This is a genomic window from Streptomyces endophyticus, assembly GCF_035798155.1.
In the GTDB taxonomy this organism is placed as follows: domain Bacteria; phylum Actinomycetota; class Actinomycetes; order Streptomycetales; family Streptomycetaceae; genus Streptomyces; species Streptomyces endophyticus.
In genome coordinates, this window is record NZ_JAOZYC010000161.1 from 1 (window position 1) to 56212 (window position 56212).

The 56212-nt window shown below is 71.5% G+C and carries 55 protein-coding genes (1 of these 55 cut by a window edge); 41 read left to right on the top strand and 14 right to left on the bottom strand.

What is annotated here, in order from left to right; translation table 11 throughout:
* Together OKJ99_RS32535 and OKJ99_RS32540 are read left to right on the top strand one after the other, a co-directional pair.
* On the top strand, positions 1-2372 hold a 2372-nt coding region (locus OKJ99_RS32535), incomplete at its 5' end, for a DEAD/DEAH box helicase (protein WP_326021615.1).
* Positions 2369-3691 (top strand): SWIM zinc finger family protein, encoded by a 1323-nt coding sequence (locus OKJ99_RS32540; protein WP_326021617.1) that lies wholly within the window; start codon positions 2369-2371, stop codon positions 3689-3691. The genes OKJ99_RS32535 and OKJ99_RS32540, both read left to right, overlap by 4 nt.
* Positions 3692-3747: 56 nt before the next feature.
* Here OKJ99_RS32540 and OKJ99_RS32545 read toward each other — a convergent pair whose 3' ends face one another.
* The gene (locus OKJ99_RS32545) at positions 3748-4386 is read right to left on the bottom strand and encodes a cysteine peptidase family C39 domain-containing protein (protein WP_407700812.1); all 639 of its coding nucleotides are present in this window, start codon (positions 4384-4386) and stop codon (positions 3748-3750) included.
* Between the two features lies 1 nt (position 4387).
* The gene (locus OKJ99_RS32550) at positions 4388-5596 is read right to left on the bottom strand and encodes a pyridoxal phosphate-dependent aminotransferase (protein WP_326021618.1); all 1209 of its coding nucleotides are present in this window, start codon (positions 5594-5596) and stop codon (positions 4388-4390) included.
* Positions 5597-5702: 106 nt separating this feature from the next.
* Here OKJ99_RS32550 and OKJ99_RS32555 point away from each other — a divergent pair, with 106 nt between their 5' ends.
* The 7 genes from OKJ99_RS32555 to OKJ99_RS32585 all read left to right on the top strand — a co-directional run bounded on the left by OKJ99_RS32555 (position 5703) and on the right by OKJ99_RS32585 (position 12182).
* Positions 5703-6347: a winged helix-turn-helix transcriptional regulator gene (locus tag OKJ99_RS32555; protein WP_326021620.1), complete on the top strand. Its 645-nt coding sequence runs from the start codon at positions 5703-5705 to the stop codon at positions 6345-6347.
* A 268-nt stretch (positions 6348-6615) separates the two neighbouring features.
* On the top strand, positions 6616-7398 hold the full coding sequence (locus OKJ99_RS32560) for an MHYT domain-containing protein (RefSeq protein ID WP_326021621.1): 783 nt from the start codon (positions 6616-6618) through the stop codon (positions 7396-7398).
* Positions 7399-7451: 53 nt separating this feature from the next.
* Positions 7452-9803: a sensor histidine kinase gene (locus OKJ99_RS32565; protein ID WP_326021622.1), complete on the top strand. Its 2352-nt coding sequence runs from the start codon at positions 7452-7454 to the stop codon at positions 9801-9803.
* 56 nt (positions 9804-9859) lie between these two features.
* Positions 9860-10249 (top strand): roadblock/LC7 domain-containing protein, encoded by a 390-nt coding sequence (locus OKJ99_RS32570; RefSeq protein ID WP_326021690.1) that lies wholly within the window; start codon positions 9860-9862, stop codon positions 10247-10249.
* Positions 10250-10281: 32 nt separating this feature from the next.
* Positions 10282-10689 (top strand): DUF742 domain-containing protein, encoded by a 408-nt coding sequence (locus tag OKJ99_RS32575; protein WP_326021691.1) that lies wholly within the window; start codon positions 10282-10284, stop codon positions 10687-10689.
* Positions 10670-11248, top strand: a complete 579-nt coding sequence (locus OKJ99_RS32580) for a GTP-binding protein (RefSeq protein ID WP_326021624.1) — start codon at positions 10670-10672, stop codon at positions 11246-11248. The genes OKJ99_RS32575 and OKJ99_RS32580 overlap by 20 nt, the downstream gene beginning before the upstream one ends.
* 22 nt (positions 11249-11270) lie before the next feature.
* Positions 11271-12182, top strand: coding sequence for a HipA family kinase (locus OKJ99_RS32585; RefSeq protein WP_326021626.1), 912 nt, complete (start codon positions 11271-11273; stop codon positions 12180-12182).
* Positions 12183-12251: 69 nt separating this feature from the next.
* On the opposite strand, the gene aceB is transcribed toward OKJ99_RS32585, so the two are convergent.
* Both aceB and OKJ99_RS32595 read right to left on the bottom strand, forming a co-directional pair.
* Positions 12252-13874: a malate synthase A gene (aceB, locus tag OKJ99_RS32590; protein WP_326021627.1), complete on the bottom strand. Its 1623-nt coding sequence runs from the start codon at positions 13872-13874 to the stop codon at positions 12252-12254.
* A 201-nt stretch (positions 13875-14075) separates the two neighbouring features.
* Complete coding sequence (locus tag OKJ99_RS32595; protein WP_326021628.1) at positions 14076-14678, bottom strand: nucleotidyltransferase family protein; 603 nt, start codon at positions 14676-14678, stop codon at positions 14076-14078.
* A 221-nt stretch (positions 14679-14899) separates the two neighbouring features.
* Between OKJ99_RS32595 and OKJ99_RS32600 the strand changes: the two genes are divergently transcribed.
* Positions 14900-15217: a DUF5955 family protein gene (locus OKJ99_RS32600; RefSeq protein ID WP_326021629.1), complete on the top strand. Its 318-nt coding sequence runs from the start codon at positions 14900-14902 to the stop codon at positions 15215-15217.
* Positions 15218-15305: 88 nt separating this feature from the next.
* On the opposite strand, the gene yczR is transcribed toward OKJ99_RS32600, so the two are convergent.
* The gene (yczR, locus tag OKJ99_RS32605) at positions 15306-16793 is read right to left on the bottom strand and encodes a MocR-like transcription factor YczR (protein WP_326021630.1); all 1488 of its coding nucleotides are present in this window, start codon (positions 16791-16793) and stop codon (positions 15306-15308) included.
* 112 nt (positions 16794-16905) lie between these two features.
* Here yczR and OKJ99_RS32610 point away from each other — a divergent pair, with 112 nt between their 5' ends.
* On the top strand, positions 16906-17583 hold the full coding sequence (locus tag OKJ99_RS32610) for a universal stress protein (RefSeq protein ID WP_326021632.1): 678 nt from the start codon (positions 16906-16908) through the stop codon (positions 17581-17583).
* 9 nt (positions 17584-17592) lie between these two features.
* Here OKJ99_RS32610 and OKJ99_RS32615 read toward each other — a convergent pair whose 3' ends face one another.
* Together OKJ99_RS32615 and OKJ99_RS32620 are read right to left on the bottom strand one after the other, a co-directional pair.
* Entirely contained in the window at positions 17593-18216 is a 624-nt protein-coding gene (locus tag OKJ99_RS32615) for a response regulator transcription factor (RefSeq protein ID WP_326021633.1), read from the bottom strand.
* Positions 18213-19400, bottom strand: coding sequence for a sensor histidine kinase (locus tag OKJ99_RS32620; protein WP_326021634.1), 1188 nt, complete (start codon positions 19398-19400; stop codon positions 18213-18215). The genes OKJ99_RS32615 and OKJ99_RS32620 overlap by 4 nt, the downstream gene beginning before the upstream one ends.
* Before the next feature lie 136 nt (positions 19401-19536).
* Here OKJ99_RS32620 and OKJ99_RS32625 point away from each other — a divergent pair, with 136 nt between their 5' ends.
* Together OKJ99_RS32625 and OKJ99_RS32630 are read left to right on the top strand one after the other, a co-directional pair.
* Positions 19537-20610 carry an ABC transporter permease gene (locus tag OKJ99_RS32625; protein WP_326021636.1) on the top strand — a complete coding sequence of 358 codons (1074 nt, stop codon included), beginning with the start codon at positions 19537-19539 and terminating at the stop codon, positions 20608-20610.
* Positions 20607-21311, top strand: a complete 705-nt coding sequence (locus tag OKJ99_RS32630) for an ABC transporter ATP-binding protein (RefSeq protein WP_326021638.1) — start codon at positions 20607-20609, stop codon at positions 21309-21311. Before OKJ99_RS32625 ends, OKJ99_RS32630 begins: the two co-directional genes overlap by 4 nt.
* A gap of 31 nt (positions 21312-21342) precedes the next feature.
* Here the strand turns inward: OKJ99_RS32630 and OKJ99_RS32635 are convergent, their stop codons facing one another.
* Positions 21343-22143, bottom strand: coding sequence for an IclR family transcriptional regulator (locus OKJ99_RS32635; protein ID WP_326021639.1), 801 nt, complete (start codon positions 22141-22143; stop codon positions 21343-21345).
* Positions 22144-22355: 212 nt separating this feature from the next.
* Between OKJ99_RS32635 and allB the strand changes: the two genes are divergently transcribed.
* Positions 22356-23717: an allantoinase AllB gene (gene allB, locus OKJ99_RS32640; RefSeq protein ID WP_326021641.1), complete on the top strand. Its 1362-nt coding sequence runs from the start codon at positions 22356-22358 to the stop codon at positions 23715-23717.
* 4 nt (positions 23718-23721) lie between these two features.
* Positions 23722-23871 (top strand): hypothetical protein, encoded by a 150-nt coding sequence (locus tag OKJ99_RS32645; RefSeq protein ID WP_326021695.1) that lies wholly within the window; start codon positions 23722-23724, stop codon positions 23869-23871.
* A gap of 68 nt (positions 23872-23939) precedes the next feature.
* Here the strand turns inward: OKJ99_RS32645 and OKJ99_RS32650 are convergent, their stop codons facing one another.
* A complete protein-coding gene (locus OKJ99_RS32650) occupies positions 23940-24671 on the bottom strand; it encodes an SDR family oxidoreductase (RefSeq protein ID WP_326021642.1) in 732 nt (243 codons plus the stop codon).
* Positions 24672-24862: 191 nt separating this feature from the next.
* On the opposite strand from OKJ99_RS32650, the gene OKJ99_RS32655 reads away from it, so the two are divergent.
* Positions 24863-25288, top strand: a complete 426-nt coding sequence (locus tag OKJ99_RS32655; protein WP_326021643.1) for a ribonuclease — start codon at positions 24863-24865, stop codon at positions 25286-25288.
* 45 nt (positions 25289-25333) lie between these two features.
* Here the strand turns inward: OKJ99_RS32655 and OKJ99_RS32660 are convergent, their stop codons facing one another.
* Positions 25334-25555, bottom strand: coding sequence for a hypothetical protein (locus OKJ99_RS32660; RefSeq protein WP_326021644.1), 222 nt, complete (start codon positions 25553-25555; stop codon positions 25334-25336).
* Positions 25556-25734: 179 nt separating this feature from the next.
* Here OKJ99_RS32660 and OKJ99_RS32665 point away from each other — a divergent pair, with 179 nt between their 5' ends.
* From OKJ99_RS32665 to OKJ99_RS32700, 8 genes are all read left to right on the top strand, one after another.
* Positions 25735-27006: a sensor histidine kinase gene (locus OKJ99_RS32665; protein WP_326021645.1), complete on the top strand. Its 1272-nt coding sequence runs from the start codon at positions 25735-25737 to the stop codon at positions 27004-27006.
* A 61-nt stretch (positions 27007-27067) separates the two neighbouring features.
* On the top strand, positions 27068-27736 hold the full coding sequence (locus OKJ99_RS32670) for a response regulator transcription factor (RefSeq protein WP_326021646.1): 669 nt from the start codon (positions 27068-27070) through the stop codon (positions 27734-27736).
* A gap of 80 nt (positions 27737-27816) precedes the next feature.
* Positions 27817-29055: an ROK family transcriptional regulator gene (locus tag OKJ99_RS32675; protein WP_326021647.1), complete on the top strand. Its 1239-nt coding sequence runs from the start codon at positions 27817-27819 to the stop codon at positions 29053-29055.
* Positions 29056-29206: 151 nt separating this feature from the next.
* Positions 29207-30397 (top strand): cytochrome P450 family protein, encoded by a 1191-nt coding sequence (locus OKJ99_RS32680; RefSeq protein WP_326021648.1) that lies wholly within the window; start codon positions 29207-29209, stop codon positions 30395-30397.
* 227 nt (positions 30398-30624) lie between these two features.
* Complete coding sequence (locus OKJ99_RS32685; protein WP_326021649.1) at positions 30625-31416, top strand: IclR family transcriptional regulator; 792 nt, start codon at positions 30625-30627, stop codon at positions 31414-31416.
* Between the two features lie 251 nt (positions 31417-31667).
* Complete coding sequence (locus tag OKJ99_RS32690; protein ID WP_326021693.1) at positions 31668-33239, top strand: OPT/YSL family transporter; 1572 nt, start codon at positions 31668-31670, stop codon at positions 33237-33239.
* Positions 33240-33305: 66 nt separating this feature from the next.
* Positions 33306-34373 (top strand): M29 family metallopeptidase, encoded by a 1068-nt coding sequence (locus tag OKJ99_RS32695; protein WP_326021650.1) that lies wholly within the window; start codon positions 33306-33308, stop codon positions 34371-34373.
* Positions 34374-34412: 39 nt separating this feature from the next.
* Entirely contained in the window at positions 34413-35678 is a 1266-nt protein-coding gene (locus tag OKJ99_RS32700) for an alpha/beta fold hydrolase (RefSeq protein WP_326021652.1), read from the top strand.
* Between the two features lie 32 nt (positions 35679-35710).
* Here OKJ99_RS32700 and OKJ99_RS32705 read toward each other — a convergent pair whose 3' ends face one another.
* On the bottom strand, positions 35711-36715 hold the full coding sequence (locus tag OKJ99_RS32705; RefSeq protein ID WP_326021653.1) for a Gfo/Idh/MocA family protein: 1005 nt from the start codon (positions 36713-36715) through the stop codon (positions 35711-35713).
* A 141-nt stretch (positions 36716-36856) separates the two neighbouring features.
* On the opposite strand from OKJ99_RS32705, the gene OKJ99_RS32710 reads away from it, so the two are divergent.
* The 9 genes from OKJ99_RS32710 (at position 36857) to OKJ99_RS32750 (ending at position 45918) form a co-directional block, all read left to right on the top strand.
* A complete protein-coding gene (locus tag OKJ99_RS32710) occupies positions 36857-37621 on the top strand; it encodes a GntR family transcriptional regulator (RefSeq protein ID WP_326021654.1) in 765 nt (254 codons plus the stop codon).
* Positions 37622-37726: 105 nt separating this feature from the next.
* Positions 37727-38728 (top strand): sugar ABC transporter substrate-binding protein, encoded by a 1002-nt coding sequence (locus tag OKJ99_RS32715; RefSeq protein WP_326021656.1) that lies wholly within the window; start codon positions 37727-37729, stop codon positions 38726-38728.
* Positions 38729-38865: 137 nt separating this feature from the next.
* Complete coding sequence (locus OKJ99_RS32720) at positions 38866-39870, top strand: sugar ABC transporter substrate-binding protein (RefSeq protein ID WP_326021657.1); 1005 nt, start codon at positions 38866-38868, stop codon at positions 39868-39870.
* The gene (locus OKJ99_RS32725) at positions 39867-40910 is read left to right on the top strand and encodes an ABC transporter permease (RefSeq protein ID WP_326021659.1); all 1044 of its coding nucleotides are present in this window, start codon (positions 39867-39869) and stop codon (positions 40908-40910) included. Before OKJ99_RS32720 ends, OKJ99_RS32725 begins: the two co-directional genes overlap by 4 nt.
* A complete protein-coding gene (locus OKJ99_RS32730) occupies positions 40907-41767 on the top strand; it encodes an ATP-binding cassette domain-containing protein (protein WP_326021661.1) in 861 nt (286 codons plus the stop codon). The genes OKJ99_RS32725 and OKJ99_RS32730 overlap by 4 nt, the downstream gene beginning before the upstream one ends.
* A 219-nt stretch (positions 41768-41986) precedes the next feature.
* Positions 41987-43147: an ROK family glucokinase gene (locus tag OKJ99_RS32735; protein ID WP_326021662.1), complete on the top strand. Its 1161-nt coding sequence runs from the start codon at positions 41987-41989 to the stop codon at positions 43145-43147.
* Between the two features lie 62 nt (positions 43148-43209).
* Complete coding sequence (locus OKJ99_RS32740) at positions 43210-43791, top strand: sugar kinase (RefSeq protein WP_326021664.1); 582 nt, start codon at positions 43210-43212, stop codon at positions 43789-43791.
* 148 nt (positions 43792-43939) lie between these two features.
* On the top strand, positions 43940-45238 hold the full coding sequence (gene pcaDC / locus OKJ99_RS32745) for a bifunctional 3-oxoadipate enol-lactonase/4-carboxymuconolactone decarboxylase PcaDC (protein ID WP_326021666.1): 1299 nt from the start codon (positions 43940-43942) through the stop codon (positions 45236-45238).
* 44 nt (positions 45239-45282) lie between these two features.
* Complete coding sequence (locus OKJ99_RS32750) at positions 45283-45918, top strand: MBL fold metallo-hydrolase (RefSeq protein WP_326021668.1); 636 nt, start codon at positions 45283-45285, stop codon at positions 45916-45918.
* Positions 45919-45928: 10 nt separating this feature from the next.
* Here OKJ99_RS32750 and OKJ99_RS32755 read toward each other — a convergent pair whose 3' ends face one another.
* Positions 45929-46504: a hydrolase gene (locus OKJ99_RS32755; protein ID WP_326021669.1), complete on the bottom strand. Its 576-nt coding sequence runs from the start codon at positions 46502-46504 to the stop codon at positions 45929-45931.
* Positions 46505-46634: 130 nt separating this feature from the next.
* Between OKJ99_RS32755 and OKJ99_RS32760 the strand changes: the two genes are divergently transcribed.
* Both OKJ99_RS32760 and OKJ99_RS32765 read left to right on the top strand, forming a co-directional pair.
* On the top strand, positions 46635-47417 hold the full coding sequence (locus OKJ99_RS32760; protein WP_326021670.1) for an exodeoxyribonuclease III: 783 nt from the start codon (positions 46635-46637) through the stop codon (positions 47415-47417).
* A gap of 243 nt (positions 47418-47660) precedes the next feature.
* A complete protein-coding gene (locus tag OKJ99_RS32765; protein WP_326021672.1) occupies positions 47661-48332 on the top strand; it encodes a class I SAM-dependent methyltransferase in 672 nt (223 codons plus the stop codon).
* On the opposite strand, the gene OKJ99_RS32770 is transcribed toward OKJ99_RS32765, so the two are convergent.
* On the bottom strand, positions 48322-50136 hold the full coding sequence (locus tag OKJ99_RS32770; protein WP_326021673.1) for an SGNH/GDSL hydrolase family protein: 1815 nt from the start codon (positions 50134-50136) through the stop codon (positions 48322-48324). The genes OKJ99_RS32765 and OKJ99_RS32770 overlap by 11 nt on opposite strands.
* A gap of 155 nt (positions 50137-50291) precedes the next feature.
* On the opposite strand from OKJ99_RS32770, the gene OKJ99_RS32775 reads away from it, so the two are divergent.
* The 5 genes from OKJ99_RS32775 (at position 50292) to OKJ99_RS32795 (ending at position 54073) form a co-directional block, all read left to right on the top strand.
* On the top strand, positions 50292-50741 hold the full coding sequence (locus OKJ99_RS32775; RefSeq protein ID WP_326021675.1) for a DUF6278 family protein: 450 nt from the start codon (positions 50292-50294) through the stop codon (positions 50739-50741).
* A gap of 134 nt (positions 50742-50875) precedes the next feature.
* A complete protein-coding gene (locus OKJ99_RS32780) occupies positions 50876-51619 on the top strand; it encodes an amino acid ABC transporter ATP-binding protein (RefSeq protein WP_326021676.1) in 744 nt (247 codons plus the stop codon).
* Positions 51620-51639: 20 nt separating this feature from the next.
* Complete coding sequence (locus OKJ99_RS32785; protein WP_326021677.1) at positions 51640-52551, top strand: glutamate ABC transporter substrate-binding protein; 912 nt, start codon at positions 51640-51642, stop codon at positions 52549-52551.
* Between the two features lie 11 nt (positions 52552-52562).
* A complete protein-coding gene (locus OKJ99_RS32790; protein WP_326021679.1) occupies positions 52563-53207 on the top strand; it encodes an amino acid ABC transporter permease in 645 nt (214 codons plus the stop codon).
* Positions 53204-54073, top strand: a complete 870-nt coding sequence (locus OKJ99_RS32795; protein ID WP_326021681.1) for an amino acid ABC transporter permease — start codon at positions 53204-53206, stop codon at positions 54071-54073. Before OKJ99_RS32790 ends, OKJ99_RS32795 begins: the two co-directional genes overlap by 4 nt.
* Before the next feature lie 207 nt (positions 54074-54280).
* Here OKJ99_RS32795 and OKJ99_RS32800 read toward each other — a convergent pair whose 3' ends face one another.
* Positions 54281-55048 carry a hypothetical protein gene (locus OKJ99_RS32800; protein ID WP_326021682.1) on the bottom strand — a complete coding sequence of 256 codons (768 nt, stop codon included), beginning with the start codon at positions 55046-55048 and terminating at the stop codon, positions 54281-54283.
* A gap of 103 nt (positions 55049-55151) precedes the next feature.
* Between OKJ99_RS32800 and ggt the strand changes: the two genes are divergently transcribed.
* Positions 55152-56212, top strand: the 5' portion of a protein-coding gene (gene ggt, locus OKJ99_RS32805) for a gamma-glutamyltransferase (protein ID WP_326021684.1). It continues 751 nt past the right edge of the window; the window shows 1061 of its 1812 coding nt (coding positions 1-1061); it begins with the start codon at positions 55152-55154; the stop codon falls past the right edge of the window.

Genomic DNA, 56212 nt, shown 5'->3' on the forward strand with positions numbered 1-56212 from the left:
CGCTGCCGCGCACCCCGGCCGCCGCGCACGCGGCGGGCGCGCCGTTCGCCGCGGCGGCGGCCCAGCACATTCCGCGGGCCCGCCCCTGGGCGGTCGAGGCGGCGGCGGGGCTCGACGCGGGCGTGAAGGTGTCGCTGCGGCTCGACCTGTCGCAGGCCGCCTTGTTCGACGGGTCCGATGGAGAGGCGGACGGCGACGGCGACGGCGACGGCGAGGGAGACGCGGGAGCTCGCCGCGCGGGCGCCGCCATCGTCCAGGTGCACAGCCTCGCCGACCCCACGCGGGTGGTCGACGCCGCCGGGCTGTGGGCGGGGGAGTCCGGTGAGCACTTCGGGCCGCGCGCCCGGATCGACGCGGTCCTCGCGGTGCGGCGTGCCGCGCTCGCCTGGCCGCCGCTCGGCCGTCTCCTGGAGCAGGACGTGCCGGACGTGCTGGCCCTGTCCGACAGCGAACTGACGGATCTGCTCGGGCCCGGCGCGGCGCGCCTCGCCAAGGCGGGCGTCACCCTGCACTGGCCGCGCGACATCGCCCGCTCCCTCACCGCGACCGCCGTGGTGCGCGTACAGGCCGCGCCCGGCTCGGCGACCGACGGGACGCCGTTCTTCGACAGTGAGGAACTGCTGAAGTTCAACTGGCAGGTGGCGCTCGACGGGGACCCGCTGACCGAGCGGGAGATGGACCTGCTCGCCGAGTCGCACCGCGCGGTGGTGCGGCTGCGCGACCAGTGGGTGGTCGTCGACCCCGACCTCGTCCGCAAGGCCCGCAAGCGGGAGTTGGGCCTGCTGGAGCCCGTCGACGCGCTGGCGGTCGCGCTGACCGGCGAGGCCGAGATCGACGGGGAGCGGGTCGCGGCCGTGCCCACAGGCCGCCTCGCCGAGCTGCGCGACCGGCTCACCCGGGGCATCGACACGGTCGAGCCGCCCGAGGGGCTGCACGCGACACTGCGCGACTACCAACTGCGGGGCCTGGCCTGGCTCGACCTCATGACCTCGCTCGGCCTCGGCGGCTGCCTCGCCGACGACATGGGCCTCGGCAAGACCGTCACGCTCATCGCGCTGCACCTGCGCCGCGCCCGGCCCGCGCCCACGCTCGTCGTCTGCCCGGCCTCGCTGCTGGGCAACTGGCAGCGGGAGATCGAGCGGTTCGCCCCCGGCGTCCCGGCGCGCCGCTTCCACGGCGTGGACCGCACCCTGACCGGCGTCGAGGGCGGCTTCGTCCTCACCACGTACGGCACCCTGCGCACCCGCGCCGCCGAACTCGCGGGACACACCTGGGGCATGGTCGTGGCGGACGAGGCGCAGCACGTGAAGAACCCCAACTCGGCGACGGCGAAGGCGCTGCGCACGATCGGGGCCCCCACGCGCGTGGCGCTCACCGGCACCCCGGTGGAGAACGACCTGTCGGAGCTGTGGGCCCTGCTCGACTGGACGACACCCGGGCTGCTCGGTCCGCTCAAGGCGTTCCGCGCCCGGCACGCGCGCGTGGTCGAGGGCGAGGTCCCGCTCCAGGGCCAGGGCGGGACGAACCCGGAGGCGATCGAGCGGCTGGCCCGCCTGGTGCGTCCGTTCATCCTGCGCCGTAAGAAGTCCGACCCCGGCATCGTCCCCGAACTGCCCCCGAAGACCGAGTCCGACCATCCCGCGCCGCTCACCCGCGAGCAGGTGTCGCTCTACGAGGCCGTGGTGCGCGAGTCGATGGCACAGATCGAGGAGGCCGAGGGCATCGGTCGGCGCGGCCTGATCATGAAGCTGCTCACGTCCCTGAAGCAGATCTGCAACCACCCGGCGCAGTACCTCAAGGAGGGCCAGGGCGACGGGTCCCGCCCGCGCCTGGCGGGCCGCTCCGGCAAACTCGCGCTCCTGGACGAGCTGTTGGACACGATCGTGGCCGAGGACGGCTCGGTCCTCGTCTTCACCCAGTACGTGTCCATGGCCAAGCTGCTCGCCACGCACCTGACCACCCGCGGCATCCCCAGCCAACTGCTGCACGGCGGCACCACGATCGTCGAGCGCGAGCGCATGGTCGACCGCTTCCAGTCCGGAGAGGCCCCCGTCTTCCTGCTCTCCCTGAAGGCGGCCGGCACCGGACTCAACCTCACGCGCGCGGGGCACGTGATCCACTTCGACCGCTGGTGGAACCCGGCGGTGGAGGAGCAGGCCACCGACCGTGCGTACCGCATCGGTCAGACCCAGCCCGTGCAGGTCCACCGGTTCATCTCCGAGGGCACGGTGGAGGACCGGATCGCCGAACTGCTGGCCACGAAGCGGGCGCTGGCGGACGCGGTGCTCGGCACCGGCGAGGCGGCGCTCACCGAGCTGACCGACCGGGAGCTCACGGACCTCGTGACGCTGCGCAGGGAGGCGACGCGATGAGCCCGACGCGCAGGCCCTCCAGGACGCACCGGCCCCACGTACCGGGCCGCGCGGGCGCCGACGAGCAGGCACGGGCCCGGCACCTGGACGCGCGCCGCACGTTCCCCCCGCTGCCGCCCCGGGCCGAACCGGGCGGCAGCTTCGCCCTCACCTGGTGGGGCAACGCCTGGGTGGACGCCCTGGAGGACTCAGCCCTCGACCAGGGCCGCCTCGCGCGTGGCCGCGCCTACGCGGACCGCGGTCACGTCGACGCGATCACGGTCACCCCGGGCCGCGTCGTCGCCTACGTGCACGGCTCGCGCCCCCGCCCCTACCGGGCCGAACTGCGCCTGCGGGAACTTCCGGACGACGCGTGGGACCGCTTCCTGGACACGGCCGCGGCCCGCCCCGAACACCTGGCGTCGCTCCTCGACAAGGACGTGCCGCACGCGCTGGCCGCGGCGGCCGACCTGCTGCCCACGGTCGACGAACTCACCCCCGAGTGCACCTGCCCGGACCGCGGCCACCCCTGCAAGCACACGGCGGCGCTCTGCTATCAGGCGGCGCGGATCCTCGACGAGGACCCGTTCGTCCTGTTCCTGTTGCGCGGCCGCGGCGAGCAGGAGCTGCTGCGGGCGCTGACCCGGCGCAGCTCGGTGCACGAGGCGGAGGAGCGTTCCAAGACGCGGGCCCCCGACCTCGAATCGCGCCCGGCGAAGGACGCGTACGCCACTGTGCGAGGCGGTCAACTGCCGCAGCTGCCACCGGAGTTCCCGCCCCCGCAGTATCCCGAGCGGCCGCCCTCCTACCCCCAGGCGCCGGACGCCCCCGACCCGCTCGCGCTCGACCTCCTCGCCACGGAGGCGGGGGTGCGTGCCCATGCGCTGCTCACCACCGGCGCCGACGCGATCGCCGCGCTCTCTCCGTGGCAGGACGCGGTTCGGCTCGCCGCGGCCCACCCCGGTTCGGGTCTCACGGCGGCGACCCGCGCCCTGTACGCCTCGCTGTCCCGCGGTACCGGCCGTACGCCCATCGATCTGGCGCGAGCCGTCGCGGCGTGGCGTCAGGGCGGGCTCGAAGGTCTTTCGGTGCTGGAGGAGGAGTGGGACCCGCCGGCGGGTCCCTTCGACCGTGCCCGCCCGGTCCTCCTGGCCACGGGGCACCCGGACTTCCGTCCCCACCGCAACCATCTGTCGACGGCCTCCGTCCAGCTCCGGCTGGGGCGGGACGGTTGGTGGTACGGGTATGAGTCCGAGCCGGGTCGCGAGGACTGGTGGCCCCGGGGGGAGCCGGGGCGGGATCCGGTGTCGGCGCTGGATTCGCTGCTGGGTGGGGGCTGAGCCCGGGACCCGGCGCCGTTCCTCCGGCCGCGGGGCTCCGCCCCGGACCCCGCTGCTCAATCGCCGCAGGGGCTTGATGGGAGCGACATGCCCCGGCCCGCGAAGAACTCCTCGAAGCGTGCCACTGGCAGGTCCGCCGTGCGCGTTGTCGTGTCCGTGCCCGAGGGGTTGTGGAAGTGGTAGCCGGAGCCGTCCGGTGTGCGGGCCGTGACGAGGACCAGGTGGCCGCCGCGGCCGGGGGCCGGCTCGTGCGGGCGGCGGATCGCGTAGTGCACGGAGGCGATGACCAGGCGGCCCGCGTCGAGCAGTTCGCCGATCTCGTCCGCGCGCAGGGTGCGGTGCACCGCCGCGTCGACGCCGTGCACCTCCCGTACGTACTCCACGGCGGGCGCGTAGATCATGCCGCGGATCTCGCCCTCGGCGTCCACCCGGTACGCACCGAACTTCAGCGCCCCGTCGCGCAGTTCGAAGAGCGAGGGAGCGCCGGGGCCGAGCGCCATGCGCAGGCATGTCGCCCCGCACAGATGCCCGCACCAGCGCGCGTAGTCCTCGACCGTCGCCGCGCCCGACTGGCGCCACGCGGGGTCCCGCGCCCGGTCGAACCGACCGGACACGATGGGTCCGACCAGGTCGGGGGACGCGAACTGCGTGTGGCTGGAGTGCCCACAGGCACCGCACGTCGTCGAAGTGATCACGTCACTGACGGTATCCGCTCAGGAAGCGCCCGATCCGGCTGATCGCGGCATCGAGGTCGTCGGCGTAGGGAAGCGTGAGGATGCGGAAGTGGTCCGGGTGCGGCCAGTTGAAGCCGGTGCCCTGGACGACCTGGATCTTCTCGCGCAGCAGCAGGTCGAGGACGAACTTCTCGTCGTCGACGATCTTGTGCACCTTGGGGTCGATGCGGGGGAAGGCGTACAGCGCGCCCTTGGGCTTCACGCAGCTGACGCCGGGGATCTCGTTCAGCTTCTCCCACGCCTTGTCGCGCTGCTCGAGGAGGCGGCCGCCGGGCGCGGTGAGTTCGCGGATCGACTGGCGGCCGCCGAGCGCGGCCTGGATGGCGTACTGGGCGGGCGCGTTCGGGCACAGGCGCATGGAGGCCAGCATGGTCAGGCCCTCCAGGTAGTTCTTCGCGTGCTGCCGCGGGCCCGTGACCACCATCCAGCCGGAGCGGAACCCGGCCACGCGGTACGTCTTCGACAGGCCGGAGAAGGTGAGGACGACGAGGTCGGGGGCGAGGGTGGCGGCGGTGTGGTGCACCGCGTCGTCGTAGAGGATCTGGTCGTAGATCTCGTCGGCGAACACCATCAGGCCGTGCCGGCGGGCGAGGTCGAGGATGCCCTCGATGATCTCCTTCGGATAGACCGCGCCGGTCGGGTTGTTGGGGTTGATGATGACGACCGCCTTCGTGCGGTCGGTGATCTTCGACTCCATGTCGGCGAGGTCCGGGTACCAGTCCGACTGCTCGTCGCAGAGATAGTGGACGGCCTTGCCGCCGGAGAGCGTGGTCACCGCGGTCCACAGCGGGAAGTCCGGGGCCGGGATGAGGACTTCGTCGCCGTCCTCCAGGAGCGCCTGGATCGCCATCGAGACCAGTTCGGACACGCCGTTGCCGAGGAAGACGTCGTCCACGCCGACGTCGAGGCCGAGCGCCTGGTAGCGCTGGGCGACGGCGCGGCGGGCGGAGAGGATGCCGCGCGAGTCCGTGTAGCCGTGCGCCTGCGGGAGCATCCGGATCATGTCCTGGACGATCTCCTCCGGCGCCTCGAAGCCGAACAGGGCCGGGTTGCCGGTGTTCAGGCGCAGCACGCTGTGGCCCGCCTCCTCCAGCGCGTTGGCGTGCTCGATGACCGGGCCGCGGATCTCGTAACAGACCTCGCTCAGCTTGCTCGACTGCCGGAACTCCATGCGCTTGCCCTCCAGGCGGACCAGGTGCCACTGTGCTGAACCGTTGTTGCTTGGTTTTACCAAGTAGGTGCTTGGAAAGTCCAACAACTTGAATAGACTGCGCGCCATGCCACGCCGAAGCTACGACCAGTACTGCGCCGTCGCCCGCGCGCTCGACGTCGTCGGGGACCGCTGGACGCTCCTCATCGCGCGCGAACTCCTCGCCGGGCCGCGCCGCTACACCGACCTGCACGCCGACCTGCCGGGTGTCAGCACGGACATGCTGGCCACGCGGCTCAAGGGCATGGAGCGGGACGGCCTTGCCGAGCGCCGTCGGCTCCCCGCGCCCGCGTCGGCGTACGTGTACGAACTCACCGAGCGGGGGCGTGGATTGCTGCCCGTGCTGCGGGCGCTGGGGGAGTGGGGTGCACCGGACCTCGCCGAGCGGCGGCCCACCGACGCGGTGCGGGCGCACTGGTTGGCGCTGCCGTTGTCGCGGCAGCTGGAGGAGTTGGGGGAGTCGGGCGCGGTGGAGGTCCGGGTCGACGAGGGGGTCTTCCACGTCAGGCTCGGCGGGGAGTTCGTATATCCCGTATATGGGGACGGGGTGTACCCGGACGGGGAGCCGGACGCGCGGCTGACCCTGGAGACCGAGGTGTGCGGCGAGGTCGCCCGCGGGGCGGTCGGTCTGGTCGAGGCGGTGCGCGGCGGTCGCGTCACGGTGACCGGGGAGGGTGCGCTGGCGAAGGCGCTGCGCGGCGGCACCTCCTGATACCTCTCCTCATAGGCGGTCCCGCGAGGAACGGCGGCAATGTCCGGACCGTCCCGAGGCGCGGCGTGACAAGAGTCGCAACATCATTCACGGTCACAGGACGCGCCAATTTGTGAAGGCCCCATGAACTCGGGCTCTACCAGTCGGTAACCCCTCTGAACCCCCCTGGTTCAGGCCAATTACCGCTCTGATCAGGCCGTCACATGCGTGTTAGCGTCCCGGTCGACCGGGGGGCCGATGTGAAGAGTGAGAGGGACCCGTCGCGAATATGGGGCACATGCACCACATGACAGGAGGCTGGATCACTCCGCTCTTGTCCTACGTGATGGCTGTCGTGGGATCCGCTCTGGGCCTGCGCTGCACCGCACGCGCCCAGGCCGCCGGGCAGAGATCCAAGCGCAACTGGCTGTTGACCGCGTCCGTCGCGATCGGCGCCGGAATCTGGACGATGCACTTCATCGCGATGCTCGGCTACGCCGTCGACGGCACCGCGATCCGTTACGACATCCCCCTCACCCTCCTGAGCCTTCTCGTGGCGATCCTGGTGGTCGGCGCCGGCATGTTCGTCGCGGGCTACGGCAAGTCCCGCGCACTCTCCGTCGTGCTCGGCGGACTCGGTACCGGGCTCGGCGTCGCCGCGATGCACTACATCGGCATGTCGGCGGTGCGGCTCAACGGGTCCCTCTCCTACGACCCCGTGCTCGTGGCCGTCTCCGTGGTGATCGCCGTCGTCGCCGCGTCCGCCGCGCTGTGGGCCGCGCTGTCCGTGCGCGGACCCGTGGTCGCCGCCGTCGCCGCCCTCGTGATGGGGCTCGCGGTGAGCAGCATGCACTACACCGGCATGGCCGCCGTGAAGGTCGGCGTGCACCCGGGAACCGCGCCGCTGTCGGGCGCCACCGCGACCGCGTTCATCCTGCCGCTGGCCGTCGTGCTCGGCTCGTTCCTCTTCCTCACCTGCGCCTTCGTCGCCCTGTCGCCGACGGCGGACGAGCGTGCGCGCAGCGAGGCCGCGGCCCGTCCGCTGGACGAGGTCGAACTGCCCGCCACGTAGGCGCGTTCCCCACCCCCCCCCACACCACTCAGGCCCGGCCGAGGAGCTGTCTCATGCCCGCGCGCTTTCCGCTGCCCGAACGGCTGCGCTCCAAATCGATCAGAGCCAAGGTCGTCACCCTGCTCACGGTCCCCGTCGTCTCCGTGATGGCGCTGTGGGGCCACGCCGCGGTGACCACGGCGTCCCAGATATCCGACAAGGAGCAGCTGAAAGAGGTGAACTCGGCGCTCGTCACGCCGATTTCGAGGTTCACCGTCGCCGTGCAGGGCGAGCGCGCGGCCGCCATGAAGTACCGCGCGGCCCACGACGCCACCACACGGCAGGACTTCACCGGGGCAACGGCCCGTACGGACAAGGCAGTTGACGCGCTCAACGCGGGACTTCGCTCCATCAGCACCGACCTCGCCGACCTCGACGCGGCGCTGCCCGAGCGCATCCAGAAGCTGAGGTTCAGCGCCGACTCGTTGTCCGGGCCGCGCCAGAAGGCCGGGGCGCCGGGCGGCACGGAGGCCATCGGCGGCTACGACACCGCGGTCCAGCGAGCCCTGTCCGTACGGGCCGGACTCGCCGCGGCCGACGGCGACACGGCCCGCACGCTGCTCCAACTCGCCCGCGCACGCGATGCGTTGAGCCGCCAGGACGCGCTGCTCGGCGCCGCGCACGCGGCCGGCGGGGAGCTGACGCCCGGCCAGTACCGCGAATTCGTGGGAGACGTGGCGGTGCAGCGCAGCCTCACCGAGGCCGCGCTGCCCGACCTGTCGGGCAGCGACGCCACCGCGTTCCGGGCCGCGCTCGGCACCGTCGGCGCCAAGGACCTGAGCCACGTGCAGGACATGGCCCTCGCCGCGGGCGCCCGCGGCGCCGCCGACGCGGTGCCCGCCGGGCGCTGGCAGTCGGATGCGCGGGCCACCCTGACCGCCCTGGACAAGGCCGAGTCCGGCGCCATCGACGAGGCGGCGGGCGCCGAGCCGTACTCCCTTTCCTCCCTGGGCAGTTCCGGCATCGCCGTGCTCCTCGGTCTGCTCGGCGTGATCGTGTCGCTGCTGCTCTCCGTACGGATCGGGCGCGGTCTCGTCGCCGACCTCACGGGGCTGCGCAACGCCGCGCTCGACATGGCGGCGACCCGGCTGCCCGCCTCCATGCGGCGCATCCACAACGGCGAGGACGTCGACCTCGACAAGGAGGCGCCGCTCGACGAGACGCCGCACAGCGACGAGGTCGGGCAGGTCGGCGCGGCCCTCACCACCGTGCAGCGCGCGGCGCTGCGCGCGGTCGCGGGCCGGGCCGCGGTCCTCACGGGGGTGTCCGGTGTGTATGTGTCGCTGGCCCGGCGCAGCCAGGTGCTGCTGCACCGCCAGCTCGAACTCCTCGACGCGATGGAGCGCCGCACGGAGGACCCCACCGACCTCGAGGACCTGTTCCGCATCGACCACTTGACGACGCGTATGCGGCGGCACGCCGAGTCGCTGCTCATCCTCTCCGGTTCGGCTCCGGGGCGCGCCTGGCGCAACCCGGTGCCGCTGATCGACGCGGTCCGTGCGGGCCTCGCCGAGACGCCGGACTTCGACCGGGTCCAGCTCCACGACATCCCCGAGCTCTCCCTCGCGGGCCCGGCCGTCGCCGACATCGCGCACCTCGTCGCCGAACTCGCCGAGAACGCCTCGTCGTTCTCGCCGCCGCACACGCCCGTGGTGGTCCGTGGTGAACCGGTCGGCGCGGGCGCCTGCCTGGAGATCGAGGACCGTGGCCTCGGCATGAGCGACGAGGCGCTGGCCGATGCCAACGCGCGGATCAACGCGGCCGACATCGACCTGCTCGATTCCCGCAAGCTCGGGCTCTTCGTGGTCAATCGGCTCTCGGAGCGGCAGCACCTGGAGGTCACGCTGCGGCGTTCGATCTACGGGGGCATCACCGCGGTCGTCTTCATCCCGCAGAACCTTCTGGAGGCGCCGCATCCGGGGTTGCGAGGGGACCGTCCTCCGCCCCGGGGCTCCGCCCCGGACCCCGCTGCTCAATCGCCGCAGGGGCTTGAAATGCAGCCGCCCACCCGCCATGAGGCGCCCACCCGCCTTGGGCAATCTGCCGCCTTGGGCGGCAGGGTGGGCAAGGCGGCACCCCGGACCAGCGCATCCGATGCGGGAGGCGTCGACCCCGGCATGGCGGAGAACCCGGTGCAGCGCACCCACAGCCAGGACGCCGACCCCGGCACGGAGGAGCTTCCGCGGCGTGTGCGGCAGGCCAACATCAGCCCCGAGTTGCGGGACGGCGCGCCCGCGCAGGGCGAAGGAGCGGGGGCCGGTGGACGGTCCCCGGAGGCCGCCCGCGCCACCATGACATCGCTGAGCTCGGGCCGCAGACGCGCCCGCGCCGCCCGCGACGCCCCGAACGACGGAGGACACCGATGACCCCGACGTACAACGTCACCGGCCTGGGCGGCGGCGACGGCGACGGCGAACACCGCATGGGCGTCGACTGGCTCCTCGACGAACTGGCGGCCCGCGTCATCGAGGTCCGGTACGTGGTCATGCTCTCCGGCGACGGCCTCTGCGTCGGCGCCTCCACCGGCCTCGGCCGCGACGAGTCCGAGCGCTTCTGCGCGATCGCCTCCGGCTTCCACTCCCTCGCCAAGGGCGCGGGCCGCCACTTCGACGCCGGCGGCGTCGTCCAGACGATGGTCGAACTCGAAGGCGGCTTCCTATTCGTGGTCGCCGCGGGCGAGGGCTCCTGCCTCGCCGTGTTCACCGACGGACACGCCGACATCGGCCTCGTCGCGTACGAGATGGCGCTGCTCGTGGACCGCGTGCGCGAACACCTCGGCGTACCGACCCGCTCGGACGGCGAGGCCTTGTGACGACGCCGCCACCCGGCCGCCGCCCCGACCGCATGGACGCCTGGTCCGACCGTTACGACGAGGACGCGGGCCCCTTGGTCCGGCTCTACGCCATGACCTCGGGCCGCGCCCGCACCGGCAACGGGGCGGAACGCATGGACCTCATGGCCATCGTCCGCCCCACCCGCACCAGGCCGGACGGACCGCTGCCACCCGAACAGCGCGAGCTGCTCGCCCTGTGCCTGCGCGGCCCGCGCCCGCTCGTCGACCTCGCCTCCGACTCCGGCCTCCCGCTGGGCGTCGTACGCGTCCTGCTCGGCGATCTGGCGGCGAAATCACTCGTCACCGTCGTGCCGCCGCGGGCCCCTGCCGCCGATCCCGCCACGGGCGAACCCGCCGGCTACGCCCGTCCCGACGCCCACCTCCTCCGAGAAGTGATCAATGGACTTCGCGCACTCTGACCCGACCGCCCGCGCCGACTTCACGGCCCTGAAGGTGCTGATCGCGGGCGGCTTCGGGGCCGGCAAGACCACGATGGTGGAGTCCGTCAGCGAGATCCGTCCGCTGCGCACCGAGGAGGACCTCACGGTCGCCTCGCGCGGCGTGGACCACCTCGACGGCGTCACCACCAAGTCGACGACGACCGTGGCCATGGACTTCGGCCGCATCACGCTGCGCGAGAACCTCGCGCTGTATCTGTTCGGCACGCCGGGCCAGGACCGGTTCTGGTTCCTGTGGGACGAACTGGCGACGGGGTGCCTGGGCGCGGTCGTCCTCGCGGACACCCGCCGCCTCGCCGACTGCTTCCCCGCGGTCGACTACTTCGAGAGCCGCGCCATCCCGTTCATCGTCGCGGTGAACTGCTTCGACGGCGTACGTTCCCACTCCTCGGAAGCGGTCTCCCGCGCGCTCGACCTCGGCCCGGACACCACGGTGCTGCTGTGCGACGCCCGTGACCGCGAGTCCGGCAAGGAAACGCTGATCTCACTGCTCGAACAGGTCCTGCGCCGGGACGCGTGACCGCCCGTATTAGCCTGACCCGGTGCCCAGGCTCAGAGAAATCACCGCGACCCGCTATGTGAACCCGCTGCGCACCGGCGGCTCCGTACCCGGTGTGGTCGAGGCGGACGACCTGGGCACGTACGTGCTCAAGTTCACCGGGTCCGCGCAGGGCGTGAAGGCGCTCGTCGCGGAGATCGTCGTGGGCGAGCTGGCGCGCGCGTTCGGGCTGCGCTTCCCGGAGTTGGTGCTCGCGCACTTCGATCCGGCGCTCGGTGCGGACGAGCCGCACCAGGAGGTCAAGGAGCTCCTTGAGGCGAGTGCGGGTCTCAACCTCGGCATGGACTTCCTGCCGGGCGCGGCGGACTTCACTCCGGAGATCGCGGAGTCCTTCCCCGTCGACCCGCTGGAGGCGGGCCGCATCGTCTGGCTCGACGCGCTCACCGTCAACGTGGACCGCACGGTGCACAGTTCGAACCTCATGGTGTGGCCCACGCTCGGCGTCGCCCCGCCGAAGCTGTGGCTGATCGACCACGGCGCGGCGCTCGTCTTCCACCACCGCTGGGACGGCGCGGACCCGGCGAAGGCGTACGACTTCCGGCATCACGCGCTCGGTGGGTACGGCCCCGACACGCGCGGGGCCGACGCGGAACTCGCGCCCAAGGTCACCGAGGACCTGCTGCGCGAGATCCTCTCCCTGGTCCCGGACGCGTGGCTCACGGACTTCGCCACACCGGACGAGGCGCGGGACGCCTACGTCACGTACCTCCTGGCCCGCGCCCGCACCTCCGCCTCCTGGCTGCCCACGGACTTCCCGTCCCGCGACGAACTGGCGGCGGCGGACGCGAAGCGCGCGGCCGCGACGGAGCGGGGCCGCCCGGCGTGGCTGAAGCGCGTCCCCGACCTCCATGGAAAGCCCCCGGCGGAACAGGACTGGTCGCGCCACGTGGGCTGACGCCGCGCCCACCACGCGCAAGGGGCCCGGCGCCATCCCGGCGCCGGACCCCACACACACCGCGAAACGTCAGCCGAGCTGCTCGTACGCCGGCAGCGTCAGGAAGTCCGCGTAGTCCGCGTCCAGGGAGACCTGGAGGAGGAGGTCGTGGGCCTGCTGCCACTTGCCGGCGGCGAACGCCTCGTCGCCGACCTCGGCCTTGATGTTCGCCAGCTCCTCCGCGGCGACCTTGCGGGCCAGCTCGGCGGTGACGGGCTCACCGTTGTCGAGGATGACGCCCGCGTTGATCCACTGCCAGATCTGGGAGCGGGAGATCTCCGCCGTCGCCGCGTCCTCCATGAGGTTGAAGATCGCGACGGCGCCGAGGCCGCGCAGCCAGGCCTCGATGTAGCGGATGCCGACCTGGACGGCGTTGACCAGACCGTCGTAGGTGGGCTTCGCGTCGAGGGAGTCGATGGCGATCAGGTCGCCGGCGGCCACCGAGACGTCCTCGCGCAGGCGGTCCTTCTGGTTCGGCTTCTCGCCGAGGACCTTGTCGAAGGACTCCATGGCGATCGGGACGAGGTCCGGGTGCGCGACCCAGGAGCCGTCGAAGCCGTCGCCGGCCTCGCGGTCCTTGTCGTCGCGGACCTTCGCGAAGGCCACCTTGTTGACCTCGGCGTCGCGCCGCGAGGGGATGAAGGCCGCCATGCCGCCGATGGCGTGCGCGCCGCGCTTGTGGCAGGTGCGCACGAGCAGCTCGGTGTAGGCGCGCATGAACGGCGCCGTCATCGTCACCGCGTTGCGGTCCGGCAGGACGAACTTCTGCCCGCCGTCACGGAAGTTCTTGACGATGGAGAAGAGGTAGTCCCAGCGACCGGCGTTCAGGCCGGAGGCGTGGTCCCTGAGCTCGTAGAGGATCTCCTCCATCTCGTACGCGGCCGTGATCGTCTCGATCAGGACGGTGGCGCGCACGGTGCCCTGCGGGATGCCGACGTAGTCCTGCGCGAAGACGAAGATCTCGTTCCAGAGGCGGGCCTCCAGGTGCGACTCCGTCTTCGGGAGGTAGAAGTACGGGCCCTTGCCGAGCTCGATCAGCTTCTTCGCGTTGTGGAAGAAGTAGAGGCCGAAGTCGACGAGCGCGCCGGGGACGGCCTTCCCGTTCTCGTCGACCAGGTGACGCTCGTTCAGGTGCCAGCCGCGCGGGCGCATGACGACCGTGGCGAGCTCGTCGGCGGACTTCAGCGCGTACGACTTGCCGGAGCGCTCGTCCGTGAAGTCGATGGCGCGGTTGTAGGCGTTGGTGAGGTTCAGCTGGCCGCCGATGACGTTCTCCCACGTCGGGGCGGAGGCGTCCTCGAAGTCGGCGAGCCAGATCTTCGCGCCGGAGTTGAGCGCGTTGATCGTCATCTTGCGGTCGGTCGGGCCGGTGATCTCGACGCGGCGGTCGTTCAGGGCGGCCGGGGCCTCGGCGACCTTCCAGGTGTCGTCCGCGCGGACGGCGGCGGTCTCCGGGAGGAAGTCGAGCGTGCAGGTGCGGGCGATCTCGGCGCGGCGCTCGGTGCGACGGGCGAGGAGCTCGTCACGCCGGGGCGTGAAAAGGCGGTGCAGCTCGGCCACGAAGGCGAGGGCCGCTTCGGTGAGCACCTCGCCCTGTCCGGGCAGGGTCTCGGCGTCGACGATGGCCAGCGGGGACGGCGCTGGTGCGGACATGTGGCTGTCACTTCCTTCAGCGAGCGAACGGCGCCTGCGGCACTGGGTGCCGGGGCCGCCTGGGTATGGCTGCTGGCCCCGTTTCGGGGGACCGGCCCTTCTCAACAGTGGATATTAGTTTCCTCATTGTGGAAGTTCAATGGTTTGTTGACGTCGAGATTCTCAGAGTCGACAGAACGTGGCTCTGCGTGCCACGCCCCGTTACTCAAGGTGTCCGAGATCCGCTTCCGTGTCGATGTCGTACGCCTCGGCGATGTCCCCGCACTCCACGAGTCGCATCGCGCCCGCGTGCTCCTTGAGGTACGCACGGGCCCCGCGGTCCCCCTTCGCGCTCGCCGCGATCCCCGCCCAGTGGTCCCGGCCGAACAGCACCGGATGCCCGCGCTCCCCGCCGTACGCGGCCGCCGCGAGCGAGGCGGGGGAGTCGTGGGCCGCGCGCACCCGCGCCACCGCCGCAGCGCCGATCCCCGGCTGGTCCACCAGGAGTACGAGCGCGGCTTCCGCCTCCGTGGCCGCGAGCGCTTCGAGCCCCGCCCGCAGTGAGGACCCCATGCCTTCCTCCCAGTCCGGGTTCTCGGTCACCTGGCACCCCTCCAGTGCGGCCTGCTCCCGTACGTCGCCGGCCGCCGCCCCGAGTACCACGTGCACGGGATCGCATCCCCCCGCGCGCAAGATGCGCACCGCGTGCTCCACGAGCGGCCGCCCGCGGTGCTCAAGGAGCGCCTTGGGCCGGCCGCCGAGCCGCCGCCCGCCACCCGCGGCGAGCAGTAGCCCCGCCACCGCGTCTGTGCTCTTCGTCGTCATGCCCCTTGCATATCGCACACCGGGCGCGATCGAAGTCGTTCGGATTTTCACAGTTGCCTTGCGCAACGGACTGGCGAAACGCTTGCCCGTGGCGTTAACTGGGCGGCCACAAACCCGAGTTGGACGCCCGACCGACGCTCCGGCCGGGTTACGCGGTAGTAGGACTCGAGAAGTACCTGAGCAGGACAACACACGCACAAGGACGTGCGAGGGGGAGAGCTGTGTTGCGGAGCGTGGAGCAGAGGCTTGTGACCGGGAGCGACGAGGATCCGCGGGTGGACGAGCTGCGTACCGCCGTGTCCCGGCTGCGCAGGGAACTCGCCGCGCACCCGGTCGAGTTTCCCGACCGGGGGATCGCGGAGGACGAGCTGGCGGCGCTGGACGCGATGGCCGGCGGGGGCAGGCCCGAGGTGCCGAGGCTGCGCCGCTCGCTGTTGCTCGTGGCGGGGGCGGTCGGCTCGGTGAGCGCGCTGTCCGGGGCACTGACCCAGGTCAGGGGCGCGGTGGAACTGTTCGGAGGGCCGCCTACGCAGGGCTGAACGTTGCCTGCCCGGAAAAGTGTCGCAGTTACACGTATGACTGCGACACTTTTCCGGGCAGGCGCAGTGTTGCCGGCCGGAAAGGGCCCTACGCCACCCAGTGCGGCCGCCCCGGCTCCTCGCCCGCCCAGCCGAGCCCGCCGACCGCGTCGTCGATGGACGCCGCGATCCGCCGCACCGCCTCCTCGGCGACCTCGACCGGCTGGACGTACGGGACGCGCAGCCGGTGCTCGAACGTGCCGGGGTCCGCGCCGAACCGTGACCCGCCCTCGATCCGCACCCCGCGGCGCAGCGCGGCCCGCCCGAGCGCGGAGGCGATCGGCCGCCCCAGGTCCACCCAGAGGGAGAGCCCGCCGGGCGGCACCTGCCAGCGCCAGTCCGGGAATTCGCGGCCGAGCGCCTCGGCGAGCCGGTCGCGGCGCTCGCGCAGCACCGGGATCCGGCCGCGCAGAATGGCCTCCTCGCGCATCAGCAACCGGCCCGCCACCAACTGGTCCAGGACCGAGCCCGACATGTCCGCGGTGACCCGCAGCATCGTCAGCTCGGTGATCAGGCGGGTGCCCGCACGCACCCAGCCGACCCGGAGCCCGCTCCAGTGCCCCTTGCTCAACGAGCCGACGGTGACGATCTGTTCGCCCCCGCCGGGCGGGGCCAGGGAGGCGAACGGCGGCTCCGTCGCCCCGTCGAGCGCGATGTCCGCGATCGTCTCGTCGATGACCAGCCAGGTGCCGGTCGCCCGCGCGGCGGCGATGATCTGCCGCCGCTGCTCGCTCGGCATCAGCCGGCCCGTCGGGTTCTGGAAGTCGGGGATCAGATACGCGAGCCGGGGCGCCGACTGCCGCAGCGTCGCGCCGATCAGGTCCACGTCCCAGCCGTCCTCGGTGACCGGCACCGGCGCGGTGCGCATCCCCAACTGCCGGATCACCGACAGGGCGTTGGCGTACGACGGGTTCTCCACCAGGATCCGGTCGCCGGGCCTGCCGAGCAGGGTGAGGGTGAGCGACACGGCCTGCTGGGCGCCCGTCGTGACCAGGATCTGCTCGGGCAGCGTGGGCAGCCCGCGCCGCGTGTACCGCTCGGCGATCTGGGCGCGCAGCTCCGGTAGGCCGTACGGGTGGTAGCCGTTGGTCACCGCGTGCCGGGCGACGTCCGGGGCCGCGGCGGCGTACGCGGCCGACAGCTCGTCCTCCAGGAAGCCGGGCGCCGCGACCGCCAGGTCGATCACGTCGTCCCCCGCGGCGGGCGTGGCCACGACGGTCGGGCGCGCGCCCTCCGGCAGCTCGGTCCACGTCCCGGCGCCACGCCTGCTGCGCGCGTACCCGCTCTCGCGGAGCAGGTCGTACGCGGCCGTGACGGTGGCCCTGCTGACCCCGAGCGAGGCCGCGAACTCGCGCTCCGCGGGCAGCCGCGTGTGCAGCGCGATCCGCCCGTCGAGCAGCAGTGTCCGCACGCCCTGCGCGAGCGCGCGGTAGCCGGGGCGCTCCCCGGCCACACCGGTCACGAGCGTGCCGAGCCGCCTGCCGCCGAGCCCGCGCCCGCCGCCGTCCACGCTGCGGACCACCGTTCCGTCACCCATGCCACAACTCCGTGATTGGCCCTGCTGTCCAGGCCAATCAGCGTACAGAGTGGGCTCGATCGGTGAGCAGTGGCCTGGAGCAGGTCACGGCGTGCGTACGAGGAGGGGTGTCATGGACGGCGAGCGGGTCGGTGGTCGCGTGGTGGTCGGGGTCGGCGGTTCCCCGGCGAGCCTGGCCGCGTTGCGCTCGGCGGTCGCCGAGGCCCGGAGGTCCGACCGGCCCCTGGTGGCGGTGCTCGCGTGGGAGCCGCCGGAGGGCGAGGCCATGTACCGGCGGTGGCCGGACGCCGCGTGGGCCCGGCACTGGTACGAGGAGGCCCGCGCCCGGCTGGCGGCGGCGTTCGAGGAGGCGCTCGGCGGCCTGCCGCCCGACCTAGGTCCTGTATGGAGTTCTCCTGCCTGCCCGGATTGCCCGGGCACGCACGCTCGCGGCGTTGTCGTCGGTCTCCGACGCTCCGCGTCGACTCCCTCCTCCGCCTTGCGATCGCACGCACCAGGGCAATCCGGGCCGCGCTTCGCGCGACGACAGGAGAACTCCATACAGGACCTCGACGTGACGCTCCGCGCGGTGCGCTCCCGCCCGGGCCCTGCCCTGGTCGAACTCGCGGCGCGCCCCGACGACCTGCTGGTCATCGGCGTACGCCCCCGGAGCCTGCGCCGCGCCGCCCACCGCCACGTACGGCGGCACGCGGTGTGCCCGGTGCTCACGGTGCCGGTGCGGCCGCTGCAACGGGCGGAACTGCGGGCGCTGCGGCGGGTGCGGGCGGTGGACTTCGAGATGACGCGCTGATGGAGGCCGCTAGCGGCGCCGCAGCAGCCCGTCCCGCGTCGCCCGCGCCACCGCCGACGTACGCGAGTCGACCCCCAACTTCGCGTAGATGTGCACGAGGTGGGACTTGACCGTGGCCCGGCTCAGGAACAGCTCGCGGGCGATCTCCGCGTTGGAGAGGCCGTCGCGCACGTGTCGCAGCACCTCCAGCTCGCGCCGGCTCAGCGCCTCCGCGGGTGCCCGCATCCGGTCCATGAGCCGGTCGGCGACGGCGGGCGCGAGTGCGGAGCGCCCGGACGCCGCCGTGCGGACGGCCGCCGCGAGCTCCTCCGGTGGCGCGTCCTTCAGCAGATAGCCGGAGGCCCCCGCCTCCACCGCGGCGAGGATGTCCGCCTCGGTGTCGTACGTGGTGAGGACGAGGACGCGCGGCCCACCGTCGAGGGCCGCGATCCGCGCGGTCGCCTCGGCGCCGTGCATCTGCCCCGTCCCGAACTGCAGGTCCATGAGGACGACGTCCACGTCCCCCGCCAGCTCCACCGCCCGCTCGGCCGTCGCGGCCTCCGCGACGATCGCGAAGTCCGCCTCCGCGTCGAGCACGGCCCGCAGACCGGCACGTACGACGGGGTGGTCGTCGGCCAGCAACAGCCGGATCACGCGACACCTCCGGACGGTGTCGGCAGCGGCAGCGTCACCGCGACGGCCGTGCCCCGGCCAGGTTCCGACTCGACGGTGAACGTGCCGCCGAGCTCGGTCACCCGCGAGCGCATCGCGACGAGCCCGAAGCCGCCGTCGCCGCCGACCGGCGCCCGGTCCGGGTCGAAGCCTTCGCCGTCGTCCACCACGTCCAGGGCCACCGAGGTCTCCATGAAGCTGAGGGTGATCTCCGCGCGGCGGGCGTCCGCGTGCAGCACCGTGTTGGCGAGCGCGGACTGGGCGATGCGCAACAGCGCCACCTCGTACGGCGTGGGGAGTTCGAGCGGGGTGCCGCTCACCGAGAAGCGGGCGGTGAGGCCCGGCGCCGTGGCGCACAGCCGGTCGAGCGCCCCGGCCAGCGAGCCGACGTCCAGCTCCGGCGGGGCGAGGGCGCGCACGAAGCGGCGGGCCTCCGCGAGGTTGTCCTGCGCCGTGGCCCGCGCCTGCTCGACGTGCCCGGCGGCGGGGGAGTCGGCGGGCAGTTCGCGCCCGGCCGCGACCAGCAGCAGCTGGATCGAGGACAGGCCCTGCGCCAGCGTGTCGTGGATCTCCCGGGCCAGCCGCTCGCGCTCGGCGAGGGTGGCGCTCGCGCGCTCCGCCGCCGCGAGTTCGGCGTGGGCGACGACCAGCTCGTCGATCAGCTGCTGCTTGCGCTCGCTCTCCCGGTACAGCGTCTGGTAGCCGAGCACGGTCGCCACGGCGACGGCCGCGCCGAGCAGCGGCCCTATGAACGCCCCCGGATTCACCGCCCCGTCATGACCGACGTACGAGCAGATGGCCGCGCCCGCCGCAAGCGCCACCGCGGGGACGCCCCAGCGCGCGGGCAGCAGATGCAGCAGCAGGAAGTACAGCGGGAACGCCAGCCACAGGGCATCCGGCGAGAGCACGAGCAGCAGCGTCCACACGGCGCCGAGGACGGCGAGCCACCACACGGCGCCCACGCGCGTGGACCGCACGACCGGCAGCGCGGCGCCCGCCCCGTAGACGGCGCCCATCGCCCCGGCCACCGTCACCACCGCCGTGACCGGCTCCGCGGAGCGGCCGGTCAGGGCCCGTACGACGACGAGCGCGAGCAGGCCCGCCGTCAGCAGATGCAGACAGAGGCGCAGCGCGCGAAGCGCGGGGGTGAGCGAGCGTGGATCCATACCGTTCTCCAGCGTACGGAGCCGGGACGCGGAACCGGTCAACCGAAAGTTTGAAAGGCACGTCCCCCCTTCGATTCGGGTGAAGCGTGCTGTGGCGCGATGCCCGCGAGGGCCCCGGAGCCGCAGTCTTGACCGCATGTTCGTCGCATGGAGAGATCTACGGTTCGCCAGGGGCAGGTTCGCCCTGATGGGAACCGTGATCGTACTGATCACGCTGCTCGTGGGACTGCTGTCGGGACTGACGGCGGGGCTCGCTCGGGACAATACGTCGGCGCTCACCGGGCTGCCCGCCGACCACCTCGCCTTCGCCCGGCCCGCCGACGGCCAGTCGGTGTCGTTCACGGCGTCCACGGTCCGCCCCGAGCAGCGGCGCGACCTCGCGGCTCAGAAGGGGGTCGAGAGCGCGGAGCCGATCGGCATCGGCACGGTGAACGCCGAGGCGGGCCGGCAGACCGCTGCGGTCTCCGCGTTCGGCGTGCGCCAGGGCTCCGGACTCGCACCCGACGCGACGGCGCCCGGCACGGCGGTCCTCTCCGCCAAGGCGGCGAAGGAACTGGGGGCGGCCACGGGCGACAAGCTCACCCTCGGCGGTACGCGCCTCACGGTCGCGGCGGTCTCCGGAGACGCCTCGTACAGCCACACACCGGTCGTCTGGACGCACCTCGACGACTGGCAGCACATCACGCCCACGGGCGGTACCGGCGAACGTGCCACGGTGATCGCCCTGCGCACGGGAGCGGACGCCGACCTTCCGGCGGCAGACAAGGCCGCGGGCACGGACACGACCACCATCGACGGCGCCCTCTCCGCCATAGGGTCCTACCAGGCCGAGAACGGCTCGCTGCAACTGATGCGCGGCTTCCTCTTCGTCATCTCGGCGCTCGTCGTCGGCGCGTTCTTCACGGTGTGGACGATCCAGCGCAGCGCCGACATCGCGGTCCTGAAGGCCCTCGGCTCCTCGACCCGCTACCTCCTGCGGGACGCGCTCGGCCAGGCGGTCCTGATGCTGGTCGCCGGTACGGCGATCGGCACCGGCCTCGCCACCCTCATCGGCGTCTTCGTCCCCGACACGGTGCCGTTCGTCCTCGACCCGCTGACCGCGCTGGGCCCGGCCGCCGTCATGACGGTCCTCGGCCTGGCGGGCGCCGCCCTCTCCATCCGGCGGATCACCGCCGTCGACCCCCTCACCGCCCTCGGGAGCGCCCGATGACCCTGCTGCTCGACGACATCACTCTGACCTACCCCGACGGGGACGGCCGCCTCACGGCCCTCGACCGGGTCGGCCTCCGGGTTCCGGCCGGAGGCCTCACGGCGGTGGTGGGCCCGTCCGGCTCCGGAAAGTCCAGCCTCCTGGCGGTGGCGGCGACGCTCGTCACCCCCGACAGCGGCCGCGTGGTCATCGACGGCACGGAGGCCACGGCCCTGACCCGTACGGAATCGGCGGAACTGCGCCGCCGCGCGATCGGCATCGTCTTCCAGCAGCCGAACCTGCTGCCGTCGCTGACCGCGCTGGAACAACTCCAGGTGATGGCGCACCTGGAGGGCCGCAAGCCGCGAGAAGTACGGGACAGGGCACGCGAGTTGCTCGACGCGGTCGACCTGTCCGCCCAGTCCCACCGCCGCCCGCACCAACTCTCGGGCGGCCAGCGCCAGCGCGTGAACATCGCGCGAGCCCTGATCAACGAGCCCCGCGTCCTCCTCGTGGACGAACCCACGAGCGCCCTGGACCACGAACGCGGCGCAGCAGTACTGGACTTGCTCCGCAACCTGACCCAAGAGCGGAGAACGGCAACCGTCCTGGTCACACACGACCGCGACCACTTGACGGTGGCGGACGAGGTCCAAGAAATGCGCGACGGCGCGATCGTCGCGATCGACGCGCCGGCTGTTTCAAGCCCCTGCGGCGATTGAGCAGCGGGGTCCGGGGCAGCGCCCCGAGACGTCAACCACTGTGCCCGGAACTGGCCAACGCCACCGACAACTCACGCGCAACCTGCTGCAGCACCGGCACAATCTTGTCCGTCGCCGCCTCGGTCACCCGCCCCGCAGGCCCGGAAATCGAGATCGCCGCAGCGGTGGGCGAGTCCGGCACGGACACCGCGAGGCACCGCACCCCGATCTCCTGCTCGTTGTCATCGACGGCATACCCAGCCTGCCGAACGTCCTCAAGCGCGTCGAGGAACCCCTCGGGCGTGGTGAGCGTCTTCTCGGTCGCCGCCGGCATCCCGGTCCGACCGAGCAGCGCCCGCACCTCGTCCGCGGGCGTGTACGCGAGCAGCGCCTTGCCCACCCCGGTCGAGTGCGGCAGCACCCTGCGGCCGACCTCGGTGAACATCCGCATGGAGTGCTTGGACGGCACCTGGGCGACGTACACGACCTCGTCGCCGTCGAGGAGCGCCATGTTCGCGGTCTCGCCGGTCTCCTCGACGAGGCGGGCCAGGTACGGGCGCGCCCACGTGCCGAGCAGCCGGGACGCGGACTCGCCGAGCCGGATGAGCCGCGGCCCGAGGGCGTAGCGCCGGTTGGGCTGCTGGCGTACGTAGCCGCAGGCGACCAGCGTGCGCATCAGGCGGTGGATGGTCGGCAGGGGGAGCCCGCTGCTGGCGGAGAGCTCGCTCAGGCCGACCTCACCACCCGCGTCGGCCATCCGCTCGAGCAGATCGAAGGCGCGCTCAAGGGACTGGACACCGCCGGTGGGTGCGGACTTGGCGGTTTCAGTGGTGCTGGCGTCGGGCGTCGGCACAGCGCGTTCCTTTCGGTGGCAGGCAGATACGCAGACTACCGGCGGCTTCCTGTCCAGTGATCCCTTGACCTATAAGTTCGTCGGTAGCTACGTTCTGCGTACCGGAATCTTATTTCCACTTTGTGGAAACGTCCAGGGCTGGTGGGTCTTGACGGTTCGCGAAGTCTGAGTGAAAGTCCTTCAACAGAACGTTGAAGCTTGAGGAGGCCCAGGTGTCGGACGCCGAAGTCCAGATCGAACTCGTGCTGCGCTCGACGCGCGTCATCACGCCCGAAGGTACGCGGCCCGCCTCGGTCGCCGTCGCCCAGGGGAAGATCGTCGCGGTGCTCGCGCACGACGCGGCAGTCCCGGCCGGGGCCCGCCTGGAGGACTTCGGCGACGACGCGCTGCTGCCCGGCATCGTCGACACGCACGTGCACGTCAACGACCCGGGACGCACCGAGTGGGAGGGCTTCTGGACCGCCACCCGCGCCGCGGCGGCCGGCGGCATCACGACCCTCGTCGACATGCCGCTCAACTCCCTGCCGCCGACCACGACCGTCGACAACCTTCGTACGAAGAAGGACGTGGCCGCCTCCAAGGCGCACATCGACGTCGGCTTCTGGGGCGGCGCGCTGCCGGACAACGTCAAGGACCTGCGCCCGCTGCACGACGCCGGGGTCTTCGGCTTCAAGTGCTTCCTGTCGCCCTCCGGCGTCGACGAGTTCCCGCACCTGGACGCCGAACGGCTCACCGCCTCCATGGCGGAGATCGCCGGCTTCGGCGGCCTGCTCATCGTGCACGCCGAGGACCCGCACGAGCTGGACGTGGCGCCCCACAACAGCGGCCCCAAGTACGACGACTACCTGGCGACCCGCCCGCGCGTCTCCGAGGACGTCGCCATCAAGGGCCTGATCGACACCGCCAAGCGGATCGGCGCCCGCATCCACATCCTGCACCTGTCGTCCTCCGACGCGCTGCCGCTGATCGCCGCCGCGAAGGCCGAGGGCGTCGAGCTGACCGTCGAGACCTGCCCGCACTACCTCACGCTCACCGCGGAGGAAGTCCCGGACGGGGCCAGCGAGTTCAAGTGCTGCCCGCCGATCCGCGAGGCCGCCAACCAGGACCTGCTGTGGCAGGCGCTCGCCGACGGCACCATCGACTGCGTCGTCACCGACCACTCGCCGTCCACGGCCGACCTGAAGACCGACGACTTCGCGACCGCGTGGGGAGGCATCTCCGGCCTCCAGCTGAGCCTCTCCGCCATCTGGACGGCGGCCCGTGCCCGCGGCTACTCCCTTGAGGACGTGGTCCGTTGGATGTCCGAGCGCACGTCGAAGCTCGTGGGCCTCGACGACCGCAAGGGCGCCATCGCGGTCGGCCGCGACGCCGACTTCGCCGTCCTCGCCCCCGAGGACACCTTCAGCGTCGACCCGGCCGCCCTCCAGCACCGCAACCGCGTCACCGCGTACGCGGGCAAGACGCTGCACGGTGTCGTGAAGTCGACCTGGCTGCGCGGCGAACGCATCGTCGCCGACGGCGAGTTCACCGCCCCGCAGGGGCAGCTGCTCGTGCGCGAGGAAAGGAACAAGTAACACCATGCCCGCGACCTCCGGCTCCTCCCGGATACCCCGCTTCGCCGGTGACGCCAGCCCCTGCGGCGGCATCTCGCGGCTGCGTCTGTTCGGTTCGCCGACGGACCAGGGTCGGTCTCAACTGGTGGCCCGCCACGCGGAGTTGGGCGAGTAGCCCGTACTCTGCTCGGCTTGCGGGGCACACCGGCCTGACAGCACCGGTGTGCCCCGCATCTCTCTGTCTCAGGCCGCGTGCCCGCCGTCCACCGCGAACTCGGCGCCCGTCACGTACGAGGCCCCTTCGCCCGCCAGATAAGCGACCGTCGACGCCACCTCGTCCACGGTGCCGTAGCGGCCGAGCGCCGTCGCCGCGGCCTGCGCCGGTGCGTACGGCCCTTCGGCCGGGTTCATGTCGGTGTCCGTCGGGCCCGGGTGCACGATGTTCGCCGTGATGCCGCGCCCGCCCAACTCGCGGGCGAGCGCCTTCGTCAGGCCGATCAGGGCCGCCTTGCTCGTGGCGTAGAGCGTGCCGCCGGGTCCCGGCACGTGCTGGGCCATGCAGGAGCCGACGGTGACGATCCTGCCGCCCTCGGGGAGTCTGGCCGCCGCGGCCTGCGAGGTGAGGAAGACGCCGCGTACGTTCACGTCGAGCGCGCGGTCGACGTCCGCGAGGGAGAAGCCGTCCAGCGGGCCGAGCGCGCCCACGCCGACGTTGTTGACGAGCACGTCGATCCGGCCGAGCCCCGCCACCGTCCGCCCGACCGCCTCCGCCGCCTCGCCCGCGTCCGCCGAGTCGGCCCGCACCGCGAGCCCCCGCCGCCCCAGCGCCTCGATCCGCCGCACCACCTCCTCGGCGGCCTCCTTGCCCTGTACGTAGGTGAGCGCCACGTCGAAGCCGTCGCGGGCGAGCCGCAGCGCCGTCGCCGCGCCGATTCCGCGGGAGCCGCCGGTCACCAGAGCCACCTTGCCGTTCATGTCGCCTCCTGTAGGGAGCGGATGTTGTGGCTTCAAGTACAGCGACCTACGGAGGTGGGGGCTGGCGGCAAATGGACGTCGATGTCGGGCGCCGATACCAAGCCACTGGCATGTGACGCGAGTGAACTGACGGAAAACAGCCGAGAGTTGGTGTTGACATGCCCACCTCTACGCGCGTCACACTGTGGGGCATGAAGACTCCCCCACGCTTCTTCAGTGCCGTCGCCGTTGCCGCCGCCCTCCTCCTGGGCGGCGTGGGCGGCTCCACCGCGATCGCCGCACCGGCCGCGCAGGCCCCGGCCGTCGCCTCCCACACCGTCTCGGTCGCCGACGTCGGCGACATCTGCGCCTCCGCGCTGCCCGCCGAGGCGCACGACACCCTGGACCTCATCGAGCAGGGCGGACCGTACCCGTACGAGCAGGACGGCACGGTCTTCTCGAACCGGGAGGGCATCCTCCCCGACCAGTCGTCCGGCTACTACCACGAGTACACGGTGATCACGCCGGGCTCGGACGACCGCGGTGCCCGCCGCATCGTCACCGGAGACTCCGACAAGGAGGACTACTACACGGCGGACCACTACGCGTCCTTCGACCTGGTCGACCACGCCTGCTGAGCCCTCCTCGGCACCCCTGCCGGGCCCTCCCCGGCCCGGCAGGGGTCAGTTCTTGCGCTGGGCCTCGACGGCCGCGAACACGGCGAACGCGAACACGATCAGCGCGATGCTGCCGTACACCTCGTGGCCGTCGAGGAACCCGATGTGCCCGATGAGACCCCAACCACCGGGCAGGCCGGTGAACTCGTTCAGGATGCCGATCGCCCCCTGGAGCAGCACGATTCCGCCGACGACCTCGATGACCCGCAACCACTGATTCCTGTTCATGCACAGGACTCTCGCCCCGCGGACCCCCCACCCACATCGGCCGCGGGGCGAGCCCCGTACGACTCCGGTAGCGGAGCGCGGGGGCCGGCCGCGACCAAAGTCGACGGGGGTACGACTTTGGTCGCGGAAGCGGCGCTCGGGTCGGTGCGGACCGCCCCGGGTGCGTAGATTTGTCGACCATGGAAGCAGTGCGGCAGACCGGAACCCCGCAGGCGGCGGAGACGCCCGCCGAGCGATGGCGTCGACGGCTGCTGCCCTCGGCCGTCGCCGACGAGCTCGACCTGGACCCCGAGGGGCAGCCGGGCCGCAGGCGGCGCACCGCCCGTGACTGGATCGTCGACTTCAGCTGCTTCGGGATCGCGGTCTTCCTCGGCCTGATCTTCGCTCAGCAGGTCTGGGACGACCCGAACACACCGCCCGCCCTCGCCGTGCTCGACCAGCTGCTCGGCGCCGCCGCCTGCGCCGGGATCTGGCTGCGCAGGCGCTGGCCGCTGGGCCTCGCCCTGGCGATGATCCCGATCGGCTTCCTGTCCAACACCGCCGGCGGCGCGTCCATGATCGCGGTGTTCACGCTCGCCGTGCACCGCCCGTTCCGCTACGTCGGCTGGGTGGCGGGCATCTCCATCGCGCTCATCCCGCTGTTCTTCTGGCTGCGGCCCGACCCCGAGTCCTCGTATCTGCTGTCGGTCTCGTTCACCGTCATCATCACCATCACGGTCGTCGGCTGGGGCATGTTCGTCCGCTCCCGGCGCCAGCTCCTGATGTCCCTGCGGGACCGGGCGAGCCGCGCCGAGACCGAGGCCGTGCTCCGCGCCGAGCAGGCGCAGCGGCTCGCCCGCGAGGACATCGCGCGCGAGATGCACGACGTCCTCGCCCACCGCCTCACGCTGCTGAGCGTGCACGCGGGCGCCCTGGAGTTCCGCCCCGACGCGCCCCAGGGCGAGATCGCCCGGGCCGCGGGCGTGATCCGGGAGAGCGCGCACGAGGCGCTGCAGGACCTGCGCGAGATCATCGGCGTGCTGCGCGCGGCGGACCACGGCGACGAGTCGGGGCGGCCGCAGCCCACCCTCGCCGCGCTCGGCACCCTGGTCGCCGAGTCCCGCGAGGCCGGCATGAAGGTCGACCTCGACAACCGGGTCCCCGAAGCCGGGTCCGTGCCCGCCTCCACCGGGCGCACCGCCTACCGCATCGCCCAGGAAGGCCTTACCAACGCCCGTAAGCACGCCCCTGGCGCCGAGGTCGCGGTCACGGTCGAGGGCGCCGCAGGGGACGGCCTCACGGTCACCGTGCGCAACCCGCCCCCGCCCGGCGAGGTGCCGCACGTCCCCGGCTCGGGACAGGGCCTGATCGGCCTCACCGAACGCGCCACGCTCGCGGGCGGCAGGCTCGCCCACGGGGCCGAACCGGACGGCGGTTTCGCGGTGCGGGCGTGGCTTCCGTGGCCGGAGTGAGGACCGCGGGGAAGCGGCCGGTGTGGACACAGCGGTGATCGTCCCTCGCTACGGTGTGCCCATGACCGCGATCCGCCTGCTCATCGTCGACGACGACCCCCTCGTGCGCGCAGGGCTCACCTTCATGTTCGGCGCCGCAGAGGACATCGAGATCGTCGGCGAGGCCGCCGACGGCAGCGAGGTGGACGCGCAGGTGGCCCGGCTGCACCCGGACGTCGTCCTCATGGACCTGCGCATGCCGACCCTGGACGGCCTGTCCGCCACGGAGGCGCTGCGGGCCCGCGAGGGCGCCCCCGAGGTGATCGTCCTGACCACGTTCCACGCGGACGAACAGGTGCTGCGGGCGCTGCGCGCGGGAGCGGCGGGGTTCGTCCTCAAGGACACCGCGCCGGGCGAGATCGTCGAGTCGGTGCGCCGCGTCGCGGCCGGCACCCCGGTCCTCTCCCCGACCGTCACCCGGCAGCTCATCAGCAAGGTCTCGGGCGACGACCCCGCCCTGGACCGACGGGCACGCGCGCGTACGCGCATGGCCGAACTGGCCGAGCGCGAGCGGGAGGTGGCCGTCGAGGTGGGCCGCGGCAGGTCGAACGCGGAGGTCGCCGCGACGCTCTACATGAGCGTCCCCACGGTCAAGACCCACGTCTCCCGCATCATGGCCCGGCTCGGCCTCAACAACCGCGTACAGATCGCGCTGCTCGCCCACGACGCGGGGCTGCTGGACGGCGACTGAGGAATGGACGACTGAGGAATGTCGGTCCCTCGGGGTAAATTTCACACCGTTCAACGATGCGAACGGTCGAAGGGGTGGGGATGGCGGCACCACGCCGGCGGACGGTGCGTGACCTGCGGCGCGGCAACCGAGCCGTCGTCCTGAGCAAGCTGTACTTCGACGGGCCGCTCAGCAGACAGGAGTTGGGGCCGCTCACGGCGCTCAGCTCGGGCTCCATCAGCAACGTGGTGGCGGAACTCGTCGCCGACGGCCTGGTGGAGGAGGCCGGCTCGGTCGACTCCGACGGCGGCCGCCCCCGCACCCTGCTGCGCGTCGCCCCGCGCAGCGGCCACCTCGTGGGCGTGGACGTCGGGGAGACCCGCGTGCGCGTGGAGCTGTTCGACCTCGCGCTCGGTGAACTCGCGCGCGTGGACGAGCCCCTGCCGGAGGCCGCGCGCGACGGCCGCTGCGACGCCAAGGACGTCGTACGCCTCGTCACCGCAGGACTGACGCGGGTGCTCGCCGACGCGGGGGCGGACCCCGGTTCCGTCATCGGCGTCGGCATCGGAGTGCCCGGCATCGTCGACGCCTCGGGCGCGGGCGGCGCGGTGGTGCACGGCCAGACCATCGGCTGGGACGCGGTCCCCCTGGAGGCCATGCTCCGCGCCCCCGACGGCCTCCCACCCGAACTCGCCCCGGACGTCCCGCTCTTCCTCGACAACGGCGCCAAGACCCTCGGCCACGCCGAGATGTGGTTCGGCGCGGGCCGCGGCGCCCGCAACGCCGTGATCGCGCTCATCGGCTCCGGCGTCGGCGCCTGCGTCATCGCCGACGGACTGCCCTACCAGGGAGCGTCGAGCAGCGCGGGGGAGTGGGGCCACACCGTGCTGCGGGTCGGCGGCCGGGCCTGCCGGTGCGGGGCGCGCGGCTGCCTGGAGGCGTACGTCGGGGCGGAGGCGCTCCTCGCGCGCTGGCGGGAGGCGGGCGGCGACTGGACCGCGGCGGACGAGGAGGGCGCGCTGGCCGAACTCCTCGAAGACCCCTCCACCGCAGATCTGTTGGACGAGACGGCCGAGTACCTGGGCGCGGGCATCGCGGACCTGGTCAACCTGTTCAACCCGGAGCGGATCGTCGTCGGCGGCTGGGCGGGCCTCATGCTCGGCCCCCGACTGCTCGACCAGGTACGCCGCGCGGCCGCGTCCTACGCCCTGCGCCACCCCTTCGCCCAAACCACGGTGGAACTGGGCCACCTGGGCCCGGACGCGGTCACGGTCGGCGCGGCGACCCTGCCACTGGCCAGATTCCTGGAAACGGGCGGGGCAAGATCAAGCCCGCTCTGAGGACGAGAGCCAGCGGGGTCCGGGGCAGAGCCCCGATCTTTTGAGCCCCGCGACGTGAGCCACCGTCCCGGCACCCCCGGGACGGGAACGTACGGGAAGCGGCAAGAGTTGAACACGATGGAAGCCAGTACCGGGTGACGGGAGGCACGACATGACCGATAGCGGTGAGATCGTCGACCTGGGGGAACTGGCCGGGGGCGCACCCCAATTCCACGCCGACCCCTACCCGGTCTACGAACACCTGCGCACCCAAGGCCCCGTCCACCACGTCCGCACACCCGGCCCCGGCCCCACCGAGGACCTCTACCTGATCGTCGGCCACGAGGCCGCCCGCGCCGCGTTCACCGACCCCCGCCTGGTCAAAACCCCACCGTGGGGCCTCGACGGCGACATGATGGGCCTGCACCTCCTCTTCGCCGACCCGCCGGAGCACGGCCGCCTGCGCTCCCTGGTCACACGGGAGTTCACCCCGCGCCGGGTCGCCGCGCTCGCCCCGCGCATCCAGAAACTCACGGACGAGCTGCTCGACGACATGGTGCCGCGCGGCAGCGCCGACCTGATCGGCGCCCTCGCCTTCCCGCTGCCCTTCGCGGTGATCTGCGAACTGCTCGGCGTCCCCGACATCGACCGCGAGCGGTTCCGCCGCATGTCGACGCAGGTCGTGGCGCCGACCAGCGAGGAAGAGGCATACGCGGCCCACGTCGAACTGGTCGGATTCCTGGACGAGTTGATAGCGGACAAGCGTCGCGCGGCCCCCGCCGACGACCTGCTGAGCGCGCTGATCCGCACCACGGCGGAGGACGGCGACCGCCTCTCGCCCAGCGAACTGCGCGGCATGGCCTTCCTGCTCCTGATCGCCGGCCACGAGACCACCGTCAACCTCATCGGCAACGGCGTCCGTGCCCTGCTCCAGCACCCGGACCAACTCGAAGCGCTGCGCGCCGACATGAGCCTCCTGGACGGCGCAGTGGAGGAGATGCTGCGTTACGACGGGCCGGTCGAGACGGCCACGCACCGCTTCGCGGCGGAACCGGTGGACATCGACGGGACGGTGATCCCGGCGGGCGCGCCGGTGCTCATCGGCATCGCCACGGCGAGCCACGACCCGCAGCGCTTCGTGGAGCCCGACCGCTTCGACATCCGCCGTGATGCCCGTGGGCACGTCGCCTTCGGTCACGGGATCCACTTCTGCCTGGGCGCTCCGCTGGCTCGCCTGGAGGGGCGGATCGCCATCCGTTCCCTTCTGGAGCGCTGCCCGGAGCTGGCGCTGGCCGAGGAGCCGGAGGGGTGGATGCCGGGCATGCTCATCCGGGGGACGCGGAGGCTGCCCGTCCGTTGGTGATTGCGCGGCACCGGCGTTGCGGTCGCGGGGCTCCGCCCCGGACCCCGCTGGCTCTCGTCCTCAGAGCGGGCTTGAGTGGCCCGCTGCTCAAACGCCGCGGGGGCTTAAGAAGCCGTGTTGAAGGAAACCCTTGACACTCTCGCCCCTCCGATCCCATAGTTCTCGCCGCTGAGCGCAACGGCGTTGCGCTCAGCGCACCGAGCAAGGGCACGGAGAGGAGCGAGGCGATGGATGAGGCGAGCGGTACGGTGGACGCCCTCGCTCCACCGCAGCCCGGGGTCCTGCAGGGCGCCGACCGCGCCCTGCTGGTCCTGCTGTCCTTCACCGAACGCCGCCCCGAGTGGGGCGTGAGCGAGATGGCCCGCAGGCACGGCTGGGACAAGGCGGTCGCCCAGCGGGTTCTCACCACGCTGGCCTCCCGCTCCTTCCTCACCTGCGACACCACCACCCGCCGCTACCGGCTTGGCCCGGCCGTCTCCCGGCTCGCCCGGGCCGGTGAGCACAGCGGGGTGCTGCCCTCGCTGGTCCGCCCGATCCTCGCCGGGCTGCTGCGCGAGACCGGCGAGAGCGTCGTCCTGAACGTGCCGCAGGGCGCCGGCTACCGCTGCGCCGCGGCCGTCGACGGCACCGGACCCGTCCGCTACACCGCGATCATCGGCGCCGTCATGCCCGGTCACGCCGGCGCCTCGGGGCACGCGATCTTCGCCCACTACCCCGAGGCGGAGCTGCGCCGGCTGTTCGGAGCCACCCCGCTCCAGCGCTTCAACGGCCACACCGTCACCGATCTCGACACCCTCCTCGCCCTGTACGCCGACGTACGCGCACAGGGCCACAGCGTCAGCCACGGCGAGTACGACGAGGCCGTCGCCGCCGTGGCCGCCCCGGTGTTCCAGGCCGGCGCCATCGCCGCCTCGCTCACCGTCATCGGCCCCGCACACCGCATCACCCGCGCCACCGAGCGCATCACCGAACTCGTCAGGGCCGGAGCCGAGGAGGCCACGGCCGCCTTCGGTTCCTGACCCACCGGCGGCCCGCCCGCCACCCCCATGGCGGCCCGCCCGCCACCCCACGACAGCACTCGTACGGCGCGCCCGCACCCGCCGTACGCGGCTCGCCGCTGCCTGCCCGCAACCGTCCTGCCCCTTCGAGGGACGGGCCCACCCGCCAAGAGGTGACCCCGTGTCGCACCACAGCTCACCCGCCGCCACCGAACGGGCCGGGGCAGGGCGCTTCGCCGGACGGCGCCGGCCATCCGCGCGTCCGCGAGCCCATCGTGTTCGTCGTCCTCGCCGTGCTCTCCGTCGTCGGCGCCGTCATCGGCGCGGACCTCGTCGCCAAGCTGGGCATCTCCGCGAACACCTCGGTCGTCGGCGCCCTGATCGCCATGCTGATCGGCCGCATCCCGCTGGCGGGACTGCGCTCGATGCGCTCCGTGCACCGGCAGAACCTCGCCCAGAGCGCGATCTCCGCCGCCACCTTCGCCTCCGCCAACGCCCTGCTCACGTCGATCGCGGTGCCGTACGTCTTCGGGCGCAAGGACCTGGTCTGGCCGATGCTCATCGGTTCCTTCGTGGGACTGCTCATCGACACGTGGGTCCTCTACCGGTCCTTCGGGTCGCGGCTGCTGCCCGCCGACGGGGCCTGGCCGCCGGGCACCGCCGCCGCGGAGACCATCAAGGCCGGTGACAAGGGCGGCAAGCGCGCCCTCGTGCTCGGCGCGGGCACCGTCGTCGGCGTCGTCGGCACGCTGTTCAGCCTCCCGCTGTCGGCCGCGGGCGTCGCCTTCCTCGGCAACGTATGGGCCCTGGGGATGTTCGGAGTCGGCCTCGGGCTGCGGGAGTTCAGCCCCGACCTGTTCCACACCGACCTCGGCGGGGGCTACGTACCGCACGGCGTGATGGTCGGCGCGGGCGTCGTCGCGCTCGGTCAGGCGGTGTTCATGCTGATGCGCCGCCGCACGGCCACCAAGGCCGAGTCCACCGCCGCCGCCATCGAAGCGTCCGCCGACCCCACCACCGCGTACACCGTCGACGAGACGGCGCTGCGCCGCTCCCTCGTGCGCGGTTACGCCCTCTTCGTGGCGGGCGCCGTGCTGCTCGCCGTGCTCGGTGGACTGATCGGGGAGATGAGCCCGCTCGGCATCGTCGGCTGGGTCCTGTTCGCCGCGTTCGCCGCCCTCGTGCACGAGCTGATCGTCGGCCTCGCCGCCATGCAGTCCGGCTGGTTCCCGTCCTTCGCCGTCACCCTGATCTTTCTCGTCTTCGGGCTGCTCATCGGCATCCCGTCGGTCCCGCTCGCCCTCCTCGTCGGCTACGTCTCCGCCACCGGGCCCGCCTTCGCCGACATGGGCTACGACCTCAAGGCGGGCTGGCTGCTGCGCCGCGACCACCAGCCCTGGGACCCGTTCGAGCGCGAGGGGCGCCGCGAACAGTTCCGCGCCGCGCTCATCGGCTTCGCCGCCGCGCTCGTCGTCGTGGCCGTGCTCTGGCAGTCGTACTTCAAGCAGGGCCTGATCCCGCCCGTCGCCAAGGTCTACGCCGACACCGTCAAGAACGGCCTGGGCGAGCCCGGTGTGCTGCGCACGCTGCTGATCTGGGCGATCCCCGGCGCCCTCATCCAGCTCATCGGCGGCACGAAGCGGCAGATGGGCGTGATGCTCGCGACCGGTCTGCTGATCCTCACCCCGCACGCCTGCTGGCTGGTGCTCGCCGCCCTCGCGGTCCGCGTCGGCTACCGCAAGTGGCGCGGCCCGCGCGCCGACGAGGAGCTGAACCTGATCGGCGCCGGACTCATCGCGGGCAGCTCCCTGGGCGACTCCGCTCAGATCATCAAGGCGAGCTGACCACCCGAGCCACCCACCCCCAAGCCACCTTCCGCACAAGCACCACCGCAAGGAGAAGGATTCACCATGGAGATGTTCAGCCGCCTCGAACCCCGCGCCGAGTACCTGAGCTATGAACTCGCCCTCGCCGCACGCAAGTTGGTCGAGCAGGTCATGCTCGTCAAGCCGGGTGAGCACGTCGTGCTCACCGGTGACACGAGCAGCGACCGGCGCGTCGTCGACGCGACCGCGCAGGCCGTCGCCGCCGCCGGCGCGCACCCCGTCGTCGTCTGGTCCGAGACCATGCCCAGCGCCTCCATGGAGCCGCCGCGCCCCGTCGCGGGCGCCATCGCGGACGCCGACGTGTGGATCGAGTTCGCCGTCTCCTACGTGATGCACTCCAACGCCTTCCGCCGCGCGATGGCGAACGGCTGCCGGTACACCAACCTCACCGCCATGGACGTGCACATGCTCGTCGCGACGGTCGGCCGCCCCGACTTCCAGGGCGTCATCAAGCTCGGCAAGGCGCTGGTCCGGCTCCTGGAGCAGGCCGACGAGGTACGCATCACCTCCGCGGGCGGCACCCACATCACGGGCCGCAACGGCGACCGCCCCATCAACCTGCGCGGCAAGCCGGCCGAGAAGCCCGGCGAGACCGTCATGCTCTCCGGCCAGATCTCCTGGAACCCGCTGGAGGAGACCCAGGACGGCGTCCTCGTCTTCGACGGCGCCCTGTGGCCGCCGGACCAGCTGGGCCTGCTGCGCGACCCGGTGCGCTGCACCGTCGAGAAGGGCGTCGTCACGAAGATCGACGGCGCGGGCCAGGACGCGGAGATCTTCCGCCGCTGGATGGAGTCCTGGGACGACCCGAACATGTTCCGCGTCGCCCACTGGTCGCTCGGCTTCAACCCGGGCGTGCCCGCGCCGACCGGCCGCATCGTCGAGGACGAGCGCGTCTTCGGCTGCGTAGAGCTCGGCATCGGCACGAAGGGGGCGTGGATCGGGGGCGAGCCGTGGGTCTCCGCCGCGCACACCGATGGGTCGATCCTCGGCCCGTCGATCTACCTCGACGGGGAGTGCGTCGAGAAGGACGGGGTGTATGTGCATCCTGAACTGGTGGAGATCTGCCGGGAGTTGGGCGTGGCCGGATACTGACACGCCGCACCCCGTCCTACCTCAGGAGTTCGATCTACGTTGACCACCTACCGCCACAGCGGAATCGTCTGCACCGACCACACCCTCGACGTCCCCCTGGACCACACCCGCCCGGACGGACAGCGGATCGGCGTCTTCGCCCGCGAAGTCGTCGCCGAGGACATGGAGGGGCGTGAACTGCCGCGGCTGCTCTGGCTCCAGGGCGGCCCGGGCGGGCGCGCCGAACGCCCCAACGCGTCCGGCGCCTGGCTGCGCCGCGCCCTGAAGGAGTACCGCGAGGTCCTCCTCGACCAGCGCGGCACCGGCCGCTCCACCCCCGCCGACCGCACCACGCTCGCCGGACACCCGGACCCCGCCGCGTACCTCACGCACTTCCGCGCCGACGCCATCGTGCGCGACGCGGAACTGCTGCGCCGCCACCTCCAGGGCGACCGCCCCTGGACGGTGCTCGGCCAGAGCTTCGGCGGCTTCAGCACCCTGACCTATCTGAGCCTCGCCCCTGAAGGCCTCGACCGGGCCCTGATCACCGGCGGCCTCCCCACGCTCACCGGCCACGCGGACGACGTCTACCGGGCGGCCTACCGTCGAACGATCGACGCCAACTCCCGCTATTTCGCGCGCTATCCGGAGGACCGCGCCCTCGCCGAGCGGGTGGCGGACCACCTGGCGAAGCACGACGTACGCATGCCGTCGGGGGAGCGTCTTTCGGTGCGCCGCTTCCAGACGCTGGGCATCACCTTCGGCACGTCCTCCGCCTTCGACTCGCTGCACTATCTGCTGGAGTGCGCGTTCGTGGCCGGCGCGACCGGCCCCGCCCTGTCGGACCCGTTCCTGCGCGGCGTCGAAGCGGTCGTCTCGCTCGCGCCACGGCCCCTCTACGCCGTCCTGCACGAACCGATCTACGCACAGGGCGGCCGCGCCACCGACTGGTCGGCCCACCGGATCCGGGCGGAGTTCCCGGAGTTCGACGCGGAGGGAGCGGGGCCGCTGCACTTCACCGGCGAGATGATGTACCCGTGGATGTTCGACGAGGACCCGGCCCTCGTCCCGCTCAAGGCCACGGCCGACGCGCTCGCCCGCCGCACGGACTGGCCGCCGCTCTACGACCTCGACCGGCTCGCGGCCAACGAGGTCCCGGTGGCCGCGGCCGTCTACCACGACGACATGTTCGTCGACCGTGAACAGTCCCTCCGGACCGCCTCTTTGGTGCGCGGCCTGCACCCCTGGGTCTCCGAGCACCATCTGCACGACGGCGTCAAGGCGGACCCGGCGGTCCTGGACCGGCTCCTCACGATGACGTCGTAGACCGGCGGATCACCCCGGCCGCCTCCCGCGGATCAACCCCCGGCGATCTCCTCCATCCGCACCATCCGCCGCTCGGCCCGCGACAGCTCGCACGCCTCCGCGACCCGCAGCGCCCGCAGGGCCTCCCGGCCGTCGCACGGATTGGCGCGTTCGCCGCGGACGACGTCGACGAAGGCCTTCAACTCGGCCTCGTACGCGGGGGCGAAGCGTTCCAGGAAGCCGGGCCACGGCTTCGTGGCGGCCGGTGGCCCCTCCGGTTCCGTGGAGGTGACCGGAGTGCGGTCGTCGAGGCCGACGACGACCGTGTCCAGGTCGCCGGAGAGCTCCATGCGCACGTCGTAGCCGGCGCCGTTGCACCGCGTGGACGTGGCGGTGGCCAGGGTCCCGTCGTCGAGGGTCAGCAGCGCCGCCGCGGTGTCCACGTCCCCCGCCTCCCGGAACATGGCGGGCCCGGCGTCGGACCCGGTCGCGTACACCTCGACGACCTCGCGCCCGGTCACCCAGCGCACCATGTCGAAGTCGTGGATCAGGCAGTCCCGGTAGAGCCCGCCGGAGACCGGGAGATACGCGGCCGGTGGCGGCGCCGGGTCGGAGGTCATCGCCCGGAGGGTGTGCACCCGGCCGAGTTTCCCTTCTCGTACGGCGGCCCGCGCCCCTGTGTACCCGGCGTCGAAGCGGCGCTGGAAGCCGAGTTGGAGGATCGTGCCCGCCGCCTCGACCTCGGCGAGCGCCGCCAGCGTGCCCGGCAGGTCGAGCGCGATCGGCTTCTCGCAGAAGACCGGCAGCCCGGCCCGCGCCGCCCGCCCGATCAGCTCGGCGTGCGCCGCGGTGGCCGCGGTGATCACGAGCGCGTCCACGCCCCACGTGAAGATCTCGTCGACGCTCGGCGCCGCCGTCGCCCCTATCCGGTCGGCGAGCGCGACCGCCCGCGCGGGCTCCGCGTCGGTGACGACCAGCGAGCCGACCTCCCGGTACCGCTCCAGTACGCCCGCGTGAAAGCTGCCGATACGGCCCGTTCCGATGAGTCCGATGCGCATGGTGTCCCACGGTGCCGGGGCACGGGGTGGGTGTCAATTGTTTGTCCGGACAAACACCCGCCTGCCGCGCCACCCTTGCTTTGTCCTGACAACCGGACCTCCGGACTTCCCGTCAACTTCTCCCACCGATAGCCTCGCCCCGTGGCCAAACCCCTAGCTGACCCGACCGTCGACCTCGGCCTCAGCGTCGATCGCAGCAGCCCGGTCCCGCTGTACTTCCAGCTGTCCCAGCAGCTGGAGGCGGCGATCGAGCGCGGCGCCCTGACCCCCGGCAGCCTGCTCGGCAACGAGATCGAGCTGGCGGGCCGCCTCGGCCTGTCCCGGCCCACCGTCCGCCAGGCCATCCAGTCCCTCGTCGACAAGGGGCTGCTCGTGCGCCGCCGCGGCGTCGGCACCCAGGTCGTGCACAGCCAGGTCAAGCGCCCCCTCGAACTGTCCAGCCTGTACGACGACCTGGAGGCGGCGGGCCAGCGCCCCGAGACCCGGGTCGTCGCCAACACCCTCGTGCCCGCCCCCGCCGAGGCGGCCGCCGCGCTCGGCGTCGCGGAGGGCGAGGAGGTGCACCGCGTCGAGCGGCTGCGGCTCGCGCACGGAGAACCGGTCGCGTACCTCTGCAACCACCTGCCCACAGGGCTGCTCGCGCTCGACGACGAGCGGCTCTCGGCGACCGGCCTGTACCGCCTGATGCGGGCCGCCGGCATCACCCTGCACAGCGCCCGCCAGTCCGTCGGCGCCCGCGCCGCCACCGCCGTCGAGGCCGAGCGGCTCGGCGAGGAGGCGGGCGCGCCGCTGCTGACCATGCAGCGCACGACGTACGACGACACGGGCCGCCCGGTCGAGTTCGGCTCGCACACGTACCGGGCCTCGCGCTACTCCTTCGAGTTCCAACTCCTCGTACGTTCCTGACCGTTGGGCGTCCGAATGTTCTGACAAAGTCATTGACGCTGCGGTGGGACCCCGCTACAAACACCTCCAGCCGCACCGGGCGGCCGGAGGAGAGGTGGTTCCACCATGCTCACGACCCGCACAGCCCGCACGGCCGCAGCCCTGATCGCGGTGATCGCGCTCGCCGCCGGTTGCAGTGGCTCGGGCGGCAAGGACTCGGAGGACAAGGCCGACGGCGGTGGAGGCGGCGGCAAGGCCGTCAGCACGCCCCGCATGAAGATCGCGATGGTCTCGCACTCGGGGGAGGGCGACACCTTCTGGGACATCGTGCGCAAGGGCGCCCAGCAGGCCGCCGACAAGGACAACGTCCAGTTCCTCTACTCCAACGACAAGGAGGCCAAGGGGCAGGCCGAGCTGGTGCAGGCCGCGATCGACAAGAAGGTCGACGGGATCGTCGTCACGCTCGCCAAGCCGCAGGCCATGGAGCCCGTGCTCGCGAAGGCGAAGGCCGCCGGCATCCCGGTCGTCTCGATCAACTCGGGGTCGGAGTTCTCACAGAAGTTCGGCGCGCTCAGCCACATCGGCCAGGAGGAGGGCGTGGCCGGTGAGGCGGTCGGCAGCGAGCTGACGAAGCAGGGGAAGAAGAAGACCCTGTGCGTCATCCACGAGCAGGGCAACGTCTCCCTGGAGCAGCGCTGCGACGGCGTCCGCAAGACCTTCAAGGGCAGCGTCGAGAACCTCAACGTGGAGGGCACCAACGCCCCCTCCGCCCAGTCGTCCATCGAGGCGAAGCTCCAGGCGGACAAGGACATCGACGCGGTCGTCGCGCTCGGCGCCCCCATCGCGGCGCTCGCCGTGAAGGCCAAGGACGACGCGGGCAGCAAGGCGGAGATCTCCACGTTCGACCTGAACGCCGAGGTCGTCCGCCGGCTGAAGGCGAAGGAGGTCACCTTCGCGGTCGACCAGCAGCCGTATCTGCAGGGCTATCTGGCCGTGGACGAACTGTGGCTCTACAAGACGAACGCCAACGTGCTCGGCGGCGGCAAGCCGGTCTTCACAGGCCCGGCGCTCGTCACCGAGAAGGACGTGCCGCGACTGGAGAAGTACACCGCGCGCGGTACCCGGTGAATGGATGCATGATCCCCGTGACCCATACTTGTGCGTTTGGGACCGGAATGGGGTCCTTATGGACCGGCGTACGGTCCGCCGGGGTCGGCCCGCCGATCCCGGTCGATGACGCAGCAGACCAAGAAGGGCACGGCCTCGTGGCACGGTTTCGGACCTGGGTGAGCATCGCGGTTGCGGGGGCTCTCGGCCTCTCGCTCGCAGGGTGCAGCAGCACCGGCGGCAAGCGGGCGGAGGACGCCAGGAAGTCCCAGGCCGCGCAGGGCAGGGCGGCGGTGGACACACCCCGCTGGACCTTCGCGATGATCACCCATTCGGGCGATGGCGACACCTTCTGGGACATCGTGCAGAACGGTGCCGAGCAGGCGGCGACCAAGGACAACATCAACTTCGTCTACTCGCACAACGAGGAGGCCCAGCAGCAGGCGCAGCTCGTCGACGCCGCCATCGACAAGAAGGTCGACGGCATCGTCGTGACGCTCGCCAAGCCGGACGCGATGAAGTCCGCCCTGGCCCGCGCCGAGAAGGCCGGCATCCCCGTCATCACCGTGAACTCGGGCTCCGAGATCTACAAGAAGTACGGCGCGATCACGCACATCGGCCAGGACGAGACCATCGCCGGCGAGGCCGTCGGCAAGGAGCTCAACAAGCGGGGCAAGAAGAAGGCGCTCTGCATCCTCCACGAGCAGGGCAACGTCGGCCACGAGCAGCGCTGCGAGGGCGCCAAGAAGGCCTTCGACGGCACGATGACGAACCTCTACGTAGAGGGCACCAACATGCCCGACGTGCAGTCCTCCATCGAGGCCAAGCTGCAGTCCGACGCGTCCATCGACTCGGTCGTCACGCTGGGCGCCCCGTTCGCGGCCACCGCCGTGAAGGCGAAGGAGGACGCGGGCAGCAAGGCGGAGATCGACACGTTCGACCTCAACGACAAGGTCGCGCAGGGCCTCAAGGACGGCGACCTCGGCTTCGCCGTCGACCAGCAGCCCTACCTTCAGGGCTACGAGGCCGTGGACCTGCTGTGGCTCTTCAAGTACAACGCCAATGTGCTCGGCGGCGGCAAGCCGGTCCTCACGGGCCCGGAGGTCGTCACCAAGGACCAGGCCGCGAAGCTGCAGGAATACGCGAAGCGGGGGACGCGATGAGCACGACGACCACTCCGGAACGGGTCGACGAGCGGCTCGTGCGGACCTCGCCCTGGAAGAAGCTGCTGGGGCGCCCCGAGCTGGGTTCGGTCATCGGCGCGATCGCCGTCTTCATCTTCTTCGTGATCTTCGCGGACAGCTTCCTGCGGCCCACCAGCCTCGCGACGGTCCTGTACGCGTCCTCGACCCTCGGCATCATGGCCGTGCCCGTGGCGCTGCTGATGATCGGCGGCGAGTTCGACCTGTCGACGGGCGTCCTGGTCACGTCCTCGGCGCTGATCTCGTCGATGTTCAGCTACCAGATGACGGCCAACACCTGGGTGGGCGTGGGCGTCTCCCTCCTGGTGACGCTCGCCATCGGCGTCTTCAACGGCGTGATGCTGACCCGCACCAAACTTCCCAGCTTCATCATCACGCTCGGCACGTTCCTGATGCTGACGGGCCTGAACCTGGGCTTCACGAAGCTGATCAGCGGCACCGTCTCGACGAAGTCGATCGCCGACATGGAGGGCTTCGACTCGGCCAAGAAGGTCTTCGCCTCGACGTTCACCATCGGCGGCGTCGACTTCAAGATCACGATCATCTGGTGGCTCGCGCTCGTCCTGGTGGCGACCTGGATCCTGCTCCGCACCCGCGTCGGCAACTGGATCTTCGCGGTCGGCGGTGACCTCGACGCGGCCCGCGCGGTGGGCGTCCCGGTCAACAAGACGAAGATCGGCCTCTACATGGGCGTCGCGTTCGGCGCCTGGATCTCCGGCCAGCACCTGCTCTTCAACTACGACGTGGTGCAGTCCGGCGAGGGCGTCGGCAACGAGCTGATCTACATCGTCGCGGCCGTCATCGGCGGCTGCCTGATCACCGGCGGCTACGGCTCGGCGGTCGGCGCGGCGATCGGCGCACTGATCTTCGGGATGACCAGCAAGGGCATCGTGTACGCGGAGTGGAACTCGGACTGGTTCAAGTTCTTCCTCGGGGCGATGCTGCTCCTCGCGACCCTCCTCAACGCGTGGGTCCGCAAGCGCGCGGAGGCGAGCAAATGACGACTGGCGAGCAGATGACGACCAAGGACACGACGCCCGCACCGCTCGTCGAGCTCGACGGCGTCAGCAAGTTCTACGGCAACATCCGCGCCCTCGACGACGTCTCGCTCGTCGTCAACGCGGGCCAGATCTCCTGTGTCCTCGGCGACAACGGCGCCGGCAAGTCGACCCTCATCAAGATCATCGCGGGGCTGCACCAGCACGACGCCGGCCGGTTCGCGATCGAGGGCGAGGAGACCCGCCTCAGCAACCCGCGCGACGCCCTGAACCGGGGCATCGCCACGGTCTACCAGGACCTCGCCGTGGTTCCGCTCATGCCGGTGTGGCGCAACTTCTTCCTCGGCTCCGAACCCACGAAGGGGACGGGCCCCTTCAAGCGCCTTGACGTCGAGCTCATGCGGCGCACGACGCACGAGGAACTCGCCCGCATGGGCATCGACCTGCGCGACGTCGACCAGCCGATCGGCACGCTGTCCGGCGGCGAGCGCCAGTGTGTCGCCATCGCCCGCGCCGTCTACTTCGGCGCGAAGGTCCTCGTCCTCGACGAGCCGACGGCGGCGCTCGGCGTCAAGCAGTCCGGTGTGGTGCTGAAGTACGTGGCGGCGGCACGTGACGCGGGCCTCGGCGTGGTCCTGATCACGCACAACCCGCACCACGCGTACCTGGTGGGCGACCGGTTCGTGCTGCTCAAGCGCGGCGCGATGTTCGGCAGCCACTCGCGCGACGACATCACGCTCGATGAGCTGACCCGGCAGATGGCGGGCGGCAGCGAGCTGGACGACCTCCGCCATGAGTTGGAGCGGGCGCCGGTGCCCACGCATTTGGGCGGGCATACGGCCGACGGGGCCGAGAAGTAGGGGCCTCCGTTACGCGCGTGCGTGTGCGTTTCCGACTTTCCCGGGCGGCTGCGCGTCGCGTCGTTGGTCACCTTTGCGCAGTTCCCCGCGCCCCTTTCAGGGGCGCGGGGAACTGCGCACGCCAACGCCGTGTGGCTGAGGTCGGACTCTCCGCCCCACCCCGACGCGGCGTAAAACCCGGTATGCGGCGGAGCCGATGCGTGAGGCAGAATCGCCGCAATGAGCACCTACCGCGACCTCGCACACCGTGGCAGCGCACGGGCCACCGTTCTCAGGACGGTCGGCACCCGCGAGCGCCGCTCGCACACGACGGCCCCGCGCGTACCCACCGTCGGCATCGACATCGGTGGCACGAAGGTGATGGCCGGCGTGGTCGACGCGGACGGCATCATCCTGGAGACGCTCCGCACGGAGACCCCGGACAAGTCCAAGAGCCCCAAGGTCGTCGAGGACACGATCACGGAGCTGGTGCTCGACCTCTCCGACCGGCACGACGTGCACGCGGTCGGCATCGGCGCCGCCGGCTGGGTCGACGCGGACCGCAACCGCGTCCTGTTCGCGCCCCACCTGTCGTGGCGCAACGAGCCCCTGAGGGACCGCCTCGCGGGCCGCCTCGCGGTCCCCGTGCTCGTCGACAACGACGCCAACACCGCCGCCTGGGCGGAGTGGCGCTTCGGCGCCGGGCGCGGTGAGGACCACCTCGTCATGATCACGCTCGGCACCGGCATCGGCGGCGCGATCCTGGAGGACGGGCAGGTCAAGCGCGGCAAGTTCGGCGTCGCGGGTGAGTTCGGCCATATGCAGGTCGTCCCCGGAGGGCACCGCTGCCCGTGCGGAAACCGCGGCTGCTGGGAGCAGTACAGCTCCGGAAACGCCCTGGTCCGCGAGGCCCGCGAGCTCGCCGCGGCCGACTCCCCGGTCGCGTACAACATCATCGAGCGGGTCCAGGGGCACATCCCCGACATCACGGGCCCGCTCATCACGCAGCTGGCCCGCGAGGGCGACGCGATGTGCATCGAGCTGCTGCAGGACATCGGCCAGTGGCTCGGCGTCGGCATCGCCAATCTCGCCGCGGCCCTCGACCCGTCGTGCTTCGTCATCGGCGGGGGCGTGTCGGCCGCCGACGACCTGCTCATCGCCCCGGCCAGGGACGCCTTCAAGCGCCAGCTCACCGGCCGCGGCTACCGCCCCGAGGCCCGCATCGCCCGCGCCCAGCTCGGCCCCGAGGCCGGCATGGTCGGCGCCGCGGACCTGGCCCGCCTCGTCGCCCGCCGCTTCCGCCGCGCCAAGCGCCGCCGCGTGGAGCGCTATGAGCGGTACGAGCGGTACACCCGCACCCGCAGCGCGACGGGCCCGTCCGTGGACGGCGCCGAGGGCTAGCGCGGGTGCCAGCCCCTCGGACGCCGCGGACGACTCCAGAGACAGTGACAGGAAAACCAGCCATGACCGTGCCCCGCCAGCCCCCGCACGCGGACGAAGAACCGCGTCCGGCCGAGGACCGCGGCCATGTGATCCGACGCCGCGTCCTCACGCTCCTGACCATCGTGCTGCTCATCGGCATCCCCGCCGGCTACCTGGTGATCTCCGCGGGCCAGAGCCGGGACAGCGGCAAGGACAAGGAGGCGAAGTACTCGGTGACCGGCCTCACCGTCGGCTGGCCGTCCAAGGTGCAGCGCCGGCTCTACCAGATCCCGGTCCCGGCGCACTCGCGCAACGTCGCCTACTACGAGACGAACAACTACAAGGTGAGCCGCCTGTACGCGCAGTTCCTCACCAGCAACAAGGGCCTCGACCAGTTCCTGGAGGACGTCGACGCCGGTTACACGGTCGGCGATCTGGCGACCGACGACATCGCGATCAGCGAGCGCGACCAGAAGATCGCGGGCTGGGACTTCACGGGCCCCGGCCCCTGGTACGGCCTCACCCACACCCAGGAGGACCCGTCCCCGACCCAGACCATCGTGGTGAACCGCTCCAACCCCGACCACCCCATGGTGTACGTGGTCTCGATGACGCATCCGTGATCGTCCCCGGCCCCTGACCGGCGTCCGGGCGTCCGCTCTTCACTCCGCCCCCACTCCTGGTTCACACCAGGAACCCGGAGTGAACACGTCACGTCCATTGTGGGGACCCGCCACTAGATCGCTCAGGCACAGTGGCTAGCGTGGCGGTGTGAGTGACACGAAGACCCCGCGCCTGCAGTACCGATTCGACGGCCGTGACGACGACTCCGCCCCGGTGCTCATCCTCGGCCCGTCGCTCGGCACGACGTGGCACATGTGGGACCGCCAGGTGCCCGAGCTGGCCCAGCACTGGCGGGTGTTCCGCTTCGACCTGCCCGGCCACGGCGGTTCCCCCGCGCACCCGGCGGGCTCCGTGGAGGCGCTCGCGGAGCGGCTGCTCGCCACGCTCGACGAGCTGGGCATCCAGCGCTTCGGCTACGCGGGCTGCTCGCTGGGCGGCGCGATCGGCGCGGAGCTGGCCCTGCGCCACCCGGAGCGCGTCGCGTCGCTGGCCGTGATCGCGGCCTCGCCGCGGTTCGGCACCGCCGACGAGTTCCGCCAGCGCGGCGTCATCGTGCGCAGCAACGGCCTCGACCCCATCGCCCGTACGGCCCCCGAGCGCTGGTTCACGCACGGCTTCGCCACCGCGCAGCCCGCGATCACGGACTGGGCGGTGCAGATGGTCCGCACGACGGACCCGGGCTGCTACATCGCCTCGTGCGAGGCGCTCGCCGCCTTCGACGTCCGCGAGGAGCTGAGCGACATCGGCGTGCCGACGCTCGTCCTCGTCGGCTCCGAGGACCAGGTCACGGGCCCCGCAGAGGCCCGCACGCTGGTCGCCGGCATACCGGACGCCCGGCTCGCGGTGGTGCCCGGCGCCTCGCACCTGGCCCCGGTCGAACAGCCTGCCGCCGTCACCGACCTCCTCGTACGGCACTTCACCTCGGCCTGGCCCGCCGCGCACGAGAAGACCGGGCAGACCGCCATCCAGGCCGCCCCGGTCAAGCCGGTCCTCGCGCCGCCGCCCCCGTCGGCCCCGCCGCGCGCGGAGATAGCGGCCGCGCAGCAGCCGGAGGCCGCGACCCGGCCCGACCCGCACGACGCGGGCCTCAAGACGCGCCGCGAGGTGCTCGGCGACGCCCACGTGGACCGGGCCCTGGCCACGGCCGACGACTTCTCCGGCGACTTCCAGGAGCTCCTCACCCGCTATGCGTGGGGCGAGATCTGGTCCCGTCCGGGGCTCGACCGCCGCACCCGCTCCTCGGTGACGCTGGCGACCCTCGTCGCGGGCGGCCACCTCGACGAGCTGGTGTTCCACACGCGCGCGGCCCTGCGCAACGGCCTCACGGCCGCGGAGATCAAGGAAATCCTGCTGCAGACCGCCGTCTACTGCGGCGTACCGGCCGCGAACGCCGCCTTCAAGGTGGCCCAGCAGGTGATCCGCGAGGAGACCACGCCCCAGGAGTGACGCGGGGCGTGAAATGGGGCGTGGGCGGGCGCAGGATGGGACCCATGAAGCTGACGAAGAAGACCCACGCCTGTGTCCGGCTCCAGAAGGACGGGCAGACGCTCGTCATCGACCCGGGCGGATTCTCCGAGGAGGACGCGGCCGTCGGCGCCGACGCGATCCTCGTGACGCACGAGCACCCCGACCACTTCAACGAGGACCGGCTGCGCGCGGGGATGGAGGCCAACCCCGGCGCGCACATCTGGACGTTGAAGTCGGTCGCGGAGCAGCTCTCGGCGGCGTTCCCTGGCCGCGTCCACACGGTGGGCCACGGCGACACGTTCACGGCCGCCGGGTTCGACATCCAGGCGCACGGCGAGCTGCACGCCGTGATCCACCCGGACATCCCGCGCATCACGAACGTCGGCTATCTCGTCGACGGCGGCACGGTCTTCCACCCCGGCGACGCCCTCACCGTCCCCGACCACCCGGTCGAGACGCTGATGCTGCCCGTCATGGCGCCCTGGAACAAGATCGCCGAAGTGATCGACTACGTACGGGAGGTCAAGCCGCGCCGCGCGTACGACATCCACGACGCGCTGCTCACGGACCTCGCCCGGCCGATCTACGACGGCCAGATCGGCGCGCTGGGCGGCACGGAGCACCTGCGCCTGACCCCGGGCGGCTCGGCGCAGGTCTGAGCCCCGCGGCCTACTTGCCGAGCAGTCCGAGGACCTCGTCCGTGGAGCCGATCTCCGCGATGCGCGGGAAGATCTTGCCGAAGCTGTGCTCGTGGGACTCGGCGTCGGTGTCGGTCGTCGCGTCGTCGACCAGTACCAGGTTGTAGCTCAGCTCCCACGCGGAGCGGGCGGAGGACTCGACGCCGATGGACGTCGAGATGCCGCAGAGCACGATCTGCGTGACGCCGCGGCGGCGCAGCTGGAGATCCAGTTCGGTGCCGGTGAAGGCGCCCCAGTGCCGCTTGGTGATGACGATGTCGTCGCCGAGCGGGCCGAGCTCGTCGGGGAACTCGGAGAACGCGGGCGGCGGCGCCTGCGTCATGGCGCCCGCGGCGGCGCGGCCCGTGGGGAGGTCGCCGCCGTCCTGCGACCAGGCGACCTTCACGCGCACGACCGGCAGGCCCTTGGCGCGGAAGGCCTCGGCGAGCTTGGCCCCGTTCTTGAGGACGTCGGCGGAGGGGTGCACGGTCGGCAGGCCGAGGATGCCGTTCTGGAGGTCGATGAGGACGAGGGCGGGGCGCTCGTCGAGGGGGGAGTTGATCGTCATGTTCGGCAGGCTAACTGTCTAACAGAAAAACTTGCAAGATTGCCTGTCGATTGCGGGTGCGGCGCCGCGGGCGCGGGCCCGCACCGGCACGGTCGCGTCACTGTCAGTGCCGCCCGGTAGGTTGTGGGACATGCGCATTGCTACCTGGAACGTGAACTCGATCACCGCGCGGCTGCCGCGCCTCCTTGCCTGGCTGGAGAGCAGCGGCACGGACGTGCTGTGCATCCAGGAGACCAAGTGCTCGGCGGAGCAGTTCCCCACGGACGAGCTGCGGGAGCTGGGCTACGAGTCGGCGGTGAACGCGACCGGCAGGTGGAACGGGGTGGCGCTGCTCTCCCGCGTGGGCCTGGAGGACGTCGTCCTCGGCCTGCCCGGCGACCCCGGCTACGACGGAGCGGAGGAGCCCCGCGCCGTCTCCGCGACCTGCGGCGGCGTCCGCGTCTGGTCGGTGTACGTGCCGAACGGCCGGGAGGTGGACCACGCGCACTACGCGTACAAGCTCCAGTGGTTCGAGGCCCTGAAGGCGGCGGTCGCGGGCGACGCGGCGGGCTCGCGCCCCTTCGCGGTGCTGGGCGACTACAACGTGGCGCCGACGGACGACGACGTCTGGGACATCTCCCTGTTCGACGGCGCGACGCATGTGACCCCGGCCGAGCGCGCGGCGCTCACCTCGCTGCGCGAGACGGGCCTCACGGACGTCGTGCCGCGCCCCCTCAAGTACGACCACCCCTTCACGTACTGGGACTACCGCGCCCTCGGCTTCCCGAAGAACAAGGGCATGCGCATCGACCTGGTCTACGGGAACGAGCCGTTCGCCAAGGCCGTCTCGGACGCCTACGTGGACCGCGAGGAGCGCAAGGGCAAGGGCGCCTCCGACCACGCGCCGGTCGTGGTGGACCTAGGGCCCTGCTGACGGATCCTGCTGGGGTCGCGGGCCCTGGCACGCGCATCTGCTGCGTTGTCGTCGGTTGCCAACGCTCCGCGTTGACGCCCTCCTCCGCCTTGCAGCTGCACGCCCCAGACCCCACTCGCCTGCACCGCACGTGGACGCCGTCCGCACCCAGCCTGATCCGTCAGCAGGGCCCTCGACGTCTGAGCCGGACCAGGTCACCAGGTCAGACCCGGTTGTCAGTGGCGGGCGCTAGCGTCTGCGCCCGTGACGGATCTGACGACCTACCTGACCTCGACCCAACTCGCCTACGACACCGCCGCCGGTGCCTACGCCGAGATCGTGCCCCCGCTCTTCCCGCAGGACCTGTACGCGCACGCGGTGTTCGGCGTCTTCGCCGAGCGCGTCAAGCGGGCGGGTGGCGGGCCCGTGGCCGATCTCGGCTGCGGGCCCGGCCATGTGACGGCCCATCTGGACTCCCTCGGCCTTTCCGCGTTCGGCGTCGACCTCTCGCCGAAGACGGTCGCGGAGGCTCGTCGCGCGCACCCCGGACTGCGGTTCGAGGAGGGCACGATGACCGGCCTCGATCTGGCCGACGGCTCGCTGGGCGGCGTCGTCGCCTGGTACTCGACGGTGCACACGCCGCCCGAGCTGCTGCCGACGGTGTTCGCCGAGTTCCACCGCGTCCTCGCCCCCGGCGGCCATCTGCTGCTCGGCTTCAAGGTGGGCGACCTGCTACGGCACCTGGACCACGCCTACGGCCACGATCTCTCGCTGGACGTCTACTGGCTGGACCCTGAGCACGTCCTCGGGCTCGTGGAGCAGGCCGGCCTCCAGGTGGAGGCCCAGCTGATCCGCGAGCCCGAGGAGTACGAGCGGGCGACCCAGGGGCGGCAGGCGATCCTGATCGCCCGGAAGCCGGACGACGCTACGGCCTGAGCACGTTCAGGTCGATCGAGTCGGCCAGCGCCTTCAGACCCGGGTCACCGGGGTGCAGATGGTCCCCGCTGTCGTAGGCGGGGAGCATCCGCGCCGGGTGGGCCGGGTCGCGGACGACGGCGTCGAAGTCGAGGAAGCCGTCGAAGCCCGAACCGGGGCTGCGCACAAAGGAGTTGATGGCCTCCCGCTGTTCGTTGGCGGCCGCCGTGCACAGGGCCTCGCCCTCGCACGGCGTGATGGTCGCCCCGATCACCTTGAGGCCCCGCGCGTGCGCCCGCGTCACGATCTCCCGCAGCCCCGCCTCGACCTGTGCGGCGCTCGCGCCCCAGCGCACGTCGTTCACGCCCTGGAAGACGACGACCGTCTTCGCCGAGGTCTGCGCGAACACGTCGCGGTCGAGCCGGTGCAGCGCGCTGACGCCGCCCGTGTCGGTGGAGAGCCCGTCGCCGGGGTAGCGGTCGGCGACGACCCGGTTCGCGGAGATGCCCTCGTTGAGGACGCCGTAGTGCGGCACGTCCGACTGGGCGAGGAGCCGCGTGGCGAGCACGTTCGGCCAGCGGTGGTTCGCGTCGAGCGTCGACTTCACGCCATCCGTGATGGAGTCGCCGAGCAGCACCACGGAGCCGGGACCACCGCCCACGTCGACGCCGGTGAGCAGCGGCCAGTACGAGATCGTCGAACTGAACGAGGAGCCGTCCGCCTCCGTGGCGTGATCGCCCATCGTGCTCACGTAGCTGCGCTGGATGGCCTGGCTGTGCACGGGCGCCGCGGTGACGGGCTCCGGCAGATGGAAGCTCACGAGAAGGTTGGCGTTCTCGGGTACCTCGAAGTCCACCGGGTCACTGAACACCTGGCCACCGGCCGGGAGTTGGGCGCCGGGGGAGCCCCGGAAGGTCAGCGGCACCGGCTTCCCGAGCGCCGCGGCCCCCGCCCCCTGCACCGCCACCGACGCGCTCCCGATCCGCACCGGGGTCGCGGCGAAGGTGTTCTCCAGGCGGATGCGGACCTTCGGCCCGCCCGTGCTCGTGTGCACGACGAGCCGGATGGTGCGGTCCGCCCACGGCCCCACCGCGGTGTACCCGGCGGGTGAGGCCGACCAGCTGCCCGTCCACCCGGACGTCGCCGCGCGCACGGACAGGCCGAAGACGTGCAGCGCCCCGCCGCTCGCCCTCGGCAGGTCGACGGAGGAGATCTGGCGGCCCTTGCGCACCGGCACGGTCACCGCGTACAGCCGTGTCTTCTCGGCGACTTGGCCGTACGGAGTGTTCCGGTGCGGCAGCGCCACCGACTTCGTGGCGAGCGGCCCGCTGCGCCAGTCCGGCGCGGTGAGCCGGTACGTCGAGCGGGAGCCGTCCGCGTACCGCACGACGCCGCTCCCGGTCGCGTCCCCGCCGGTCCCCGCGACCAGGAAGGCGAGCGCGTCCCCACGCCCGCTCACCCGCACGGACTGCCCGTTCGCCCGTACGTTGTCGGGCCCGTACCCCGCCGTCCTCGGCCAGCCGATCCGGGCCCGGTCGATCTCCATGGTGCGGCCGGGGGTCCAGCCGGCCGCGGTGAGGTCCTGCGCGGACAGGGAGCTGCCCGCGCCGTCGAAGTCAGCTTCGCCGGGCCGTGTGTCGTCGCTGACGGCCCGGTTGTCGAAGAGCCGCTCCAAAGAGAGCGGCTTGGGTCTGGCGGGGGCGGCCTGGGCCGCGGTGACAGGGGTGACCCCCGCGCAGACGGCCAGGATGAACGCGGCTCCCCAAATGCGTCGGCGCAAGACCGACTCCCTCCGCTTGTGTGTCCGCCGTGGTGGTTGCGCCATGAAGCTAAGGACGGGGTGATGGCTCGTCAATGTGTCGCGCGGTAAACGGGGGAACAACAACGAACGGGGACCGGTGTCCGGTTCCGGAACTCCACGCGGCGCCACCTCCGCGCGCCTGTGGTGCGGGCAGGTGCTCGGATGCCAATCTGGGCGATATGAAGATCCCTTTCGCGGCTCATTGGCGCAAGAAGGACGGTCCGGCCCACGGTGTCGCCGTGTTCCCGACCGGTGACGACGGTGACGAGAGTGAGAGCGGTCTCGTCGAACTCCTCTCCGAGTGCGAGCTGTTGCGTTCCCAGGCCGATGACGCGGGGGTCGAACTCGACGAGTCGGTGCGGTCGTTGGAGGCCCTCGACCAACTCGTGCCGCGCTGGCGGGAGGACGAGGACACGCTGCACTGGCTGGGCAACGACGCGGGACTCTACCTCGGCTCGGTCATGGTGCGGCACGTGTCGGGCGCCACCTGGGTGATCTGGGACAACGGGCAGCCGGTGGTGCGGCTCGAGTCGGGCCGCGACATCGACGTCGTGGAGGCCGGGCACGAGTGGGCGGCGAGCGGGGCGCCGGAGCTCTCCCAGTTCTACGCGGAGGCCGCCGAGTCGTAGGCCGGCGTTGCGGCGCCGCGTAGTTGAGCCTCAAATACGGTTAATGCCCATAAGTGCGTGTCGTCTGTTAAGTCCCATGTAAGCGTGGATAGTTTGCGCGGACCGACACAGCTGAAAGTGGGCAGGGACTGCCGATGGCCGTCGATCCGTTGATCGAGCTGCGAGACGTGAACAAGTACTACGGGGAGCTGCATGTCCTCCAGGACATCGACCTCACCGTCGGCAAGGGGGAGGTGGTGGTGGTCATCGGCCCTTCGGGGTCGGGCAAGTCGACACTCTGCCGGACGATCAACCGTCTGGAGACCATCGAGTCCGGCGTGATCCGGCTCGACGGCCGGCCGCTCCCCGAGGAGGGGAAGGCGCTCGCGCAACTGCGGGCCGAAGTCGGCATGGTCTTCCAGTCGTTCAACCTCTTCGCGCACAAGACGGTGCTCCAGAACGTCTCGCTGGCCCAGCTGAAGGTCAGAAAGCGCAAGAAGGACGAGGCCGACAAGCGCTCGCGTGAACTCCTCGACCGGGTCGGCCTCGCCGCCCACGCCGACAAGTTCCCCGCGCAGATGTCCGGCGGACAGCAGCAGCGCGTGGCCATCGCCCGCGCGCTCGCCATGGACCCCAAGGCACTCCTCTTCGACGAGCCGACCTCGGCACTCGACCCGGAGATGATCAACGAGGTTCTTGAGGTGATGCAGCAACTCGCGAGCGACGGCATGACGATGGTCGTCGTCACCCACGAGATGGGCTTCGCGCGCACCGCCGCCGACCGCGTTGTCTTCATGGCGGACGGGAAGATCGTGGAGGACCGCAGCCCCGAGGAGTTCTTCACCCATCCGGAGAGCGAGCGCGCCCGTGACTTCCTCTCCAAGATCCTGAAGCACTGACCGGGGGAGCGCACCAGCACATGATCGCCAAGTCGCTACGGCTGCTCGCCGCCCTGGCGGTGACGGCCCTGGCCGCCACCGCGTGCGGCAAGGAGGGCACCCCACCCGTCAAGGGGCCATCGGCCGCCGAGCTCCCCCAGTACAAGATCGCCCAGGGCTTCTCGCTGCCCGACTCCCCGACGTGGAAGAAGGCGGAGAAGCGCGGCCACTTCATCGTCGGCGCCAAGGAGGACCAGCCCTACCTCGGCGAGAAGAACCCCGCGGACGGCACCTACTCGGGCTTCGACATCGAGATCGCCAAGATGGTCTCGGCCTCCCTCGGCCTCGACCCGAAGAAGATCGCCTTCAAGACGATCGCCTCCGCCAACCGCGAGACGGCCCTGCAGAACGGGCAGATCGACTACTACGTCGGCACGTACACCATCAACGACCTCCGCAAGAAGATCGTCGGCTTCGCCGGCCCGTACTACATGGCAGGACAGTCGCTGCTCGTACGCACCGACGAGGAGGACATCAAGGGTCCTGACGACCTCGCGGGCAAGCGCGTCTGCTCCGCGGCCGGTTCCACGCCGTACCAGCGGATCAAGGCCGACTACCCGAAGGCCGAGCTCGTCGCGTACGACACGTACTCGATCTGTGTCGACAACCTGCTGACCTATCAGGTGGACGCGGTCACCACCGACGACGCGATCCTGCTCGGCTACGCGGCCAAGGTGCCCGAGGAGATGAAGCTCGTCGGCAAGCCGTTCTCCGAGGAGCCGTACGGCATCGGGGTCCCGAAGAAGGACAACGCGCTGCGGTTCGCCCTCAACGACGCGCTGGAGGCCCGTCAGAGAGACGGCGACTGGAAGAAGGCGTACGACGCGACGCTCGGCCTGTCCGGTGAGCCGGCCCCGAAACCGCCCGCCATCGACCGCTACCCGGCGAACTGAGGAGGCGTCCCATGAATGTCCTGACCGACAACCTCTCGCTGTACTGGAAAGGCTTCCTCGGCACCGTCGAGCTCACCTTCTTCGCGTCGATCCTGGCCCTGGTGCTCGGCTTCCTCATGGCGTCGTTCCGGGTCGCGCCCGTCGGATCCTTCCGGGCCTTCGGCACCGCGTGGGTCACCGTGCTGCGCAACACCCCGCTGACGCTGCTGTTCTTCGCGGTGCTGCTCGGCCTGCCGCGCTTCGGGCTCGTGCTGCCCTTCACCGTCTTCGCGATCCTCGCGCTCGGCTGCTACACCTCGGCGTTCATCTGCGAGGCGGTGCGCTCCGGCATCAACACGGTGCCCAGGGGGCAGGGCGAGGCGGCCCGCAGCCTCGGCATGACGTTCGGCCAGACCCTGACCCATGTGATCCTGCCGCAGGCCTTCCGGTCCGTGATCCCGCCGATCGGCTCCACGCTCATCGCGCTCGCCAAGAACTCCGCGATCGCGGGCGCCTTCAGCGTCGTCGAGCTGCTCGGCACCTACAAGACGCTCAGCGAGCTCGGCTACAACATCATCTGGACCTTCGTCTGGATCGCGATCGGATACCTGATCATCACGCTCGCCATCAGCGCCCTGTTCAACTTCCTCGAGAAGCGCTGGGGGTTCGCCCGATGAAGGCCCTGCGGCACGACGCCACCGCCCTCTACGACATCCCGGGCCCGAAGACCGAACGCCGGCACAAGATGTACGGCGCCGTCTCGACGCTCCTCGTGCTCGCCCTGGTCGGCTGGGTCCTGTACCTCCTCTTCGACACCGACCAGTTCACGTACACGAAGTGGATGCCCTTCGAGTACACGGGCATCCAGGAGCTGCTCCTTCGCGGGCTCGGCAACACGCTCAAGGCCTTCGCCATGGCGGCCGTCCTGTCGCTCGTGCTCGGCACGCTCCTGGCCGTGGGGCGGCTCTCGGACCACAAGCCGGTGCGCTGGATCGCGACGCTGTTCGTCGAGTTCTTCCGCGCCATGCCGGTCCTGGTAATGATCTTCTTCATCTATGTGGCCCTGAAGATGGAGCCGCTGGCCGCGCTCGTCGCAGGCCTGACGCTCTACAACGGCTCCGTGCTCGCCGAGGTGTTCAGATCTGGCATCAACTCGGTGGAGCGCGGGCAGCGCGAGGCGGCGTTCGCGCTGGGCATGCGCAAGACGCAGGTCATGACGCATGTGCTCGTCCCTCAGGCGGTGCGGGCCATGCTGCCCGCCATCATCAGCCAGTTGGTGGTGGCGCTGAAGGACACGTCGCTCGGGTATCTCATCACCTATGAGGAGTTCCTCCACGCCGGAAAACTGATCGCTTCCAACCTCGACTACGATTTGCCGTTCATCCCTGTAGTGATGGTGATCTCGCCGATCTACATCGGGATGTGCATGGTGCTGTCCTGGTTCGCCCAGTGGGTGGCCAAGCGTCAGCGGCGCAACCCCAAGACGGAGGCGGCCGATGTCGCCCCGGCCGAGCCAGGGACGCTGCTGCCGGGTACGCAGTAGCCGAATCGAAAGCATCGGCCCGTCCCCGCCCAGCGGTAGCCGGAGATCACTGCTCGCGTATCCAGGTTCGCGAAGTTCGTGAGGAGAAGGTCAGCTGCCGCGTGCCGGTCGGGACGTGCCTGCTTGCCGAGGATGAGCGGGCCCTTGTCGCATTCGTACGCGGCGGGGGTACCGCTCTCCTTGGTTTTGGGCGCCCCTCGGCGCCGGCTACTTGGCGCGGTGCGCGGCCCGGCTGCCATTGGCAGGCGCGGCGGGCAGCGGAGCCTCGGCCGCCTTCGTGACGTCGGCGACCACCTCGACGACGTCGGGCCCGTACGCCCCCGAGTTCACGACCTTCAGGAGCAGGACGAAGGAGCTGTTGCCGTGCTTGCGGGCGAGCCGCTCGTGGTGGCGCGCGAGATAGCGCGTGGCGGCCTGGTTGGTGATCGGCAGCTGCCCGCAGAACAGGAAGACCGGCCTCGCCTCGGGGGTGGCGGGACCGGCGGTCAGGCGGGCCAGGAGTACGTACTCGGTTCTGCTCGGCTCCAGGCGGTAGCGCTCGGAGCCGATCTGGAAGGCGCCGCGGTCCGGGCCCGGCTCGGGGTCGGTGTTGACCCGGATGCCGGGGAGCAGGCTGACCATGTGCGCGGCCATGCGTCTGTTGGAGGCGGGGCCGCCCACGCAGAACTCCGTACGCTCCCCGAAGCCCTGCTGCGTGGTGTCGTGGGCGACGACCTGGGCGTGCGCGTTGCAGTCCTTGATGAGCGCGGAGAGTTCGAGGAGGGCGAAGACGTCGTGGCGCTTCACCGTCAGCTCGGGGCCGCCCGCGTCGCGGTTCACGACGAGCAGCGACTCGGAGTTGTCGGGCAGCCCGAAGAACGCCTGCTTGCGGCGGAGCTTGCGCCGCCACAGGTAGGTGCGGGCGAGCCAGCCCAGCGAGGCGCTGATGCCCGCCGCGATCAGGCCGAGGACGATGTTGCGCACGTCTTCAGTCATGGGGGCGCACTCTAGCGGGATGTTCGACCGGGGTTCGAGGGGGTCCTGACGGCGCGGACCGATCAAGTTACGCTGCGCTGACGCCTGTTGACCGGAGGTACTGATGAGACGTTCAGTTGTGCGGAATCTGTCGGTCTTCGCCGCACTTGGCAGCATGGTGGCGGTGGGAGCCGCGGCGCCGCCTTCGTCCGTTTCGCGTGCGCCCGCTTCGACTGTGAAGGAACCGGTCGCGGTCGGCTCGGGCGGCGCCGTGGCGAGCGTCGACGCGGACGCCTCCGCGGCCGGTATCGAGGTGCTCAAGCACGGGGGCAACGCGGTGGACGCCGCCGTCGCCACCGCGGCCGCCCTCGGCGTGACCGAGCCGTACTCGTCCGGGGTCGGTGGCGGCGGCTACTTCGTCTATTACGACGCCAAGTCCCGCAAGGTGCACACGATCGACGGCCGCGAGACGGCGCCGCTGACGGCCGGCTCCGACCTCTTCCTGGAGAACGGCAAACCGATCGCCTTCAACGACGCCGTCACCAGCGGGCTGAGCGTGGGGACGCCGGGTACGCCGGCCACGTGGCAGTCGGCGCTCGACGCGTGGGGGAGCCGCTCCCTCGGCTCGGCGCTGAAGCCCGCGACGAAGCTGGCGAGCGACGGGTTCACCGTCGACGACACGTTCCGCTCGCAGACCGCGTCGAACGAGGCCCGGTTCCGCAACTTCCCCGACACGGCGAAGCTGTTCCTGCCGGGCGGGAAGCTCCCGGAGGTCGGCTCGACGTTCAAGAACCCGGACCTGGCGCGCACGTACCAGCAGCTGGGCCGGGAAGGAACCGGCGCGATGTACCGCGGCGACATCGGCAAGGACGTCGTGAAGACGGCCAACAAGCCGCCCGTGGACCCGGGTTCGGGATACAACGCACGTCCGGGGAAGCTGTCGGCGAAGGACCTCACGGCCTACGGTGCCAAGCTCCAGGCGCCGAGCCGGACCTCGTACCGCGGCCTCGGCGTCTACTCCATGGCGCCGTCCTCCTCCGGTGGCACGAGCGTCGGCGAGGCGCTCAACATCCTTGAGAACACGGACCTTTCGAAGGCCTCCGACGTCCAGTACCTGCACCGCTTCATCGAGGCGAGCCGCGTGGCCTTCGCCGAACGGGGGCGCTGGGTGGGCGACCCGGCCTT

Bases quoted from the DNA above. Each gene is read 5' to 3' on its own strand.
- OKJ99_RS32540 (WP_326021617.1), top strand. From the start codon at position 2,369: ATGAGCCCGACGCGCAGGCCCTCCAGGACGCACCGGCCCCACGTACCG.
- OKJ99_RS32550 (WP_326021618.1), bottom strand. From the start codon at position 5,596: ATGGAGTTCCGGCAGTCGAGCAAGCTGAGCGAGGTCTGTTACGAGATC.
- OKJ99_RS32555 (WP_326021620.1), top strand. From the start codon at position 5,703: ATGCCACGCCGAAGCTACGACCAGTACTGCGCCGTCGCCCGCGCGCTC.
- OKJ99_RS32560 (WP_326021621.1), top strand. From the start codon at position 6,616: ATGGGGCACATGCACCACATGACAGGAGGCTGGATCACTCCGCTCTTG.
- OKJ99_RS32565 (WP_326021622.1), top strand. From the start codon at position 7,452: ATGCCCGCGCGCTTTCCGCTGCCCGAACGGCTGCGCTCCAAATCGATC.
- OKJ99_RS32570 (WP_326021690.1), top strand. From the start codon at position 9,860: ATGGGCGTCGACTGGCTCCTCGACGAACTGGCGGCCCGCGTCATCGAG.
- OKJ99_RS32575 (WP_326021691.1), top strand. From the start codon at position 10,282: ATGGACGCCTGGTCCGACCGTTACGACGAGGACGCGGGCCCCTTGGTC.
- OKJ99_RS32580 (WP_326021624.1), top strand. From the start codon at position 10,670: ATGGACTTCGCGCACTCTGACCCGACCGCCCGCGCCGACTTCACGGCC.
- aceB (WP_326021627.1), bottom strand. From the start codon at position 13,874: ATGTCCGCACCAGCGCCGTCCCCGCTGGCCATCGTCGACGCCGAGACC.
- OKJ99_RS32595 (WP_326021628.1), bottom strand. From the start codon at position 14,678: ATGACGACGAAGAGCACAGACGCGGTGGCGGGGCTACTGCTCGCCGCG.
- yczR (WP_326021630.1), bottom strand. From the start codon at position 16,793: ATGGGTGACGGAACGGTGGTCCGCAGCGTGGACGGCGGCGGGCGCGGG.
- OKJ99_RS32610 (WP_326021632.1), top strand. From the start codon at position 16,906: ATGGACGGCGAGCGGGTCGGTGGTCGCGTGGTGGTCGGGGTCGGCGGT.
- OKJ99_RS32620 (WP_326021634.1), bottom strand. From the start codon at position 19,400: ATGGATCCACGCTCGCTCACCCCCGCGCTTCGCGCGCTGCGCCTCTGT.
- OKJ99_RS32625 (WP_326021636.1), top strand. From the start codon at position 19,537: ATGTTCGTCGCATGGAGAGATCTACGGTTCGCCAGGGGCAGGTTCGCC.
- OKJ99_RS32630 (WP_326021638.1), top strand. From the start codon at position 20,607: ATGACCCTGCTGCTCGACGACATCACTCTGACCTACCCCGACGGGGAC.
- OKJ99_RS32645 (WP_326021695.1), top strand. From the start codon at position 23,722: ATGCCCGCGACCTCCGGCTCCTCCCGGATACCCCGCTTCGCCGGTGAC.
- OKJ99_RS32650 (WP_326021642.1), bottom strand. From the start codon at position 24,671: ATGAACGGCAAGGTGGCTCTGGTGACCGGCGGCTCCCGCGGAATCGGC.
- OKJ99_RS32655 (WP_326021643.1), top strand. From the start codon at position 24,863: ATGAAGACTCCCCCACGCTTCTTCAGTGCCGTCGCCGTTGCCGCCGCC.
- OKJ99_RS32660 (WP_326021644.1), bottom strand. From the start codon at position 25,555: ATGAACAGGAATCAGTGGTTGCGGGTCATCGAGGTCGTCGGCGGAATC.
- OKJ99_RS32665 (WP_326021645.1), top strand. From the start codon at position 25,735: ATGGAAGCAGTGCGGCAGACCGGAACCCCGCAGGCGGCGGAGACGCCC.
- OKJ99_RS32670 (WP_326021646.1), top strand. From the start codon at position 27,068: ATGACCGCGATCCGCCTGCTCATCGTCGACGACGACCCCCTCGTGCGC.
- OKJ99_RS32675 (WP_326021647.1), top strand. From the start codon at position 27,817: ATGGCGGCACCACGCCGGCGGACGGTGCGTGACCTGCGGCGCGGCAAC.
- OKJ99_RS32680 (WP_326021648.1), top strand. From the start codon at position 29,207: ATGACCGATAGCGGTGAGATCGTCGACCTGGGGGAACTGGCCGGGGGC.
- OKJ99_RS32685 (WP_326021649.1), top strand. From the start codon at position 30,625: ATGGATGAGGCGAGCGGTACGGTGGACGCCCTCGCTCCACCGCAGCCC.
- OKJ99_RS32695 (WP_326021650.1), top strand. From the start codon at position 33,306: ATGGAGATGTTCAGCCGCCTCGAACCCCGCGCCGAGTACCTGAGCTAT.
- OKJ99_RS32705 (WP_326021653.1), bottom strand. From the start codon at position 36,715: ATGCGCATCGGACTCATCGGAACGGGCCGTATCGGCAGCTTTCACGCG.
- OKJ99_RS32715 (WP_326021656.1), top strand. From the start codon at position 37,727: ATGCTCACGACCCGCACAGCCCGCACGGCCGCAGCCCTGATCGCGGTG.
- OKJ99_RS32725 (WP_326021659.1), top strand. From the start codon at position 39,867: ATGAGCACGACGACCACTCCGGAACGGGTCGACGAGCGGCTCGTGCGG.
- OKJ99_RS32730 (WP_326021661.1), top strand. From the start codon at position 40,907: ATGACGACTGGCGAGCAGATGACGACCAAGGACACGACGCCCGCACCG.
- OKJ99_RS32735 (WP_326021662.1), top strand. From the start codon at position 41,987: ATGAGCACCTACCGCGACCTCGCACACCGTGGCAGCGCACGGGCCACC.
- OKJ99_RS32740 (WP_326021664.1), top strand. From the start codon at position 43,210: ATGACCGTGCCCCGCCAGCCCCCGCACGCGGACGAAGAACCGCGTCCG.
- OKJ99_RS32750 (WP_326021668.1), top strand. From the start codon at position 45,283: ATGAAGCTGACGAAGAAGACCCACGCCTGTGTCCGGCTCCAGAAGGAC.
- OKJ99_RS32755 (WP_326021669.1), bottom strand. From the start codon at position 46,504: ATGACGATCAACTCCCCCCTCGACGAGCGCCCCGCCCTCGTCCTCATC.
- OKJ99_RS32760 (WP_326021670.1), top strand. From the start codon at position 46,635: ATGCGCATTGCTACCTGGAACGTGAACTCGATCACCGCGCGGCTGCCG.
- OKJ99_RS32770 (WP_326021673.1), bottom strand. From the start codon at position 50,136: ATGGCGCAACCACCACGGCGGACACACAAGCGGAGGGAGTCGGTCTTG.
- OKJ99_RS32775 (WP_326021675.1), top strand. From the start codon at position 50,292: ATGAAGATCCCTTTCGCGGCTCATTGGCGCAAGAAGGACGGTCCGGCC.
- OKJ99_RS32780 (WP_326021676.1), top strand. From the start codon at position 50,876: ATGGCCGTCGATCCGTTGATCGAGCTGCGAGACGTGAACAAGTACTAC.
- OKJ99_RS32785 (WP_326021677.1), top strand. From the start codon at position 51,640: ATGATCGCCAAGTCGCTACGGCTGCTCGCCGCCCTGGCGGTGACGGCC.
- OKJ99_RS32790 (WP_326021679.1), top strand. From the start codon at position 52,563: ATGAATGTCCTGACCGACAACCTCTCGCTGTACTGGAAAGGCTTCCTC.
- OKJ99_RS32795 (WP_326021681.1), top strand. From the start codon at position 53,204: ATGAAGGCCCTGCGGCACGACGCCACCGCCCTCTACGACATCCCGGGC.
- OKJ99_RS32800 (WP_326021682.1), bottom strand. From the start codon at position 55,048: ATGACTGAAGACGTGCGCAACATCGTCCTCGGCCTGATCGCGGCGGGC.